The sequence below is a fragment of the Sphingobium sp. genome (assembly GCF_033795625.1).
GTDB lineage: Bacteria > Pseudomonadota > Alphaproteobacteria > Sphingomonadales > Sphingomonadaceae > Sphingobium.
In genome coordinates this window covers 1-42,331 of the sequence record NZ_JARYGI010000031.1, presented here as the reverse complement: position 1 = coordinate 42,331, position 42,331 = coordinate 1, and the positions used below count along the sequence as shown (strand labels likewise).

At 62.5% G+C, this 42,331-nt stretch carries 40 protein-coding genes and 1 pseudogene; 26 read left to right on the top strand and 15 right to left on the bottom strand.

Going from position 1 to position 42,331, the window contains the following annotated elements:
• The 6 genes and pseudogenes from QHC67_RS14285 to QHC67_RS14260 form a co-directional block, all read left to right on the top strand.
• Positions 1–356: pseudogene (locus QHC67_RS14285) on the top strand (hypothetical protein); the annotation flags it as partial.
• Positions 357–359: 3 nt separating this feature from the next.
• Positions 360–3,398 (top strand): MobF family relaxase, encoded by a 3,039-nt coding sequence (gene mobF, locus QHC67_RS14280; RefSeq protein ID WP_319295339.1) that lies wholly within the window; start codon positions 360–362, stop codon positions 3,396–3,398.
• Between the two features lie 49 nt (positions 3,399–3,447).
• Positions 3,448–3,648 carry a hypothetical protein gene (locus tag QHC67_RS14275; protein WP_319295338.1) on the top strand — a complete coding sequence of 67 codons (201 nt, stop codon included), beginning with the start codon at positions 3,448–3,450 and terminating at the stop codon, positions 3,646–3,648.
• Between the two features lie 11 nt (positions 3,649–3,659).
• Positions 3,660–4,184: a DUF2726 domain-containing protein gene (locus QHC67_RS14270; RefSeq protein WP_319295337.1), complete on the top strand. Its 525-nt coding sequence runs from the start codon at positions 3,660–3,662 to the stop codon at positions 4,182–4,184.
• A gap of 8 nt (positions 4,185–4,192) precedes the next feature.
• Complete coding sequence (locus tag QHC67_RS14265) at positions 4,193–4,849, top strand: hypothetical protein (protein WP_319295336.1); 657 nt, start codon at positions 4,193–4,195, stop codon at positions 4,847–4,849.
• Positions 4,850–4,943: 94 nt separating this feature from the next.
• Positions 4,944–5,606 carry a BON domain-containing protein gene (locus QHC67_RS14260; RefSeq protein ID WP_319295335.1) on the top strand — a complete coding sequence of 221 codons (663 nt, stop codon included), beginning with the start codon at positions 4,944–4,946 and terminating at the stop codon, positions 5,604–5,606.
• A gap of 48 nt (positions 5,607–5,654) precedes the next feature.
• Here QHC67_RS14260 and QHC67_RS14255 read toward each other — a convergent pair whose 3' ends face one another.
• From QHC67_RS14255 to QHC67_RS14240, 4 genes are all read right to left on the bottom strand, one after another.
• Positions 5,655–5,993 carry a TraR/DksA family transcriptional regulator gene (locus QHC67_RS14255; protein ID WP_319295334.1) on the bottom strand — a complete coding sequence of 113 codons (339 nt, stop codon included), beginning with the start codon at positions 5,991–5,993 and terminating at the stop codon, positions 5,655–5,657.
• Complete coding sequence (locus QHC67_RS14250; RefSeq protein WP_319295333.1) at positions 5,993–6,241, bottom strand: YdcH family protein; 249 nt, start codon at positions 6,239–6,241, stop codon at positions 5,993–5,995. Before QHC67_RS14250 ends, QHC67_RS14255 begins: the two co-directional genes overlap by 1 nt.
• Positions 6,242–6,354: 113 nt before the next feature.
• A complete protein-coding gene (locus tag QHC67_RS14245; protein ID WP_319295332.1) occupies positions 6,355–6,489 on the bottom strand; it encodes a hypothetical protein in 135 nt (44 codons plus the stop codon).
• 262 nt (positions 6,490–6,751) lie between these two features.
• Complete coding sequence (locus QHC67_RS14240; protein ID WP_319295331.1) at positions 6,752–6,928, bottom strand: YegP family protein; 177 nt, start codon at positions 6,926–6,928, stop codon at positions 6,752–6,754.
• A gap of 847 nt (positions 6,929–7,775) precedes the next feature.
• Between QHC67_RS14240 and QHC67_RS14235 the strand changes: the two genes are divergently transcribed.
• Positions 7,776–8,171 carry a cupin domain-containing protein gene (locus tag QHC67_RS14235; protein WP_319295330.1) on the top strand — a complete coding sequence of 132 codons (396 nt, stop codon included), beginning with the start codon at positions 7,776–7,778 and terminating at the stop codon, positions 8,169–8,171.
• Between the two features lie 40 nt (positions 8,172–8,211).
• On the opposite strand, the gene QHC67_RS14230 is transcribed toward QHC67_RS14235, so the two are convergent.
• The 3 genes from QHC67_RS14230 to QHC67_RS14220 are packed head-to-tail and all read right to left on the bottom strand — an operon-like array spanning position 8,212 to position 13,146.
• Complete coding sequence (locus tag QHC67_RS14230) at positions 8,212–11,040, bottom strand: cation-translocating P-type ATPase (RefSeq protein WP_319295329.1); 2,829 nt, start codon at positions 11,038–11,040, stop codon at positions 8,212–8,214.
• Positions 11,041–11,080: 40 nt separating this feature from the next.
• The gene (locus tag QHC67_RS14225) at positions 11,081–12,628 is read right to left on the bottom strand and encodes an AAA family ATPase (protein WP_319295328.1); all 1,548 of its coding nucleotides are present in this window, start codon (positions 12,626–12,628) and stop codon (positions 11,081–11,083) included.
• Between the two features lie 8 nt (positions 12,629–12,636).
• The gene (locus QHC67_RS14220; protein WP_319295327.1) at positions 12,637–13,146 is read right to left on the bottom strand and encodes an Hsp20/alpha crystallin family protein; all 510 of its coding nucleotides are present in this window, start codon (positions 13,144–13,146) and stop codon (positions 12,637–12,639) included.
• A 345-nt stretch (positions 13,147–13,491) separates the two neighbouring features.
• Here QHC67_RS14220 and QHC67_RS14215 point away from each other — a divergent pair, with 345 nt between their 5' ends.
• Positions 13,492–13,671 carry a hypothetical protein gene (locus tag QHC67_RS14215; protein WP_319295326.1) on the top strand — a complete coding sequence of 60 codons (180 nt, stop codon included), beginning with the start codon at positions 13,492–13,494 and terminating at the stop codon, positions 13,669–13,671.
• On the opposite strand, the gene QHC67_RS14210 is transcribed toward QHC67_RS14215, so the two are convergent.
• Positions 13,672–14,934 carry a DUF4010 domain-containing protein gene (locus QHC67_RS14210; RefSeq protein WP_319295325.1) on the bottom strand — a complete coding sequence of 421 codons (1,263 nt, stop codon included), beginning with the start codon at positions 14,932–14,934 and terminating at the stop codon, positions 13,672–13,674.
• Between the two features lie 430 nt (positions 14,935–15,364).
• On the opposite strand from QHC67_RS14210, the gene QHC67_RS14205 reads away from it, so the two are divergent.
• From QHC67_RS14205 to QHC67_RS14180, 6 genes are all read left to right on the top strand, one after another.
• Positions 15,365–16,864 carry a PAS domain S-box protein gene (locus QHC67_RS14205; protein ID WP_319295324.1) on the top strand — a complete coding sequence of 500 codons (1,500 nt, stop codon included), beginning with the start codon at positions 15,365–15,367 and terminating at the stop codon, positions 16,862–16,864.
• Positions 16,854–17,468 (top strand): response regulator transcription factor, encoded by a 615-nt coding sequence (locus QHC67_RS14200; protein ID WP_319295323.1) that lies wholly within the window; start codon positions 16,854–16,856, stop codon positions 17,466–17,468. The genes QHC67_RS14205 and QHC67_RS14200 overlap by 11 nt, the downstream gene beginning before the upstream one ends.
• Positions 17,469–17,553: 85 nt before the next feature.
• Positions 17,554–17,964 (top strand): response regulator, encoded by a 411-nt coding sequence (locus QHC67_RS14195; protein ID WP_319295322.1) that lies wholly within the window; start codon positions 17,554–17,556, stop codon positions 17,962–17,964.
• On the top strand, positions 17,961–18,374 hold the full coding sequence (locus tag QHC67_RS14190; protein WP_319295321.1) for a hypothetical protein: 414 nt from the start codon (positions 17,961–17,963) through the stop codon (positions 18,372–18,374). Before QHC67_RS14195 ends, QHC67_RS14190 begins: the two co-directional genes overlap by 4 nt.
• 104 nt (positions 18,375–18,478) lie before the next feature.
• Positions 18,479–20,110, top strand: coding sequence for a response regulator (locus tag QHC67_RS14185; RefSeq protein WP_319295320.1), 1,632 nt, complete (start codon positions 18,479–18,481; stop codon positions 20,108–20,110).
• Positions 20,111–20,221: 111 nt separating this feature from the next.
• On the top strand, positions 20,222–20,626 hold the full coding sequence (locus QHC67_RS14180; protein ID WP_319295319.1) for a group II truncated hemoglobin: 405 nt from the start codon (positions 20,222–20,224) through the stop codon (positions 20,624–20,626).
• A 1,565-nt stretch (positions 20,627–22,191) separates the two neighbouring features.
• Here QHC67_RS14180 and QHC67_RS14175 read toward each other — a convergent pair.
• Positions 22,192–22,305, bottom strand: coding sequence for a hypothetical protein (locus QHC67_RS14175; RefSeq protein ID WP_319295318.1), 114 nt, complete (start codon positions 22,303–22,305; stop codon positions 22,192–22,194).
• Positions 22,296–23,591 (bottom strand): bifunctional enoyl-CoA hydratase/phosphate acetyltransferase, encoded by a 1,296-nt coding sequence (locus QHC67_RS14170; protein ID WP_319295317.1) that lies wholly within the window; start codon positions 23,589–23,591, stop codon positions 22,296–22,298. Before QHC67_RS14170 ends, QHC67_RS14175 begins: the two co-directional genes overlap by 10 nt.
• A gap of 335 nt (positions 23,592–23,926) precedes the next feature.
• Between QHC67_RS14170 and QHC67_RS14165 the strand changes: the two genes are divergently transcribed.
• Positions 23,927–24,418, top strand: coding sequence for a GNAT family N-acetyltransferase (locus QHC67_RS14165; RefSeq protein WP_319295316.1), 492 nt, complete (start codon positions 23,927–23,929; stop codon positions 24,416–24,418).
• Positions 24,419–24,463: 45 nt separating this feature from the next.
• Entirely contained in the window at positions 24,464–25,450 is a 987-nt protein-coding gene (locus QHC67_RS14160) for a zinc-dependent alcohol dehydrogenase family protein (RefSeq protein WP_319295315.1), read from the top strand.
• A gap of 63 nt (positions 25,451–25,513) precedes the next feature.
• On the opposite strand, the gene QHC67_RS14155 is transcribed toward QHC67_RS14160, so the two are convergent.
• A complete protein-coding gene (locus tag QHC67_RS14155; protein WP_319295314.1) occupies positions 25,514–26,089 on the bottom strand; it encodes an NAD(P)H-dependent oxidoreductase in 576 nt (191 codons plus the stop codon).
• Between the two features lie 287 nt (positions 26,090–26,376).
• Here QHC67_RS14155 and QHC67_RS14150 point away from each other — a divergent pair, with 287 nt between their 5' ends.
• The 5 genes from QHC67_RS14150 (at position 26,377) to QHC67_RS14130 (ending at position 30,368) form a co-directional block, all read left to right on the top strand.
• Positions 26,377–27,414: a zinc-dependent alcohol dehydrogenase family protein gene (locus tag QHC67_RS14150; RefSeq protein WP_319295313.1), complete on the top strand. Its 1,038-nt coding sequence runs from the start codon at positions 26,377–26,379 to the stop codon at positions 27,412–27,414.
• Between the two features lie 102 nt (positions 27,415–27,516).
• On the top strand, positions 27,517–28,338 hold the full coding sequence (locus QHC67_RS14145; RefSeq protein WP_319295312.1) for a universal stress protein: 822 nt from the start codon (positions 27,517–27,519) through the stop codon (positions 28,336–28,338).
• Between the two features lie 128 nt (positions 28,339–28,466).
• A complete protein-coding gene (locus QHC67_RS14140; protein WP_319295311.1) occupies positions 28,467–28,673 on the top strand; it encodes a hypothetical protein in 207 nt (68 codons plus the stop codon).
• A 146-nt stretch (positions 28,674–28,819) separates the two neighbouring features.
• A complete protein-coding gene (locus tag QHC67_RS14135; RefSeq protein WP_319295310.1) occupies positions 28,820–29,626 on the top strand; it encodes a universal stress protein in 807 nt (268 codons plus the stop codon).
• A 163-nt stretch (positions 29,627–29,789) separates the two neighbouring features.
• On the top strand, positions 29,790–30,368 hold the full coding sequence (locus tag QHC67_RS14130) for a hypothetical protein (protein ID WP_319295309.1): 579 nt from the start codon (positions 29,790–29,792) through the stop codon (positions 30,366–30,368).
• A gap of 30 nt (positions 30,369–30,398) precedes the next feature.
• On the opposite strand, the gene QHC67_RS14125 is transcribed toward QHC67_RS14130, so the two are convergent.
• Entirely contained in the window at positions 30,399–31,427 is a 1,029-nt protein-coding gene (locus QHC67_RS14125) for a magnesium transporter (RefSeq protein WP_319295308.1), read from the bottom strand.
• A gap of 164 nt (positions 31,428–31,591) precedes the next feature.
• Between QHC67_RS14125 and QHC67_RS14120 the strand changes: the two genes are divergently transcribed.
• From QHC67_RS14120 to QHC67_RS14110, 3 genes are all read left to right on the top strand, one after another.
• Positions 31,592–33,040 (top strand): diguanylate cyclase, encoded by a 1,449-nt coding sequence (locus QHC67_RS14120; protein WP_319295307.1) that lies wholly within the window; start codon positions 31,592–31,594, stop codon positions 33,038–33,040.
• Positions 33,041–33,144: 104 nt separating this feature from the next.
• Positions 33,145–33,840, top strand: coding sequence for an NAD(P)H-dependent oxidoreductase (locus QHC67_RS14115; RefSeq protein ID WP_319295306.1), 696 nt, complete (start codon positions 33,145–33,147; stop codon positions 33,838–33,840).
• Between the two features lie 385 nt (positions 33,841–34,225).
• On the top strand, positions 34,226–36,550 hold the full coding sequence (locus QHC67_RS14110; RefSeq protein ID WP_413818548.1) for a heavy metal translocating P-type ATPase: 2,325 nt from the start codon (positions 34,226–34,228) through the stop codon (positions 36,548–36,550).
• A 261-nt stretch (positions 36,551–36,811) separates the two neighbouring features.
• Here QHC67_RS14110 and QHC67_RS14105 read toward each other — a convergent pair whose 3' ends face one another.
• Both QHC67_RS14105 and clpB read right to left on the bottom strand, forming a co-directional pair.
• A complete protein-coding gene (locus QHC67_RS14105) occupies positions 36,812–37,639 on the bottom strand; it encodes a universal stress protein (protein WP_319295304.1) in 828 nt (275 codons plus the stop codon).
• A 63-nt stretch (positions 37,640–37,702) separates the two neighbouring features.
• Positions 37,703–40,297, bottom strand: coding sequence for an ATP-dependent chaperone ClpB (gene clpB, locus QHC67_RS14100; RefSeq protein WP_319295303.1), 2,595 nt, complete (start codon positions 40,295–40,297; stop codon positions 37,703–37,705).
• Between the two features lie 353 nt (positions 40,298–40,650).
• Here clpB and QHC67_RS14095 point away from each other — a divergent pair, with 353 nt between their 5' ends.
• Both QHC67_RS14095 and QHC67_RS14090 read left to right on the top strand, forming a co-directional pair.
• Positions 40,651–40,878 (top strand): hypothetical protein, encoded by a 228-nt coding sequence (locus QHC67_RS14095; RefSeq protein WP_319295302.1) that lies wholly within the window; start codon positions 40,651–40,653, stop codon positions 40,876–40,878.
• Between the two features lie 110 nt (positions 40,879–40,988).
• Entirely contained in the window at positions 40,989–41,789 is an 801-nt protein-coding gene (locus QHC67_RS14090) for a universal stress protein (RefSeq protein WP_319295301.1), read from the top strand.
• Positions 41,790–41,837: 48 nt separating this feature from the next.
• Here the strand turns inward: QHC67_RS14090 and QHC67_RS14085 are convergent, their stop codons facing one another.
• Entirely contained in the window at positions 41,838–42,095 is a 258-nt protein-coding gene (locus QHC67_RS14085; protein WP_319295300.1) for an NUDIX hydrolase, read from the bottom strand.
• Positions 42,096–42,331 lie beyond the last annotated feature (236 nt).

Here is a 42,331-nt window from a genome sequence, read left to right as displayed (position 1 = left end):
CGGCATCAGCCCACTCGCGTTCGAAGCCAAGGTGGCATAATGAGATAGGTGACCGGCACAAAACCGTTACAAGTCCAAATATCCTTTCCGCAGAGGTCGAGGAGGAAACAGACGCCGCGCGGCGCGACAACGCGCGGGCGGCGGACGCCGATGCCGTGTCCACGCCCCCTGTCCATGCCGCCGACAGGGCGCAGGGCGAACGTGCCGCCGAGGGAGAGCAGCCGACCGCGCCGCGTGATCGCGACGGCCGCGCAGAGCCCGCGCGGGCGCCACAGGTCGAAGATCTGACGCTCGTCGAATTGCGCCAGGCGTTCCATCCTGGCCGCGGCTCCGATGACATGGACATGGGGATCTGATCCATGCTGTCGGTGGCCGCCGTCCGTTCCGCCTCGGGTGCCGCGAACTATTTTGCGAAGGACGACTATTATACGGTCGAAGGCGCGTCCGAAATCACCGCATGGGCAGGGGACGGCGCCGAGGAGCTTGGCCTCTCCGGCGAGGTTTCGAAAGACGCCTTCGAAGGCGTCCTCAATGGGGTCCTTCCTAGCGGCGAAGCGGTCGCCCAGGTCGAGAACCGTCGCGCCGGCGTCGACCTCACTTTCTCGATGCCCAAGTCAGCCTCGGTGATGGCCTATGTCGCCGGCGACAAGCGGGTGCTCGGCGCGAACTTGACCGCTGTGCAGAAGACGATGAATTGGGTGGAAGCCAACCTCGCCGAAGGCCGGCGCGACGTCGAAGGACGCAAGGTTCCCGTCCAGACCGGCAACCTCGTCTATGCGCTCTTCCAGCACGACACCAGTCGGGCACTCGACCCGCAAGCGCATATCCACGCCGTGATCGCCAACCTGACCCGCATGCCCGACGGCAAATGGCGGGCGCTTCATGCCGACAAGATCTGGAGCCACAACAGCATCATCGGTTCGATCTATCATGCACATCTGCGCGTCGAACTCGAGAAGCTGGGGTACACGCTCGATCTCAAGGGTAAGCACGGCACGTTCGAGATTGCCGGCGTTCCCAAAGCGGTCACCGCCGAGTTCAGCCAGCGTCGCGAAGAGATATTGGAGCGGGCAACCAGGCTCGGCATCACCTCGCCCGAGGGGCTGCGCGAAATCACCACGCGATCACGCGATCCCAAGCTTGGGGTGGAAGATCGCGCGGCGCTCCGGCAGGACTGGATCGATCGTGCCGGCGCGCTTGGTTTTGACGGCAAGGACCTCGTTCTGGCCGCGCAAGCCCGGACAGGACTGACGCATTCGCCAAGCGCGATCGAGCGCGGCTACCGCGCAATCGCGGCCACGATCGACGCGACGCGCGAGCGGCTGGGAAGCGTGCTGCGACCCCGCGACCCGCTCGTCGACAATGCGCTCGCTCGCGTGGTCAAAGCGCCAGCCGAAGCGCGCACGCAGCTTGCCGTCGCTTCCGCCGTCCGCATCCTTTCCGAGCGTGAAGCTGCCTATCCCGCTCACCTCGTCGCCAAGACCGCGCTCGATCTGGGGCTGAAAGATGTCACAATCGACGGCATCGAAAAGCGCATCGGTCAGCTTGTCCAGAACCGGCAGCTCATCCCCGGCGTGGCCAGCGCCGCCGACCGGACCGGGCGCATGATGACGACCCCCGAGGCGCTGCGAACCGAAGAGAAAATCCTGTCTGCGATAGATGCAGGCAGAGGCCTCGCCACCCCGATCGTGCCGGCCGATACCGCTCCCGCACGCCTGCAGGACGCCGCTGCCCGACCGCTCAATCCGGGACAGCTGGCCGCCGCTACCATGATCCTGTCCTCGAGTGACCGGACGATTTCGATCCAGGGTGTGGCCGGCGCCGGCAAATCGACCATGCTGCAGGCAGTCGCCCGGGTCGCGGAGGCCGAAGATCGGTCGATCATCGGCCTTGCCTTCCAGAACAAGATGGTCGCCGATCTTAGCGAAGGCGCGGGCATAAAGGCGCAAACCATTGCCTCGTTCGTGATGGCGCATGAACGCTTCATCGCCGAACGCGATACGCCAGCTCACGAGGCGGCGCGTGGACGGCTTGGCGGCACCATGCTGCTGGTGGACGAGACCTCCATGGTGTCGAGCGAGGACATGCTCAAGCTGCACCAGATCAGCGACGCGCTTGGGATCGACAAGCTGGTGCTCGTTGGCGATCGTCAGCAGCTTTCTTCGATCGATGCCGGCAAGGCCTTCGCCATGATCCAGGCAGGCGGCGGCACCATGGCGCGGATGGATGAGAATATTCGCCAGCGCACAGATCAGCTGCGCACGGTCGCTGCGCTCGCCAATATCGGGAAAGCCGGAGAGGCGCTGAAGGTGCTCGGCGACCGCGTGATCGAATCCAGCGAGCCGGCGGCGGCCGCAGCCGATATGTGGCTGGCGCTTGCATCCGCCGAGCGCGATGAAACCGCGCTGTTCGCGTCCGGTCGCGCGGCCCGCGCCATCATCAACCAGCGCATCCAGAATGGGCTGGTGGCCGAGGGCAAGGTCAAGGGACCGGCCATCCATCTCACGGTTTACGAACGCGTCAATATGACGCGCGAGGAGCTGCGCTATGCCTCGACCTACCGGCCCGGCCAGACGCTCGAGGTCGGCCGCGGCGGAGTACGGGACATCGGCCTGGCGGCAGGCCGCTACGATGTTCTCAAAGTGCACGCCAATGGCAAGGTCGAACTTGCCGATGGCCGCCGCAAGATCCGCTTCGATCCGCAGAAACTGTCGCCGACCGAGCAGCGCGAACGGCTTCAATTGTCGGAAAAGAAGGATCTCCAGCTGCGCGAGGGCGATCGCATCCGCTGGACAGCAAACGACAGGCCGCGCGGGCTTCACAACGCGGCGCTCGCCCGCGTCGTCAGCGTCGGACCGACCGGGGTGACCGTGGAAGCTGGGGATCGCAGCCGCCTGACGCTCGATCTCGGCGACCCGATGCTGTCCCGTCTGGATCTCGCCTACAGCCTCAACATGCATATGGCGCAGGGCATCACCAGCGACAAGGCGATCACCGTCATGTCGGCCCAGGAGCGCAACCTCGCCAACCAGCGTCTCTTCAATGTCGGCGTGACCCGGGTGCGCGACGAGCTCACCATGATCGTCGATAACCGGGAGAAGCTCGAGCGGCAGCTCGACATGAATCCCGGCAACAAGACGTCCGCGCTCGAAACGCTCGGGCGGCTTGATATCAACGGCAAAAAGGGGCCTGCGCCGCGCGAGAAATTCGACCCCGGTCCGATCGATGGCGTCGATCTCTCGAAGTTGCCGGACCTGCCGGGCGATCTTCCGCCCTTGCCCAAAGGGGGCTCATCGGCGCCGCCTGTGAGGGATCCCAAATCGCCGCCCGAGCTGAAGCCCGAGCGCGGCGATGCCCTGCCGCCGCTCCCCGAACGGAGCCTTGGCCTCGATCTTTGACGAGAAACCGGCGGCAGCGGGCCGCGGTCAATTTGGAAGGAGTGCTCAAATGGGATGGGAATTCGAACAGGCCGGCAAGTTCGGCAGCGAGCGGGCAGCGGAAGCTTATGCGAGGGCCAACACCCTCGATCCGCAAGATGTCCACGTCACCCGCAAGGGCGATGAGGTCGAGCTCAATATCCGCCGCTCCGCGCTCGATCGGCGCAACATGCGCGACAATGGCGAGGGCCGGCGCGACGCTTGGAGCTGAGGGAGGCGATCATGGATACACTGAATTTTTCGGGACGTTTGATCGATACGCTCCTGCCCGTGCTCATTCTCGCGGGATGCGTGCTGATCGTCTCCGCACTGCTGCGTGGGTTGCAGGCCCTGTCCGGTCCGCCGGCGCCGGTGGCAAAGCCGTTCATGACCCGTCGCGAACGGGCCGTGCTCGCAGCGCTCGAGCAGGTGCTGCCCATGTACCGGATTCATGCCCAGGTCGCGATGGGCGCGCTGCTGAAGGCATCGGCTTCGGCGGGCCGCCGGTCCAATCCGGCGGACCGGAACGCCTTCTCCCAGAAAATCGTCGACTTCGTGGTCGAGGATCCGACCACCGGCAAGGTTGTCGCCCTGGTCGAGGTCGACGATCATACGCATAGCCGGGCCAAAGACCGGCTACGCGATGCCATGACGGCAAAGGCGGGTTACCGAACTGTGCGCATTCCCCCGTCGGCCCGGCCATCGGCCGCGGACATGCTCGCAGCCGTCGGCCACCTGCGCGGCGTCGTCTCGAACTCCCACGCGTGAGGGCCACCATGGGACTCGACGATCGAGACTATATGCGCGCGCGCTATCGCGACCGGGGACATGGTGTGAAGTGGAACGACCGGGCAGGGCGTGTCGAGGGAGCCTGGTTCGACCCCGCCAATCGCGGCTTCGATTATCAAGGAGGGCGCTATCGCCATGCGAGCCGCGGAAGAAGCGCGCTACGTTGGCTGCCATTCGTGCTCGGCCTTTTCCTGGTCGCCATTCCCGCCTTCCAATCGATCAAACGCGATGGCTGGTTGCCCAACAGTGACGCGGTGCTGCCATTTCCGGAAACCGGCAGTGTCACGGTCAGGGCTTCGCTCAATGCCGCCGGGGCGACCTCGCGCATGACAGTGGTCACCGCCGATGCCCATGCTGTCGTCCAACTCTTCGAACCTCGAAGCGGACGCCATGTACTATCGGTCTATGTTCGCAAGAATGACCGCACGACGATTGCGGTTCCCCCAGGGTTCTACCGAATGAAGATTGCGGAGGGTCAAGCTTGGCACGGTCCGCAAAAGTTCTTCGGAGCGTCAACGGCCTATGAAACGGTGGTTCGCCCAATGATCTTCACGCCCGAACAGGGTAGCGGCATCGATCTCCACCGCCGTCCCGACGGCAGGTTGCGGACGCGCCCCAACTGGAGCGGGCCGAAGCCGCTCTAGCACGGGAATAGGTAGGAGATAGGCTCGCTCCGGCGCGACTCTCACGAGAATGTCACATGGTGCGGGTAGACACCGATTAAAGTGGGAGTTGCATATGTCAAGCGATCGCCGTCTACAGGAAGCCGTATTGGATGAACTGCGCTGGGAGCCGAGGCTTGAGGCGGGCCATGTCGGCGTGACCGCTGCTGACGGCGTTGTGATGCTGACCGGTCATGTGGAAGACTATGCGCAAAAGCATGCCGCCGAGCTTGCCGCGCGCCGAGTCAAGGGCGTGCGCGCGGTTGCGCAGGAGCTCGTAGTGCGTTTGCCCGTCGATGAGCAGCGGGACGACGATGATATCGCTGCTGCGGCGCTTACCCGCCTCGACTGGGACGTCACAATCCCGCGCAGATCGATCCAGGTGACGGTCGAGGATGGCTGGATAACGCTCAGCGGTGAGGTCGACTGGCATTATCAGCGGGAGCAGGTCGAGCATGATCTTCAGAAGCTTCCCGGTGTGACGGGAATGACAAACGCGATCGCAATCAGAAAGACGGTCGATCCGCAATTTGTATGCGACGATATCGTCCATGCCCTGCACCGATCATGGTTTTTCGATCCCAAGACGATCGATGTGCGAGTCAAGGACGGCGCTGTCCATCTGACGGGAACCGTGAGAACGCCGCACGAACGGCAGGTGGCCGCTGCTACCGCATGGGCCGCACCCGGCGTCGTCGATGTTCGAAATGAACTCGAGGTGGCGGGTACGGTAGGCTAGGGCTTGAAGAACATTTCGACTGCGCTTTAGGCTCCGTGCGGACTTTTTCTAGGCTGCACGCCTTTCTTCCGCCTTGGCGCACGTGATGCACAGCCGGCATGCCGGCAACGCTTCCAGACGTTTCTGCATAATGTCTTCACCGCAGGCGGTGCACACGCCATAGGAACCGGCCTCCAGCCGCGCGATAGCCTCCTCGATCAGTTCAATTTCGGCGAGAGCGGCCAGTTCGATGGCATCCTGCGCCTGATCGTCCTCGCGATCGACGGCCTGCTCACCGAAGTCATCATCGAGCGGCTGCTGAAATTCCGCCTCGATATGAGCGACGCGCGTGCGGAGTTCCGCCAGGCGCGCGTCAAGGCCCACTCGGATTTGCGCAACGTCCTGCATCAGGCGTCCTGCTTGTCCGCGATAAGCGAAGCGACCTGGTCGAGCGTCGCCAGCCGCTGCTTCTTGAGATCCTCGAGCCGTTGGTCGGAAGCAGGTTCGATGCCGTTCTCGATGCGATGAATTTCCTGCGCCACCGCGTGATAGCGGTCGGAGACGTCGCGAAACGCTGCATCTTCAACCTTGAGTCTATGCAGGATCTCGCGGTGCGCCGGGAACTCGGCGTGCAGATCATGACCGTTTTCACTCATTCCAAATCCCCTTTTCACGAATAGGCGCGAAGAGTTGCAGAGCAGCGCGACCCTGTCGCTACGGAATATTCCCGATGCGCGAAGTCGCAGACCGCCGGTGTCGAGATCAGCGCTCAGGCGAGCAGTGACCACATCAGCTGTGTCCCAAGAACGAGTGTCAGCAGACCCATGCCGACGCCAGCGCGTATCTGGGCCTCAGTGGGTTTGCTCCGCCCCAGAGTAATCGAACCGTGAATGGCTGCCCGCATCTGCACCTCCTGAATGCCATGCCCTTTTCGCCAGAAGCAGAACGCTGTCCCATTGGGAATTATACGGAAGTCGACTGCTTTTCAGGAGCGGCGGGCAATCGCCGTTCGTGCGCGGAGTGGACGCACGACCGCAGGCGGCCCAATCGAAGCGCTCTGCGATCGGTGCCCGCCAGCAAGGCGCGCATCGCCGATCTCGCGCGACGGCGAAGAGCTATCGTTCCGTTATCGTCTGTTGCGCGCCGCAACAATGCGGCGAGACCAATCAGCTATTGTCGACGATCTCCGCGCACGGACCATTTTTGAGGATCGACTCAATGGCATTCTTGGCGGAGGCCTTGCTCGAATACCCTTCCGTCGAGAACATGGTCTCGCTGTTATACCTGAACCGGACGCGATACTCACCCTTCTTGTCCTTGGTGATCTCGAAACTATACGCCATCGCCTGCCCTCCGTCGCTGCTCGAAACCATGCTAATCGAGACGGCACCGTTATGACAACAACGCGGGTGTAAAGAGATGTAGCGGCTCGCTACCGCAAGGCTGCGTGCCGGTTACCTGGCAGCTGATACATGGAGGTGTCAGGGGCGCCAGCCCCTGCCAGCTTCGATACCCCCGTTCGCGCGCAGCATATCGCCGACCGATCTTGCTCCGAGCCGACAATAGGCGATGACACGGTCATAGCTGCGCCGGCCGGCCCGACAAGCGACAGGACGGCCGAGCGTCAGCCGCTGCAACAGGGACTTTGCCGCCGTTCCACCCGGCTCATCGAGTTCAGGCGCAAAAAAACGCCAAGCCGGACCTCGATCCACCGATCCGGCTGACCCGCGGGACCGACACACAGACTGTCCCCGTCGCCGACATAGCGAACCCCGCTGAAGCTCGTGCCTTCTTTCGGCAATCGTCCTTCGCAAGGATCGGCGTGGGCGGGCGTCGCCCACAGCATAACGGGCAGCGCAGCAGCCATCACCATGGCGAGGAATCTGGAACGTCCTTTGCTCGACATGTCTGTTGTTCTCACTTTGCCGGATACCCCATATTCGCGAAATGCCGGTCAGTGGAAGGCATGCTGGTGATCCGCTGCATCGGCTCTTGCCAGTGTCGGTGCTCCGATCGCCGCCAGCGCGCACGCGGCTTCGCTGCGGAGCGTGCGACCGAGGAGCCCCTCTGACATCCGCAAACAATCGCAAGGATAGAACTATTACGGATGTTTTGATGGCACGCGTCGGCGCAGATGATGGAGGTCATGTCCCCGCTTTGGGAGCAAGGCGCTTTTTTCGGGAGATCAACATGAAGGGCTTTGTGGGAGATATCGAGCAGCTGACCGAGGATAACGGCGACTTTCGCCGCGTCCTTTATACCGGGCACAACCTTCAGCTCGTTCTCATGTCGATCGAACCTGGCGAAGAGATTGGCGAGGAAGTTCACGGCGATCGCGACCAGTTCTTCCGAATCGAAGCGGGCGAGGGCGAAATCGTGATCGATGGCGTGACGCACCAGGTAAAAGCGGACGATGGTGTGATCGTCCCGCAAGGCACACGCCACAACGTCCGCAGCGTCGGTAAGGAAGCTTTGGAGCTCTATACCATCTATGGGCCGCCCGAACATGTCGATGGCACGGTTCACAAGACCTGTTCAGACGCGCAGGCCGCGCACGAACATTTTGACGGCCGCACGACGGAGTGAGCGAGAGGCGCTGTCGCCGGAGCTCAGGCTCCGGCGACAGTCAGGGCGCCGCCAGGCTCGGTGCGAGCGCTGCGCGCCGAGGTCGGTAGAGTCTTGAGGCCGCAAGCAATATCTCACGCGCCCAGATGATCGAACTGGCGACTGCGGCGCAGGCAAGCCAGTCGGACAGGCCCAGTGGCACCGTCGAAAATGCTGCCTGCAGAACGGGAAGCTCCACAACGGCGAGCTGAAGGAGGAGCGACAGGGCGAGGGCGATCCACAGCCATCGGTTCGACAAGAGATGCGGGCTAAGGATGCTCCTGCTGCCGGCATGCGTGGCGACCGCGTTGAGCAGCTGGAACAGCACCAGGGTCGTGAATGCCATCGTCTGCGCATAAGCAAGCGACCCCGACCCTGCGATCAGGCCATCCGGCAGGGAGGCGTCGAAGATCGCCAGCGTACCGATCGCCATCAACAGCCCGGTGGCTCCGATTCTCGTCCACATGACAGGGGTAATGACGTTCTCGTCGGCGCGCCGCGGCGGCATGTGCATCACCGAGCTTCCGACGCGGTCGAGCCCAAGCGCGAGCGCCGGAGCGCCGTCTGTGATAAGGTTGATCCAGAGAATCTGGACTGCGAGCAGCGGTAGCGCGAACGTCCCTTCCGCATGGGCTGTCAGCCCGATCAGCCCGGCCAGGAGAACTCCGAAGAACATCGTGATGACCTCGGCGATGTTCGACGACAACAGATAGGACAGGAACTTGCGGATATTGGCGAAGATACCGCGCCCTTCTTCGATGGCGGCGATGATCGTTGCGAAATTGTCGTCCGCCAACACCATGTCCGAAGCCTCCTTCGCCACGTCCGTGCCGGTAATCCCCATAGCGATTCCGATGTCGGCCGTCTTGAGCGCAGGTGCGTCGTTGACCCCATCGCCTGTCATGGCCACGACATTGCCGCCGCGCCGCAGCGCCTGAACGATCCTGAGCTTGTGCTCCGGAGCCACCCGCGCATAGACCGATGTCGTCAGGACCAGCGTATCCAGATCCCGGTCCGTTGCCGAGCCGATCTCACTGCCGGTCGCAACCGCAAGGTTCGAGCCGATGCCCAATTCGGTCGCGATAGCGCGCGCGGTCGCCGGATGGTCGCCAGTGATCATGATTGGCCGAATGCCAGCGCGATGGGTGGCGGCGACGGCCAGCTTCGCTTCTTCTCGCGGAGGGTCCATGATCCCGACCAGCCCAAGAAAGACCAGATTTCGTTCAAGGTCACAGCCTCGCTGGACATTGACCGCTATATCGGTTTTCCTGGCTAGCCCCAGCGGCCTCAGCCCGCGCGCTGCCATTTCGTCGACAGCCTCGAGAATGGCTTTCCTCCGATCGACACCGAGCGGCCGCTCTTGCCCCCCCTTGAGCTCGGCGGTGCACAGGCCAATCAGGACATCGGGTGCGCCCTTGGTGAAGACACAAGCCTCGGCGCCCGCATCCAGCATCTTGTGCACGGTGCTCATCAGCTTGCGCTCGGACGAGAAGGGCTCCTCTCCGCGGCGGGGTAGCCTCCTTTCAAGCACCTCCTGTCGGAGACCTGCCTTCTGTGCGGCGACGATGAGGGCGCCCTCGGTCGGGTCTCCCTTGATCGTCCACCGTCCATCGCTTTCAAGCACGGTTGCATTGTTGGCGCAGACACCCGCCGTCAGAAGGGCATGCAGATCAGCGGCCAAGGCCTCGTTCGGCGCCTCGCCCTGGGACGTGGTGACCTCGCCAGAGGGGGCATAGCCAGTTCCGGTCAGGACCGCGCTACCACTCGCGGTTTGAATGAAGCGGACCGTCATCTCGTTGCGGGTGAGCGTTCCGGTCTTGTCCGTGGCGACGACTGTCGCGGACCCCAGTGTTTCGACGGCCGCGAGGGATCGCACGATAGCCTTGCGCTTGGCCATGCGCTGTACCCCGATCGACAGGACAGCGGTCACAATCGCCGGCAAGCCCTCGGGGACTGCCGCTACGGCAAGCGCCACGCCCAAGATAAAGATCTCGAAGACCGCGGACATGCCGGCTACGTCCCGGGTCAGGAAAAGCGTCGCCACCATGATGACAGCGATGATGATGACAGCGACGCCCAGCCACTTCCCGATCCGATCCAGTTCCAGCTGCAGCGGCGTGCGCGTGTCCCGCGTGGAAGCGAGCAACCCGGCGATGCGGCCGATCTCTGTCCGACTCCCGGTCGCAGTCACCACCGCCGTGCCGTGCCCGCAGGTTACCGCCGTGCCGCTGAAAAGCATGTCGGTTCGGTCGCCGAGCGCGGCTTCCTGCGGCGCTGGATCGAGCGCTTTGGGGACCGGCAGGCTTTCGCCCGTCAGCGCTGCCTCTGCGATTTGCAGGCCTGCCACCTCCACCAATCTGCCATCGGCAGGAACCGTTTCACCTTCCTCTACAAAGAGGATGTCACCCGGCACCAGTTCGGCGGCGTCGATCTGTACCAACTGGCCGTCGCGTTTCACGCTCGCATATTTGGCGGTCATCTGTCGCAGCGCTGCCGCCGCCCTGTCCGCCCGCTCCTGCTGCACATAACCCATCAGCGCATTGAGAATGATGATCGCGAGGATTGCGAAGGCTTCATAGGGCGCGGGCGCTTCGCGCTCGATCCACCAGAGCAACGCGGAGATTGCCGCTGCGGCGATCAGCAGGAGGACAAGGCGATCGCTGAACTGCGCGACAAGCTTGGTGAAGCGAGACGCTTCCTTGCGAGGTTCCAGCGTGTTCGGCCCATGGGCCGCGAGGCGAAGCCCGGCGTCCGCGCTACTCAACCCGCGGGCTGCGTCCGACTGGAACGTCTGGACGACCGCTTGCGCGCTCAGCGCATGAGGATAATCAGCCGTGTGCTTGCCGTTCATTGTCCGGTGCCTCTTTGATACGTTCTGTCGAGGACGCCGGCTAAGCCAGATCAAGCGCCTTTCGAACCCGGGACGCACTCTCGATGCGATCCCCTCCCGCATCAACCCTGCGCCATTGTCCAAGTTCACCGATATCGTAATCTGCTTGAAGCTGCGCGACGGCGGCATCTGCATCGGATGCGTCGTTCTTCCGCTTCCCAACGCGGCTTGCCAGGACGGGCAACGGCGCCTCCAGCCAAACTCCCGTGAACGGCGCGCCCTGTCGCGAGGCCAGCCTTTCGGCCGATTCTCGCTCCGCTTCCTTGGCGAAGACGGCATCCAACAGCACCGAATGCCCACATTCGAGGGCCGAGGCGGCAAGGCTTTCGACCGCCTTATAAACCGCCATACTCGCCTCGGGCGTGTAAGCGCTTTTCGGCAGCGGCATTTCCGGCCTGAGTTCGTGAAGACGCTTGCGGATAACGTCGGAGCGAATGATCCGTGCGCCTGGTGGCTGACCTATCTCATGGGCGATCATCCGGGCGATCGTTGATTTGCCGGTGCCAGACAAGCCGCCCACCGCGATCAGCCGTGGAGCGGCAGGCTTCAGGAGTTCGCCGGCCGCCAGCAGATAGGCGCGTGCGCGCTCGCGCGCGGCGGAGTCCGGCCCCTGGCGTTCGGCCAGCGCCGCCAGCGCGTGGGCACGAATTGTGGCGCGCACCGACATCAAAAGCGGCATCAGCGCTAGCCCGCCTTCGTCCGGGGTGGACAGATCGAGATAGCGGTTGAGCAGCAAATTGGCTTCGCAGCCGAGCTGGCGCTGCCAAAGATCCATCAGCAGAAAGGCGAGGTCATAGAGGACGTCGCTCGTGGCAAGTCGTTCATCGAACTCGAGACAATCGAACAGGACCGGTTCGCCGTCGATGACGGCGATGTTGGCCAGGTGGAGATCCCCGTGCCCATGCCGAATCCTGCCTTCACGCGCGCGGCGGTCGAGCAATGCCGCGTGGCGCGCCGCTAGCGCGACCTGACGATCAATCAATTGTCGTACGTCCGTTGCCGGCAGGATGCTCGGGTAGCGCGCCATGCTTTCGGCATTGCCGCTGATGACCCTGGAGAGACGCGCGTGCCCTTCCGCGTCGGCGCTGCGCTCGGCTGCCTGATGAAACGTTGCAATCTTATCGGCGAGTTCGATGGTCAGGGCTTCCGTAAGCCGCCCATTCAAGGTCTGGTGTTCGAGCAACGCTTCGTCGGGAAAGCGCCGCATCTCGAGCAGCCAGTCGACAGGCTTGCCAATGCCGTCCAGGCCGAGGCAGCCACGTGCGTCACGGCAAAGCGGGTGGACGGCCAGGTAGAGGTCGGGCGCCGTCCTGCTGTTCAGCGCAAGCTCAGCCTCAAGCGCGCTTCGGCGCCGGTCCGGCGTGGAGAAATCCAGATAGCCGAGCTGAACGGCCCGTTTCATCTTCCATGCCCGATCGCCGGCCAGAAAGATATGAGCCGCGTGAGTATCGATCCGGCGTGCGCGCTCGCCCGGCCACAGGACGCCGTCGGCCTCAAGAAAGGCGACGGAGCTGGCCTGGGAATCCGTCGCGTCGACCAGCTCCGTCATCTAAGCGCCTAACCCTTTCCGATCTCGATCTTGCGACTGCGCGACGGCACATTCTCATCCTTCGCGAGCGTGACATGGAGAACGCCGTCCTTGAACTCGGCGCTGATCGCCTGCTGGTCAACGTCGGCCGGCAAGGCGACCTGTCGTTGAAACGATCCGTAGCACCGCTCGCTGATCAGAACGCCCTTTTCCTCGCGCTCGCTTTTCTCCTTCTTCTCGCCCTTGATCGTGAGCGCGTCGCCGGCAACGCTGAGCTCGATGTCCTGCTCGGTGAGACCAGGAAGCTCGGCGGTGAGCTTATAACTCTTCTCGTCTTCGACAAATTCGATGGCAGGGGATGGCACCGTGTTGTCTTGGCGGCCGAAGTTGAAAAAGCTGGGGCTGGTCGGGCCAAAATTCTCGAATAGCTGATCAATTTCCGAGCGCAGCCATTCCATGGGCGCGCCGAAGGCGGAAGCGTTCCGGATCGGTGCCGGCGACGCTGCGTTCCTGCTTTGGACAGAGGTCGGTTCGTTCATTGCACATCTCCTCAGAAGCGAGCTACAGGGTCTTGCAGCGTGACGATCCGGCCATTCAGCCGTGTCTGGCGGATCACATCGCCCGGCCCCGAAGCATCCAGACTCCTATGACCGCCCACATGCGGGCGCCATCAAGAAGTCTACGAAGGAAACATCGTTGCGGCCGGCCTGATCCCGGACCATCAACATTTTGCCCTAGTCAGTGCACCCTTGGCGTCGGCTTCGCGATCAGCCTTAGCGGGACGCTGCATACTTCCTACCTGCGCTAGTCCGCATAGTTGTTCATGACGTCGTTCGCGGGATGTGCTTGAATGTGAATTCGACCCATTCACAAGGAACTTTCCCATGGCGACTCAGCCCGGCGCTCCCGAGCCCGATATCATTCAGCCGCAGTCACCACCCGAGACGCCTGCGCCGCTGCAACCCGACGAAATGCCGCTGCCTGGCGATCCGATGATCCCGGCCGAGCAGCCCGACTTCGACCAACCCGACATCTCTCCACCGGAGTTCCCTCAGATCCCGTGATCACAGGAGCGATGAAGCCGCGCCGATCCCGATGGCTGAGGCGAGGACGGAGGCAAGGAGCGGCGCTGCCGCTTTCCAACCTTGATTACGCGGGCCAGCGATGACCAGAGCTAACACGGCCTTGAACGCGGTGTTGGCAAGCACCGGCACTGCCAGCACCAGTCCCGCGGTCCGGGCATCAAGCGTCTCCTTCGGCATCCCGGCAAGCGTCAACACCGCGGCATCGACATCCATGAGCCCTGTCAGCCCCAGGGCGACAATGATTCCTTCATCACCAAACCGGTCGAGCGCCCAGCGTGCGATAACCGCCATGACGGCGACCAATCCCGCCAGCAGGACCGCGGGACGAAAATCCAGAGGGTTGCCGAGCGAAAGCTCGCTCGCCTCATTTGGCTTCCGTCCGGCCCGAACTGCCAGCAAAGTCGTGAGGGCACCGACCAGGAAGGCCGGGATCATTGCTATCGCCAGTGACCGGCCCGCCGAGGACACGAGCATCATCGTCAAGACCTGCACGCGCAGAAACATTACCAAGGAGGCAAGCGCGATCCCCGCGATCAACGCGCCGGCAGGGCCGTCTCCATCCCGCAGGCGCCGCGCATACGCGGCTGTCACCGCCGTGGAGGAAACGAGTGCGCCGCACAGCGCCGTTATCATGATGCCCCGCTCCGGCCCCAGACGGCGCGACGCGACATAGCCCAGAAAGGAGAGGCCAAGGACGACGACAACCACCATCCAGATCTGGCGCGGGTTCCAAGCGTCGAACGGGCCGTAGCTTTGGTCCGGCAGCAGGGGCAGGACGACCAGCGCGACCAGCGCGAATCTTGCGATCGATTCCACCTCGGCCTCGCTCATGCCCTTGAGCATGGCGTGGGCCTTTCCACGCATCGTCAGCACCAGCGTGGTCACGGCGCCAAGCGCCAGGGCCTCGCTGACCATATTCCTGGTCGCCAGAAAACCGAGCGCAAGCGTGATCACGGCAACGAGCGTACCGGTAACCGAAAGGCTCGACTGCCGCTGCAGCGCGCTTCGATAGCCCAGCACCAGGCTGGCGAGAATCGCAAGACAGAAGACCGCCGCCATCAGTTCGGGAAGCAGTCCAGCGAGGCCGCCCGCCAATCCCAGTAACGCGAATGTGCGCAGTCCGCTCACCCGGCCGCCGTCGGACGCCTGACGCTGGCGCCATCCTCGCTCGATGCCGATCAAGATGCCGACGGCGAGCGATGCGGCTAGACCGCGAACTATTGTGGCATCAAGCAGGATCATGCGCCCGGCTTTTTACCAATGCCGACCGCACCATCTTCTCGCGGTTTGTCCCCGTGCTGTACAATCGTCATCTTCAACCGATCAGTTCCATTGTAGGCGGGACCTGGCGCGAGCCTTCCCGTCGCGGCGCAAGGCCGCAAAAGATACGCGCCCGAAGCTGCCTGCCTAACTGATCGCCGCAAGAGGAGCGAGCCTCAAGCGCAGGTGGCCGATCGCATGCGGACTTGCTATGCCATCGGGAAAGCCGCGAAGCTCATCGAATTTCGCAGCATCAATTAGCAGATCGGGCCAAGTGGTGCGGGTATCGGATATTATCGTCAGGCGAATTTGCCGCGCCAGTGCGTCGAAGCGGGTGAGGGGGCGCGATGATGACTCTCGACCCTAAAGGCTTCGTGGCCGGTACGCGAGGTTCTTTGAAGGTCGTTGTTCCATGACGGCCGAGGAGCTGATCCTGCTCATAGATGGCGTCCAGGATTACGCCATCTGCATGCTCGATCCGGAGGGACGGGTCGTGATCTGGAACGAAGGCGCGCGGCAGCTCATGGGGTGGACGGCGGCTGAAGTTGCCGGCCAGCCGATCGCCTTCTGCTATCCCGCCGACGCCCAGGAACTCGGCCGCCCTGCGGCCGAGCGCGAAGCCGCGCGCGAGAACGGACGCGCCGAGTTCGACGATTGGCGGGTTCGTCGGGACGGAAGCGAATTCCTGGCACATAGCTCGATCACCGCGCTTTCCAGCGGCGCCGGCGAATTGCACGGCTTTGCCATGGTCACACGCGACATCACGGATCAGCGGGCCAACGAAGCGGCCTTGCGAACCAGCGAAAACCACCTTCGCTCGATCCTCTCGACGGTTCCCGACGCCATGATCGTGATCGATGAGCAGGGGCTTATCCTCTCCTTCAGCGCCGCAGCGGAGCGGCTGTTCGGATATGATCAGGCAGAGGTGGTCGGCGCGAACGTCAGCATGCTCATGCCCTCGCCTGATCGTGAACGCCATGACGGTTATCTCACACGCTATCTCACCACCGGCGAACGGCGCATCATCGGGATTGGCCGCGTCGTCTTTGCCCAGCGCAAGGACGGCTCGACCTTCCCGATGGAGCTTGCCGTCGGTGAGGCGACGGGTGAGGGGCAGAGGCTCTTCACTGGATTTATTCGGGATCTGACCGACCGCCAGCGGACCCAGGAGAAGCTGGAAGAGCTGCAGTCGGAGCTGATCCACGTCGCGCGGGTAAGCGCGATGGGCACCATGGCGTCGACACTGGCCCACGAGCTCAATCAGCCGATCACCGCAGTCGCCAATTATGTCGAGGCGATCAGGGACCTGCTTGGGGATCTGGATCCCGCCGATTTGCCGATGATCCGGGAAGCCTTGCAGGACGCCGCAGGCGAGGCGATGCGGGCCGGCCACATCGTGCGGCGCCTCCGCGACTTCGTGGCGAGAGGCGAGGTGGAAAAGACGGTCGAGAAGCTGCCGCTCTTGATCACTGAGGCAGCTGCGTTCGGCCTCATGGGCGCCAGCGAAAAGTCGATCGATACCCGCTTCGATATCGATCATGACGCCGCGGACGTCCTTGTCGACAAGATCCAGATCCAGCAGGTGCTGGTCAACCTCATCCGCAACGCCGTCGACGCGATGAGCCAGTCTCCCGAGCGGGTCTTGACCGTGTCGACGGGCCCGGAGCAGGCCGGGTTCGTTCGTGTGTGCGTGGCCGACACCGGCCCAGGCGTCGCTCCTGAAGTCGCTCCCCAGCTTTTCACGGCCTTTGTCAGTACGAAGAGCGAGGGGATGGGCCTGGGCCTCTCCATCTGCCGCACCATCGTCGAGGCCAATGGCGGCCGCATCTGGATGGAGCCCAACGCCAAGGGAGGTACAAGTTTTTGTTTCACATTGCTAAGAGCGGAGCCGGAGAAGCTGGATGGTCGATAATCGCGTAATTCACATAGTCGATGACGAAGACGCCATACGGCGCTCGGCGGGCTTCATGCTCAAGACGTCCGGTTTTTCGGTGACGACCTGGGCTTCGGGCATCGAGTTCCTCAAGAATGTGAAGCATGCGGAGACCGGGTGTATTCTTCTGGACGTCCGGATGCCCGAGATGGACGGGCTGGAAGTGCAGCAGACACTGGCAGAGCGGGGCGTCGCGATGCCGATCGTGGTCCTGACCGGGCATGGCGACGTATCGATCGCGGTTCGCGCGATGAAAGCCGGTGCGGTCGACTTCATCGAGAAGCCGTTTGAAAAGGCGGTCCTGCTGGGTGCCATCGAGAGAGCCTTCGAGCGACTCAACGACGCCGAGGGCCGCGCCAGCCGCGCAGCCGACGCAGCGGTGCTCATCTCCGGGCTAACCGCACGTGAGCAGGATGTTCTCAAGGGCCTCGCCCAGGGCCTCCCCAACAAGACGATTGCTTATGATCTCGGCATATCGCCGCGCACGGTCGAGGTGCATCGCGCCAACCTCATGACCAAGCTCAATGTGCGCAGCTTGTCCGAAGCGCTGCGCATCGCCTTCGCCGCCGGCATCGAGGCCTGAGCCTCAGGACGATTACGTAGCGACGGCCAATACGATTGATGACATCTGCTGACGACCAGCAATCGCGCTGGATAAATGGTGTCTCATGACTGGCGAGATCAAGCCAAATTCTGCTCAGCAGCAACGGCGGCTGCTCCTGGTCGAAGACGATCCCGGCGTGCGGCGATCGCTTCAGCTTCTGCTCCGCGCACGCGGCTTTGACGTGCGCGCGTATGCCGCCGGCGCGGCTCTGCTTGCCGATCCCTTGGCGAACCAGGCCTGCTGCTTTGTGGCGGATTACAGCATGGATGAGCTTGACGGCTTGGAGGTGCTGACACGGCTTAAGTCGCGGGGATGGGCCGGGCCGGCGATCCTGATCACCGCCTTTCCTACCCCAGCGCTCAAGAACCGGGCCATGGCAGCGGGCTTCAGCGTGGTGCTCGAGAAACCGTTTCGAGAGCATGTGCTTGCCGACACAGTCACCAGATTGACCGGTCAAACCGGGACGTTCGTATGATCGCGTGCGGTCGTGACGCCGCAGCCGCCCAGCCTGCGCTCTTGATCGGCATCGGACCCGATACTGCGTTCGATGTCGCGCGTCAGATCCGTTCCGACCTGATCACATGGCAAGGCAACTACCCAAGCTTTACCGCGCTGGATCAGGCACCTGCGTTCAGCGGGCCTGTCATTCTCCTTGCTGATGTGGACGGCGGATTCGACGCCCTGGATCATGTCCTGGAAGAGCATCAGCGAGGCGCCCCTCGCCCGCCGATGATCATCCAGATCAGCAAACCTGCCGTCCGCGCCGCCGTCACGGCCATGCAGCGCGGCGCGATCGATGTTCTAGTGAAACCCTACACGATCCCGCGATTAGCTTCGGCGCTCAGGGACGCCGTACAGCTTCGCCGGGTGCTTCGCTTTTCATAGCGTTCGATTGAGCGTCCCTGCCAAGCTGAGCAGGGTCAGCGTCAACTTGGTTTCCGCCAGACTGAAGAGTTGATACGTAGTGGCGGCCCAATGAGGACGCCTGCATGGTTATGGACGTTATTGCTTCCGCGCAAGTCATTCGCAAGCGGCCTCTTTGGGGCTTCGCTATAGCAGCGCTGTTGACGTTTCTGGCCTTCCTGCTGCGGATAATCTTCGGCGCGTCCCTGGATCAGTCTCCCTATCTCGCATTTCTTGCCGCCGTTGGCCTGGCGACGCTGGTGGGAGGCCGCGGAACTGGGATATTCGCGACTGTTCTTGCCGCGCTTCTGGCGCAATGCTTTCATGGGTCGAGCCTGTCATGGCCAACCTGGCCTGACGAATGGGTGCCGCTGTTCGTCTTCGCGCTCACCGCGGCCGCGATCATTGCCGTGATCCACGTGATGCAAAGCGCTCATGAAATTCGCCGCCAGAGCGAGACGGCGCTGCAGCGCATGAACGAAGAGCTCGAGCAGCGCGTCGCCGAGCGTACGGCTGCGCTTCAGACCGAGATCAGCGAACACACAGCGGCACAGGCTCAGCTGCGGCAGATGCAGAAGATGGAATCGATCGGTCAGCTGACCGGCGGCATCGCGCACGATTTCAACAATATGTTGGCGATCATCATGGGCTCGCTCGATATCGCGCGCAGGCGTCTTAAAGGCGATGAACACCCGAAGGTCGCCGAATGCCTCGATCACGCGTCCGAGGGAGCGCGCCGGGCGGCCGATCTTACCGCCCGATTGCTCGCCTTTTCCCGCCAGCAAGCGCTCGAACCGCAGGCGCTCAATCTCAACAAGCTTGTCGGCAACATGTCAGAGATGCTCCGCCGTACATTGGGGGAGCATATCCGAATCGAGACCGTTCTGGCGGGCGGCCTCTGGCATGCCTTCGCGGATGCCGGTCAGCTCGAAAACGCGATCGTCAACCTGGCAGTCAATGCCCGCGATGCCATGGAAGGCGGCGGGCGGCTGACGATCGAAACTGCCAACGCCGACCTCGATGACCGCTATGCGCTGCTGCATGACGAGGTCGCTCCCGGTCAGTATGTGCTCGTTAGCATTAGCGACACCGGGACGGGCATGCCGGTCGAGGTGATCGAGCGCGCTTTTGAACCCTTCTTCACCACCAAGGGGGTAGGCAAGGGAACCGGTCTCGGCCTCAGCCAGGTGTTCGGCTATATAAAGCAGTCTGGCGGCCATGTGAAAATCTACTCCGAGATTGGTCAGGGCACGACCATCAAGCTTTACCTGCCGCGGCATCTTGGCGCTTCGGTCCCGCCGGAAGGGGCAGGGGACCGCGCCATCCTTCCCTTTGCTGCCGAGGGGCAAAACAATATTCTCGTGGTGGAGGATGACGACGAAGTCAGGCGCATGACCGTCGCGGCTCTTGAAGAGCTTGGCTACAAGATCCTGGAGGCTTCCAGTGCGCGTCAGGCTCTCGACATCGTGAAAGAGGGTCATGCGATCGATCTTCTCTTCACCGATATCGTGATGCCGGAGATGAACGGCCGCGAGCTTGCCGACCAGGCGCGCGCGCTCAAGCCCGACCTTCGAGTGCTGTTCACGACCGGCTACACGCGCAACGCGGTCGTCCATAACGGCATGCTGGATGCCGGCGTGGTGCTGCTGAGCAAGCCGTTCACGCTTGAGCAACTCGCCCTCAAGGTACGATCTTTGCTCACGCCGGCTGCGGGCTGAAGATTTGGCGCCTTTGATCGTGATCAAATCTGCGAGCCGCCGCGACCGCTAGTCTGGCGTGACAGTGCGCCCAGGGCTGAAGCCCCTCGAGACGGCGGCCCAGGAGGATGAATGGCGACGAGCGCGAGCGACGTAAGAGAAACACCGTTCGACATGGTGGGCGGCGCGACGGTCGTGCGGCAGGTCGTCGATCTCTTCTATGATCTCATGGACCGCGACCCGGCCTATGCTGCGCTCCGCTCGCTGCATGCCCCCGACCTGGCGCTGATGCGTGAGTCCCTGGCCGGATTCCTCAATGCCTGGCTTGGAGGACCGCGCGACTGGTTTACAGAGCATCCGGGGGTGTGCGTGATGTCAGCGCATGCCAAGATCCGTGTAGACCGGGAAACCGCCGACCAGTGGATCGACGCCATGGGCCGGTCAATCGCCGATAGTCCGATTGACCCGCAATTGGGCGCGCGAATGATCGAAGCCCTGTCAGGCATGGCGAGCGGGATGGTCCGCTCGCCAAGCTAGGCAGGGCTCCGGAGGCGATTGCATTGACCTGGTTGGCTCGTCAGTTCATTTCTTGCCGTTCGTGCCGGCGATCCCCGCTTCGCGCTTCGGTTTCACCTGTTTCGAATCTAACGCCGATCGAGGGCGTCAGCGATGGACACATAATTGACCACTAGGGTGAAGAGGGCAAACGCGCCCAGCACGAGATACAGGAAATTGTCGCCGAAAAATCCGAGCATGAATGGCCTCCTTGTCGGAAGACTTCATCGGCCTGATCGGACACGCGATGGTTTGATCGAAATCAAAAACTGTCCTCCGCGTCGAAAACCGAAGCGGTATGTAGCCCAATTGGTCTCTTTACCGCTCGTCCGTGCTCTGGAGGCGTTACGGCGTTGACCTCGTCGTTGCCGCGACCTTCGCCGGGCAAGTGGGCGATACTACGCGTTTCGAAAACCCACGCCAGCTATCTCGGCCTGGTGCAGACCCAGCCAGCGATCGACTGGCGCATCTGTAAAGCGAGGCAGCATCCCCAAGGCCGGTAACAGCCGCGTCCGTCACATGTCCGTAGAAAATGCATGGACCTATCGCCACCCCCCTCCGAAGATCGACGTGAAGACACTCTGCATCCATGAGCAGATCGCACCAGCGCTGCGGGCCCTGTCCCCACCTCTGCGCGATCATCTGCAAAGCCCCGCTATCCGGCCGCCCAGGCCCTCACCTCAGGCGTTGACAGTGGACATCAGAGCGGTGTTCTCAGGTCAAAGCCATTCAAGGCATGATGCTGGCTCGCCCCACCCGCTTTGGATCATGTGTTTGTCTGATGGTCAGCAGGCCGCAGGGCTATCTCCTAGCTTCGACTGAAAAGCTTCAGTTCGGCCAATCTCGGCTAGCTAGCCGCATAGTGTCAGCGGGGCGAGCGAAGTGACATAATGTAAGCTGTGGCCATATCAGCCTCCTCCTCGGTGAGATGGATCGACATCGCTAATGGTGTATCGTGTCCGTCAAGAAAAAACTCGCGTAGCGTGTCGCGCTTGAACCCCATATCGTTCGCGACCGCCACAAAACTGGGGGCCTGCGGATTGGGCGGCTCCACTCCCGGTCGGAGCGCATGACAGCCGCTGCATTGCGCTTCGACGAAAGAAAGCGCGCGCGCATCTGGCGTTTGCGGGGTAGTAGGAAGGGCGGCGATTGAACTTGAGGTAGAAAGTTCCTTCCCGGCGGGTAGGCACGCGTTCAACAGGACCGGGGTCAGTACAATAGCCCATCGGGGAAATGGCATGGCGATCCTTTCTGGGGCGAGGGAGCGAAACACTGTACTCATTCTTCGGCCTTATTGCCAAGCTGCCAGCGTGAATGCTGTTAGCAAAGCTCAGGAATGGCGCATGTCGTTCAGGCAGCCGTCACTGTGCCTTTATATCGAACGCGCTCACGATCTGCCTGCAGCACCGACTTTGATCCGGTCCCGTATGCCTGCACCGACCAAGGTGTTGTGCACGAAGGGCAGCCACTTTCGGATCGGCGCTCCCCAATGACCAGTTGTCGGAAGCCATCATCGGCCGGGTGGGACAAAAATGGCTTGGTCGAAATCAATAATCGTCCGCTGCGCAGAGAAGCGCAGCGGTATGCAGCGCGATCATTCGCTCCTCGTCGGTGGGGATGACGTAGATCGCGACCGCGCTTTCGGACGTGCTTATGCGCATCTCGTTCCGCGCGTTCGCCGCCGCGTCGATCTTGAGGCCACACCGGCGGCGTCGGCCCCACCCAGGAAAGTCAGCTGCTTGGCCAGCATGTTTCCGGCTTCAAGATTGGGGACGACCAGTATCTCAGCCTTGCCTGCAACCGGTGAAACGATCCCCTTCTCGCGCGCGGCCGCTTCGCTGATGGCATTGTCGAGCGCAAGCGGTCCGTCGAGGATGCCGCCGACAATCTGTCCGCGATCGGCCATCTTGCACAAGGCAGCTGCATCGAGCGTGGAGGGCAGGTCGGGATTGACGGTTTCGACGGCCGACAGAATGGCGACCTTCGGGACCTCGATGCCGATCACATGGGCAAGATCGATGGCGTTGCGGATGATGTCGGCCTTGTCCTTGAGCGAAGGCAGGATATTGACGGCCGCATCGGTGATGATGAGGGGGGATGAGCGACCCGCAACGTCCATGACATAGGCGTGGCTGATGCGTCGTTCTGTCCTGAGGCCAGTGGTGGCCGAGATGACGGCGGCCATGAGCTCGTCGGTATGCAGCGACCCCTTCATCAAGAGCTTGGCCTCACCGGCGCGCACCAGCGCGACGGCCTTCGCCGCCGCGTCATGGCTATGGTCGGCCGCAACAAGCCGGAAAGCGGAAATGTCGCAGCCCGCCTCCGCAGCCGCCGCACGAAGCTTCTTTTCCGGACCCACGAGGATCGGCTCAATCAATCCGGCTTTCGCCGCCTCGATAGCTGCGGCGATGGCATGCGCGCTCGAGGGATGTGCAATGGCCGTCGGCAGCGGCGCCTGGCCCTGCGTCCTCTCGATGAGTTGCCGGTATCGATCGTGGGTCGATATGCTGACGTCGGGTAATGCAGATCGTACATAGCGCAGCTTGGTTTCCGGCGCTTCGACCTCCGCCCGGCCGAGCACGACGTCCTCGCCATTCTGGTTCTGGCATCGGCATTCGAAGACGATCACGCCGTGCTCGGGATGCTTTTCGACAACCCTTACCGAGGCGGTGATCGTGTCTCCCAGTCGCACCGGGAGAACAAATTGGAGCGACTGGCTGCGATAAATCGCGCCTGCCCCCGGCAACTGCGTCCCGAGCACGGCGGCGATCAGTCCACCGCCCCACATCCCATTGGCAACCGCATCCGGGCCATCCGGATCGGCATCGCCCGTTGCGAGCCCAAAGAGCTGCATATCGCTGAGCGACAGGGTCCGGATCAGGCGTGCCTGATCGCCGACCGCGATCTCGTCGAATGTTCGGTTTTCGATGAAGTCGTCGCCCATCATGCCTCGCTGCTCCGACGGCGGTAGCGTGCTCGCTTCTCAACCGCCCCGTCGTTTCCGACTCTTCTACACAGCTTGCGCGGCGATGCCTCCCATTGAGACGCGGCTGGGTGCAACTTTGCACTCGGGTCATCTCTTTTCCGTTCCGCCTCGACCTTAAGCTCAGGCTTCACATGGCGGAACTTGCCCTTCTGCGGTACATTACGGATCGGCGTTCCTGCACAAAGCTGGCAGACTCCAGGTTCGGGTCAATGTCCGCGGGGGTAGCGTAGGCCTGAGCGGCGACCGGAAGCGCTAGCAGAATTGGAGTGTGTACAATGTCCGAAAGCCAAGGGTCGGTGTCGCTGGTGACACTCTCGGGTTTGAGTCTTTCCGTCCGGCCCGTTCGCGCGGACGACGGTCCGCTGCTCAAGGCTTTTTATGCGCGGGTGACAACGGATGATCTGCGCTTCCGCTTCCTGTCGGGCGTAAACCAGGTCTCCGACGACCAGATAATGCTCATGACCAATGTCGATCACAAGCAGACCGAGGATTTCCTGGCCTTTGCCGGCGACGAACTGGCGGCGACTGCCATGGTGGCAAAGGATCCTTCTGGTGAGCGTGCGGAGGTGGCGATCTCGGTGAGAGCCGACTTCAAGCAAAAGGGCATTGGCTGGACCCTGCTCGACCATGCGGCACAATATGCCAAGGCGAGTGGCGCCAAGACGCTCGAGGCGGTGGAAAGCCGGCAGAACCAGCCGGCGATCAGTGTGGAAAGAGACTTCGGCTTCTCCATCAAGCCCTATGATGGGGATTCGACGCTGGTGATCGTCACCAAGCAGCTCAGCTAGAAATACGAGCGCTTGAGCGAAGTGGGTCAACCGCCAAGAGTGAGCATGGAGGCGATGGAGCTGGGCGCCGTCGGCGCCCCGTTGCAGCCCGTTACGCGCGCTGTTCCGCGGCCGGGAACTCGCGAGCTGCTGATCAGGGTAACGGCCTGCGGCATCTGCCGGACCGATCTGCACATCGTTGACGGCGAAGTCAGGGCGCATCTGCCGATCATCCCCGGTCACGAGATTGTTGGAGTGGTCGAACAGGTCGGAGCTGATGTTCACACGTTTCGACCTGGCGATCGCGTGGGCGTCCCCTGGCTGGGGCATAGCTGCGGTATTTGCGACTATTGCCGAGCTGGCCAGGAGAATCTGTGTGATACGCCTGGATTCACCGGCTGCACGTGCGACGGCGGCTATGCAACCCATGCCGTGGCGGATGCCGAATACTGCTTTGCGATTCCCGACTGCTTTTCTGATGCCGAGGCGGCCCCATTGCTCTGTGCTGGTCTCATCGGCTGGCGGGCGCTGCGGGCGGCGGGGGAGGGCAAGCGCATCGGCCTCTACGGCTTTGGGGCGGCGGCGCACATCATCGCACAGATCGCAGTTTGGCAGGGGAGGGACGTCTTTGCGTTCACCAAGCCCGAAGATCGTCATGGGCAGGACTTTGCCCGTTCGCTGGGGTGCATCTGGGCGGGCGCTTCCGACGACCCACCGCCTGTGAGGCTTGACGCGGCTATCCTTTTCGCTCCGGTCGGGGCGCTGGTGCCGCAGGCATTACAGGCGATCCGCAAGGGCGGAAGCGTCATCTGCGCGGGCATCCACATGAGCGACATACCGCAGTTTTCCTATCAGGACCTCTGGGGCGAACGCTCGATACGATCGATTGCCAACCTGACCAGGGAGGATGGCGAGAGCTTCTTCGCCATCGCGCAGCAGGCGCAAGTCAAGACCAGGACGACGAGCTTTCCCTTGCGGCAGGCCAATGCTGCTCTTGCAGCGCTGCGCGCGGGGACGCTGGACGGTGCAGCCGTGTTGATTCCGCTGCCCTGATGACCATCACCGCTTGTCCGGCATAGAAGCGGCAGCGGTTACATTGCGGCTTGCGGTCGGCGGCTAGATTGCCCGTTGACCAAGCTTTCGAATATGAGCGAGCCACCGCTCTCGCCGACCGGCATTCTCGACGGCACCTATGATCGAATGGCGAACCGGGCTGACGCCAGTGAAAGCCAGTATGTTCCGCTCGAGGCTCTTGAGGCTGTGGGCGCGATAGACCAGCCGATAGAAGAGCCCTGGCATACCCATCGTGACGATCACCCGGGCTGATCGGCCGCGCAGCAGCTTCTCAGGAAGCCCGTGGTCTTTGTACCGGAACGCGAAGCTGGGTCTCGCCACCTGTTCCAGAAAGGCCTTGAGCAGGGCAGGCATGTCACCCAGCCATAGCGGATAGAGGATCACCAGATGTTCGGCCCATCTGATAGCGGCCTGCGCGCGCTCGATATCGGCAGGCACGGGGCCGTCCTGCCATTGCGCCTGCGAGCGCAGCACAGGAAAGTCGAGCTCAGCGACTGTGATCCGCTGCACCTCATGGCCGGCCGCGCTCGCGCTCTGCTCATAGACTTGCGCCAGAGCATGGACGAAGCGTTCCGCACCAGGATCTGGATGGCCGTCGAGTATGGTGATGCGCGTCATAACTCCGAACTGCCTCTTCTCCCGCGCGCTTGCGATCCGTAACTGTCCTTAACGGTGTGCTGGCATTGTGGCAGTTCGCTTTTCGCCCAAACGCTCTTTTTCCGCGTCTGAGGGGTCAGAAGCCATTGGGTTAGCTCAAGCCCGACCTTAGGTCGTAACATTACGGAGTGAATGCCGGGTGGGCTTCGCGCATGGTCCGGCGCTCTGGACGGAAGCACGTTGAAGTCGTGCTTGTCCGAGGCGGGATTGCACCACGCGGAGCGCCCTCAAAATCGACGGAGAACAGCATGAAAGCGCTAGTGTATCACGGCCCCGGTCAGAAGAGCCTCGACGAACGGCCGATGCCGGCGGTTCAGGCGCCGGGCGACGCCATCGTGCGTATCACGAACACGACAATCTGCGGCACCGACCTTCATATCCTCAAGGGCGATGTTCCGACCTGCGAACCCGGACGGGTGCTCGGTCATGAAGGCGTCGGGATAGTCGAGTCCGTGGGTGACGCGGTTTCCCGCTTCGGGCCGGGTGATCATGTCCTCATTTCCTGCATCACGTCCTGCGCCCGGTGCGACTATTGCCGGCGCGGCATGTATTCGCACTGTGCCGATGGCGGCTGGATCCTTGGAAACGTGATCGACGGCACGCAGGCCGAGTTCGTCCGCATTCCGCACGCCGACAGCAGCCTGCATGCGATTCCCGCCGGCGGGGATGAGGAAGCACTCGTGATGCTCAGCGACATCCTTCCGACCGGCTTTGAATGTGGCGTGCTCAACGGGAAGATCGCGCCGGGCAGCACGGTGGCGATCGTCGGCGCCGGGCCGATCGGCCTGGCCACGCTTCTCACCGCCCAGTTCTACTCACCCTCGCGCATCATCATGATCGATCTGGACGACAATCGGCTTGCTGTGGCGCGCAAATTTGGTGCCACCGACACGCTCAACAGCGCACAGGATGATGTCGCCAACAAGGTGATGAGCCTCACCGAAGGACGGGGCGTCGACGCCGCGATCGAAGCGGTCGGCATCGCCGCGACGTTCGAGCTGTGCGCGCAGATCGTCGCCCCCGGCGGCGTCGTGGCAAATGTCGGTGTGCATGGCGCCAAGGCGGACCTGCATCTCGAACAGCTCTGGTCGCGCAACATCACCATCACCACGCGTCTGGTCGATACAGTCAGCACGCCGATGCTGCTCAAGACGGTTGCGGCTGAGCGTCTACGGCCCGAACAACTTGTGACCCACAGGTTCGACCTCGCTCATATCATCGATGCCTATGACACATTCTCGCGAGCTGCCGAGTCGCAGGCTCTCAAGGTAATCATCAAGCCCTGACGACCTGCGATTGCCTGCGAACGCGATCGTCCGCGAGAATGTCACGGTGCGCTTAAGCTGGCTCCGCAAGACTGGACACGAAACCACGGGAAGGACGACGAGATGGCGCTCACAGATCTATTGGCTGTCGTTGACACAGGCGATGCTGACAGCAATTTCATCAGTAACGCACTGCGCTTCGCTGAGCTTCACGATGCGCAGCTCACTTTCCTGATCATCTCGGTGATCCCGTCGGGCGACTATGCGGGCGTCTATGGGCCGCCGTACATTATTCTTTCCGATTTCACCGAAGCGGTCGCAGCCAAGCAAGAGAGGCTTGGCGAACTGACGCGTCGCGCAAAGGTGGAGGTCCGCACGATATCAGAATTGCCCGAGACGATCTTCGCAACAGCCAGCATCCAGGCGCGCTATGCCGATTTGGTGCTGTTCGGACCGGAGGCCAGCTTTGGTTATCCGCCCGTTCGTCGCGAGGTCCTCGAAACCATCCTTTTCGCGTCGGGCCGGCCGGTCCTGGTCCTGCCGGACCATTATGCGCCGAGAATAATCGCGCATTTTGCGGTCGGCTGGAATGCAACGCGTGAGGCAACGCTTGCGCTGCGCGACGCCATGAAGATCGCGGCACCGGGTGCGAAGGCGGACGTGCTCGTGCTCGCGGGCCGGCCGAGCAGCAAGGGACATGGCTCGGACCCCGGCGCCGACATAGGCCATCATCTCGCGCGGCACGGCTTTCTGTCCACGGTCTACCCGCTCGAGCGCAGCGAGGCGCCCGACGGCGAGGTTCTGGTCAACGCCGCCCGGCAACATGGTGCTCAACTGCTGGCGCTGGGTGCCTATGGCCATTCACGTTTTCGTGAAATGATCCTGGGCGGGGTCACTCGCGAGCTCCTCGGGGGCGGGCCCATCCCGATCCTATTTTCGCATTAGCTGCGTGTCCGTTTGCCTCTCTTGCGCTGTCAGCGGCCGCCACGCGGCTCAGGGTCTCTACGTATGAACACGTAGCGCCTCTGACGAGCGCGCCGCATACACTTCTCCACCTTGGTGAGGGGGAAGTGATGGAAACCGGTGAGCGGCCTGAGCAAGGTGCCAACCCGCCAGTCGTAGTCGAAGACGACCGGCACGAAGCGCAACGTCTGATCGCGGAATATGGTCGTCAGGCACCCCAATATCTCGTCGATCGGATGCAGAGTGCGCTGCGCGCCGACGACGATGCCGGGGCACGGCGCTTTGATCGAATTTCGAAGCTGATCCAGCTTGGGTAATCGTCGCTGAAACGGTGAGATGAACTGGCCGGCTAGCCTTGTCGACTGCGATGGGCGTGAAGAAGCCCATCCGTATAGTTCCTGATATTCTTCATAAGCGCACGAGACCACCAACAGATGAAAGCAAGGCATGAGTGGAGCGTGCGATGAAGAACATCCTGTTGCTGGTGCACGACGATGAAGGCCAGGAGGGCCGGCTTCAGGCGGCGCTCGACCTGACGCGAGCGGTTGACGGTCATCTCGCCTGCCTGGACATCGTGGCCATCCCGGCAACGGTGGGAGATCCGCATATGGCGAACGCCAGTGCGATCCTCCTGCAGGACGAGCGCGCGCGCGAGGATGACCACATCGCCAACATCGAGGCTCGGCTGCGCCATGAAGATGTGTCCTGGGATCTGTGCGCGGCAACCGGCGACTTTGCGCCGGCGGTGAAGGAAGCTTCCGACCTGGCCGATGTCATCGTCGTGAACTGCGCTCTCCCGACCAGCGCGCGCCGCGATCTGCGCGAACTGGCGACGGAGTTGATCCTGCGGTCCGGCAAGCCGATCCTGGCCGTTCCAGAAGAATGCCGATCGCTTAAGGTGACGGGCAAGGCAGTGGTGGCATGGAACGGTTCGGCCGCCAGCACCGCAGCACTCCAGGCCGCGATCCCCCTGCTGCAGTGCGCCGAATGCGTCATTCTCATCGAGATTGAGGACGGCCATGTCGAAACCTCGGCGCGAGACGCGGCAGCCTATCTGTCGCGCCATGACATCCATCCACTTATTCGCTTTGAAAGGCCGCGCGGCCGGTCGGTGGCCGACATTCTTTTGGCGGAGATCCGCGAGCGGCGAAGCGATTACCTCGTCATGGGCGGGTACGGGCGGTCGCGGCTGGCAGAAGCGCTGTTCGGAGGAACAACCCGCGCCCTGCTCAAGGAAAGTCCGGTGCCGCTATTCCTCGCGCACGGATAGCCAGGGCAGGCGGCAAGCTGAGCGTTCGGTAGACTCGAGACCGCACCGTTCAAACGATCAAGCATGACACTTTACCCTCGGGCAAAGTGTCATAGACGACAAAGTCGCATCCTTCTGGTGATCAGGGATTCACTTTTCGTTCTACCTGTGCATGATTCTCGACATGTATCAGGCTCCACTTCATTCCCACACCGCGGCCCGACTGGATATGCCGGGGCTCCTGGAAGTCCTGGCGCATAGCTCCTCGCGGCCGCGCTACGCGTTCATGGTGCTCAACCTGATCGCGCAGATCGCCGGGCCTACCGGACGCGCGGGGCCGATGGTTGTCCAGAACGGCACGGCAACATCAATCCGCGATTGGCTGTGCGACGCCCTCATGCCCATGGGTCATCGCGAGCCGCGTCGGGCCCTGCTTGCCGCGCGGGTTCGCGAGGAGCAGGCCGCTGCTCATGGCCTTCCCACTGACGCGCACGCAGCAGAGCAGGCGATCGACAGTGAAGTTCGAGCGCGCCTGCGCGCTTCCGGCAAGACGAATGTGAGCAGGGCCGTCTCCGATCTCGTGCGCGCCGGGCTGATCGTCCGGCATTATCAGGGTTATTGCGTGGATCACCACAACAGGGGCGCGCAACGTCAGGCAGTCTACACGCTGACGCCTGCCGCCTGGAGCCTGCTTCGAGGCGGTGGTTCGGTGACGCAGCAAAGCGGGGAAACGCCATCGCAGGGGGTCTTGTCCTTGGACTGACGCTCATGCGTCGCGCCACGACCTGCTGGGCTACAGGACCAGCCATTGCACCATTCCGAGATAAAGAAGGATACTCGCCAGATCTTGGACGATCGTCGCGAGCGGACCGGCTCCGAACGCCGGATCGAAGCCGCAGCGATCCAGGAGCCAGGGCAGAACGACCCCGAAGATGCTGGCAAAGGCGCTCGCGGCAAAAAGTGCGAACGCGACAGCCAGCGCCAGCGAAATCGAGCCGAATGCCAGGTTGACGCCGACAAAGGCGATCGTTCCGAGCAAAGCACCGATAAGCAATCCCGTGCCGGCCTCGCGAACGACGACATGTCCAAGGTTGCGATGCTCGAGCGAAAGGCCGCGAACTGCAATCGCCTCGCTTTGGGTGCCGACCGCGTCCGCCATGTAGACGATAGCCGGAATGAAGAAGGCGACGGTGACATTGACCGCCAGGGCCGCCTCGAAGCTCGCCATGATCGAGGTCGCAAGGGCGCTGCCGATCGCGCCCACGATCAGCCATGGAGCGCGTTTGCGGAGCCGCTGGAACGGGCTGTCGAAGAGGAATGCCTGCCGTGCGCCGCGCGTTTCTCGCTGCAGCCCGGCAAATCGGTGCAGATCTTCCGCATGCTCATGCCACAGGATGTTCATCAACGCAGAGGCGCGCAGGCATCCCACGAATATCCCGCCATCATCGATCACCGGAAGGGCGGGAACATCATGCCGGTGGGCCGTGAGTGCTGCCCGCTCGGGCGCACAGGCCAGCTTTATCACCGGCCAGGCGCCCCGCAGCGCCGACATCAGCTCCGACGAGTCCGCCATCAACAGCGCGCGCATGTCGACGACGCCCTCGAACCGACCGTCCTTGTCGGTGAGCACGACAATATCGACGAGATCCCAATGCTTGCCGATGATCGCCTGGCGGCTGTGGCCAGCGGTAGCATCGATCTGCGCCGTGGGCACCTGTTGGACGAGCTGACTGCCAAGGCCTTGCGGATCAACCTTGAGATCCGCGCTCGTGCGAGTTTCCGTGCGTGGCGAATTCAGCCGGCTATCGAAATTGGTCATCATCGGCTGATCCATCTCACTGGTTTGACGCGCAGCTGACGGCTTCGCGGCGGCGGTTGAAAACGCTCCGCGCATGCTGCGCCAATTGCAGAATAGAAACCTCAAATTTGTTGCAACGGATAGCCTTTGGCAATGAGTCGCTAACCATTTCCCGGCACAGCCGCGGCGTGTCAAAGTCAGCGTCCTCGAACAGTATTTTCGATCCACATCTCGGCCGATCCCATCTCGCTGGCCTGGCCTATTTCCTGCTGGCGACCGCCACGATCACGCTCACCGCCACCGGGAGCGGCATCGCCACTTTCTGGCCGGCGAACGCGGCGCTCGTGGCATTGCTGCTCACCGAGCAAAAGCCGCGCTGGGGAATGGTTCTAACCATCGGCATGCTCGCCAATATCGCTGCAAACCTCATGACGCGCGGCCTGCTGGTCTGCGGCGTCCTCTATGGCGCGACCAATCTCGTCGAGGTCGTGATCGCTACCCACGCGCTGCGGTCCAGGCTTGGCTCAGCCGATCCGACCCGCGAGCCGCGCGCGCTCGGCACGTTCATCCTCTGGGCTGGGCTGATCGCGCCTGGACTGAGCGCGATCGGCGGCGGCCTGACCTCCGCTGTCGTGTTCGACAAGCCTTTCCTTGATTCGGCGATCACCTGGTATCTGAGCGACGCACTCGGTCTGCTGATCTTCACGCCCGTGCTGGCGGCCTTGTTCAACGGCGATTATCGCCGCTGCTTCGCCGAAAAGTCCCGGTGGGAACGCTGCGAGGCGCTGGGCCTGCAGCTGGTCGTGACAGCGATGGCATCCCTTGTCTTCTTCGCCACGTTCAAGCCGTTTCTCTTCACGCTTTTCCCTGCGGTAATGCTCGTCAGCTTCAGGACCGGCCGCCTTGGCACGCAGGCATCCGTGCTCCTGATCGCCATTATCGGCGCGATTGCCACCCTGTCGTCCCATGGGCCGATCGTGACCCTTGCCGACACACAGGAACAGCAGCCGCTCTACTTCCAGTTTTTCCTCGCCATTTTGTTCTTCACCTGCCTGCCGGTCACCGCCGGGCTCAGCGCTCGCAATTCGCTCGCGAAGCGATTATTCGACGAACAGCGGGCGCTGGTGAAGGAAAAGCAGGTGCTGGCGTTCCGCGCGGCCACGGACCCGCTGACGGGTATCTTCAACCGCGCCGGCTTCATGGCGGCAGCCCAGCGCGCCCTGGTCGATCCGAAGAGCCTGCCGCTCTGGCTAATCGCCGTGGATGTCGACCATTTCAAACAGATCAATGACAAACATGGCCATCAGGCGGGCGATGAAGCGCTGATCTGGATCGCGTCGGTGCTGAGATCCGCCCTGCGCCAAGACGATGTGCTGGGCCGCCTCGGCGGGGACGAGTTTCTGGCGCTGCTGCCTGCCCGATCGGAGGCAGAGGTGCGGTCCATCTGCGAGCGCCTTGTCGACAGCGTCAGCGCTTCGCCGAAGCTTGTGGAGGGGCGTTTGGTCAGCCTGTCGATCAGTTGCGGTGGCGCGCGACTGGTCGGCGACATGTCGATCAAGGCGCTGATGCACGCTGCCGATGATGCGCTTTACAAGGCCAAGGCGGCGGGACGAAACCGCTCGCTGCTCGCCGCCTGAGGCCAAGTATCGCGCCGGGATTTCGCCGGCGGAAGAACATCACTTGTTCCAGTCCGCCTCCATCGTCAGGATGGCCTTAGAGCGATTCAGATCGGAACCATGACATGGTCGATAGTTCATCGAAGGCCCAAAAAATATTTCGGCATCTTCTGGTGCTCGCCAACCCCTCGGCCAACAGCTTCGACCACTCGATTGCTGCGGAATATGCAGGCGGGGTCAAGGACAATGGGCAACACATAGTCATTCGCGATCTGTACGCGACAGGGTTCGATCCGGTGCTCAAGGCAACGGAGCGCCCGGCCGCCGCTGGGTGGACGCCCGCCCCCGACGTGGTTGAGGAAATCGAGCTGCTCAGAACGGCCGACCTTCTGGTCTTCGTCTATCCGATCTGGTTCGGTCTGCCCCCTGCCATGCTCAAGGGCTATGTCGAGCGCGTGGTCGGTGCCGGCTACACCGTGAACGACCTTCAGGGCGCGGTCGGGCAGCCCGTGGTTCAGGGCAAGCCGCTCATTTCCTTCAGCACTTCGGGCGCTTCCTATGAGTGGCTCAACAGCCAGGACCAGGTACAGGCGCTCAAGACCATTTTCGATGTCTATCTGTGGCGCGGGCTGGCCATGAGCCGCGCGGAGCATTACCGGATCGATTCGGTGGGCTCAGCGATGGATCCCGCTTATGCAGCCGAGCAACTGGCCCATGTGAGAGAAGCAGCGCAAAATTGCTGCGCGCGGCTGGCGAGTGGCCAATATCGCAGCGAAGCAGAGGCGGAAGCCGCGCGGCGCGCGAGAAAATCGCCCGGCTGACGATTTCTGGATACATTTCCCCTGCCGGTGGGCGGACAGACTTATCTTCATGCTGGTCTGAAGCCGATCTTGAGTCAAAACGGGGAGGGATGCCGCCCTTGAGCTGATTTGAGTTGGATATAGCTCTCGGATAGCAAGCGATATTAGCAGCGGACGCTCACCTCGGCGATGGCGACCATCGGCCAGCTCCGCACTTGGCAGCCGCGCCGGACGACTGTGCGAGCTGATGCGGCGGGCGCTCGCGCTTGTCGCGCCCGCTGCATCCGGCATTCCCAGGCTGCGCGAGCTCCTTGCGGTGTGCGATCGGCCGGATCGCTTTACGGAGCAGTGTGCTTGATCTTGTCATGGTGGCAAACCCACATGATCGATCGAAAGGCCCTAGGCAATGAACGATCCTCACTCCCATTCTCATCAGGCGCACGCGGCTATTAAAGATCCGGTGTGCGGAATGATGATCGACCCCGCCAAACCAGCCCATCATGTCGAGCACGATGGTCATAAGTATCATTTTTGCAGCGCTGGCTGCCGGACCAAGTTCATCGCTGATCCTGAGGCATATCTCGGCGGCAAGCCCACGGTCGAGCATGAAGCTACGTCCGGTGCCATCTGGACATGTCCCATGCACTCGCAGGTTCGCCAGGAAGGCCCCGGCACATGTCCGCTCTGCGGCATGGCGCTTGAACCGGAGAAACCCTCGCTAGACGAGGCGCCGAATGCGGAGCTGGTCGATTTCACGCGCCGGCTGTGGATGGCGGCAGTGCTCGCGATTCCCCTGCTTGTCGTCTCGATGTTCGCTGAGATGTTGGGGCTCCACCTCGTCAGCCCGGCCGCCTCGCCTTGGGTTCAGCTCGTGCTCACGGCGCCGATCGTTCTGTGGGCTGGCCGGCCGTTCTTCGAGCGTGGCTGGACGTCGCTCCGAACGCGCCACCTAAACATGTTCACGCTGATTGCGACAGGCGTCGGCGCCGCCTTCCTCTACAGCCTAGTCGCGACAGTCGCCCCCGGCATTTTCCCGCCGACATTCCGCGGCCATGGCGGAACCGTGCCCGTCTATTACGAAGCCGCAGGTGTCGTGGTTGCGCTGGTGTTGCTCGGGCAGGTGCTGGAGCTGCGCGCAAGAGCCTCGACAGGGCGGGCAATACGCGCGCTTATGGACCTGACACCGAAAAGCGCGCGCCGGCTGCGCGCTGACGAGTCCGAGGAGGAGATCGCCCTTGCGTATGTCGCCCGCGGCGATCGGCTGCGCGTCCGGCCCGGGGAAGCCATTCCGGTCGACGGCGTCGTGGTGGAGGGGCGTTCGTCAGTCGACGAGTCCATGCTCACCGGCGAGCCGGCCCGGGTTCTCAAGGAAACCGATGATTCGGTCACCGGCGGAACCGTCAATGGCACCGGCAGCCTGATTATCGAGGCTCGTGCGGTGGGCGCCGACACGATGCTGGCGCGGATCGTTCGCATGGTCGCCGACGCACAGCGCAGCCGGGCACCGATCCAGGCGGTGGCGGATCGGGTGTCTGGCTGGTTCGTGCCGCTGGTCGTGTTGATTGCGGTCGCGACTTTCGTCATCTGGTCACTGCTCGGGCCCGAGCCGCGCATGGGCCACGCGCTGCTCAACGCCATCGCGGTGCTGGTGATCGCCTGCCCGTGCGCGCTTGGCCTTGCCACGCCGATGTCGATCATGGTCGGCACTGGACGTGGCGCCCGCGCAGGCGTGCTGGTCAAAAACGCCGAAGCGCTCCAGGCGCTGGAGAAGGTCGATACGCTGGTGATCGATAAGACCGGAACCTTGACCGAAGGCAAGCCCATGCTGCTCGATATCGAAACCGCGGGGTTGATTGGCGAAGATGAGTTGCTGGCGCTTGCCGCCACGGTCGAGGCCCAATCTGAACACCCGCTCGCTCATGCAATTGTGACAGCTGCGCGCGAGAAGGACCTGGCGCTCGGGCAAGTTCATGATTTCAGTTCGCAGACCGGCATGGGCGTCAGCGCGAGGATCAGCGGCCGTAACGTCGTAATCGGCAACGCCGCGCAGATGCGTCGAATTGGCGCCAATCCCGCTCCACTGAACAAAGCCGCCGACACGCACCGCCGCCAGGGCGCTGGCGTCATGCTGATCGCCGTCAATGGACAACTGGCCGGCCTGCTTGCCGTCGCCGACCCGATTCGCACGGGCGCCCGGGAGGCAATTGCCACGCTTCGGCAAGAGGGCATGCGCGTGGTTATGCTCACCGGCGACAACCAGACCACAGCTGATGCGGTGGCGGTCGCCGTTGGCGGCCTCGACGACGTCCGGGCCGATCTGCGCCCCGAGGACAAGGCGCGCATCGTAGCCGAACTGAAGGGGGGCGGTGCGCGTGTTGCCATGGCGGGTGACGGCATCAATGATGCGCCCGCGCTTGCCGCAGCAGATGTCGGCGTAGCCATGGGAACAGGCACTGACGTGGCAATCGAAAGCGCCGGTTTGACGCTAACCCGAGGCGATCTCTTAGCGATGGTCAGGGCGCGCCGGCTCGCGCGCGCGACGATGCGTAACATCCGCCAGAATCTGTTCTTCTCGTTCGTGTTCAACGGCCTCGGCGTGCCAATCGCAGCGGGCGCGCTTTACCCGATCGCTGGCATCCTGCTCTCGCCGATGCTGGCAGGTGCGGCGATGGCGTTTTCCTCCGTTACGGTCGTGCTGAACGCACTTCGGCTGAACGCGGTCAAGCTATGAACAACGACGCAGCGTTCGACGCGAGCAGCGTTCCCCGCGCATGATCCGCTTTCCAAAATGATTGGCCTTGTGCCCACGCTGCTGCCGCTCTGTTCCCGATGAAATCGCCGCAGCCGAAGATCGTAGTCAAGCAAACAGCTTACAAAGAACGGACTTGGCCAATTTGCCTGTGGCTACATCGTATTAGCGCCGCTAACGACCGAACAGTCGGAGGGGCACACCCGGCCTATGGTCAGTGCCCGCCGTTCCACATTGCCTGCCTCATCCCACAATCAGCACCGGCACGTCCGTTCGAGCGACAAGGTCCCGCGTGACGCTGCCAAAAACCACTTCGCGAATCCGGGAATGGGAAAAGCCGCCGATGACCAGAATGTCAGCCTCTGTTTCTTGCGTATAGGTGGTCAAGACGTCCGCCTCGATCTTCTCGTCGTTGACGATCCAGTGCCCTTCCGCCTTGAAACCGTGCCGCGCCAGGTGGCGTTTGACCTCGGCATGACTGTCCCGTTCGCGCTGGCACTCATCCAGGGTCGATCCGACCGTCACGACGTCGATCGCCGCGCCTGGCTCCGCGAAGGTCACCAGCGCGTGCAGTGCGCGCGTCGCTTCGGGTGAAGGCTTCCAGCCGAGGATCGCGCGCCTGATCGGCTTGAACGGATGATCGGCAGGAAGAATGAGAAGGGGGGTGCCGCTCGAGCGGACCAGCGTCTCCAGGACCCGACGATGGAGCGCTGGCGTGTTCCAAGTCTCGCGAGCTGCCACGATGATGATGTCGGCTACCTGTCGGCTGCGGTTCACATCTCCGGCCAGCCAGGCGAGATCATCATGGAAGCCATAAACCTGATGCTCGCATTTCGCGTCAGCAAGCGCCGTTTTGACTGCCGCGAGGTTCGCCGCATCGTCGCCCATCAGGATTACATCGGGGATGTAGAGGCCGCCGAATGGGGCGAGTGCCGGTGACGCCATCGGCGCAGGGGTCAGCACCGCGACCTCCAGCACCGCGCCCTTGTCCTCGGCCAGGCCGGCAGCCGCCTTAAGGAAAGGCGCCGCCAGCTCGCCATTGTCTACGACGGCCAATACATCCTTGATCATCTTGCCCACTCCCTGTCTGCCGTGCGTCCCGGCTTGCTCCTCACCGAATCATTGAGACTGCCATCATGCTGCCAATGCAGCGCGTGGTCGCAGTTCGAGACCTGCATCACCGGCGTCGACGACGAGCTGCGAGCCGTCGGCAATCTCTCCCCGGAGCAGTGCTTCGGCAAGCGGATCCTGAAGATGCTTCTGCACCGCCCGTTTGAGGGGCCGCGCGCCATAAACAGGGTCGTAGCCGACACGGCCGAGATAGGCCCGGGCTGCTTCGGTGAGCTCGAGGCTGATCTTGCGCTCCTTGAGGAGCTTGCCGACGCGGCTGACCTGTATATCGACGATCGGCCTCATATGTTCCTGGCCGAGCCGGTGGAACAGGATGATCTCATCGAGGCGATTAAGGAACTCAGGCCGGAAATGCGCGCGCACGATGTCCATGACCTGTGGCTCGACCGTTTCCACAGGCTCCCCGTCGGCAAGGTTGGCCAGATACTGGCTGCCCAGATTGGATGTCAGGACGATTATCGTGTTGGTGAAGTCGACTGTCCGCCCCTGACCGTCAGTCAGGCGCCCATCATCGAGCACCTGCAGGAGGACATTGAACACGTCGCCATGCGCTTTCTCCACCTCGTCGAACAACACGACTTGATAGGGCCTGCGCCGGACCGCCTCGGTGAGCACACCGCCTTCCTCATAACCGACATAGCCTGGAGGCGCGCCGATCAGCCGCGCGACGGAGTGCTTCTCCATGAATTCCGACATGTCGATCCGGACCATCGCATTGTCGTCGTCGAACAGGAATCCGGCGAGCGCCTTGGTGAGCTCGGTCTTGCCGACACCGGTCGGTCCGAGGAAGAGAAACGATCCGAGCGGTCGGTTTGGATCCTGAAGCCCCGCGCGGCTGCGGCGCACGGCGGTGGATACGGCCTTGACCGCATCGGCCTGACCGATCACGCGATTGCCCAGCACTGATTCCATGTTGAGAAGCTTCTCGCGTTCGCCCTCCAGCATGCGATCGACCGGAATGCCTGTCCAGCGCGAGACGACCGAAGCGATATCCTCCGAAGTGACTTCCTCGCGCAACATGGCTCCGGCGGATGCCGACTGCGCCTCGGCGAGTTGACGTTCGAGATCGGGGATGCGCCCGTAGGCAAGTTCCCCGGCCTTGGCGAGATCGCCCGAACGCTGTGCCTGGTCCAGTTCGAGCCGGGCACCATCAAGCTGTTCCTTAAGCTTGCTTTCGCCAGCGATCTTTTCCTTCTCGGCTTGCCAGCGCGTGGTGAGTTCGGCCGACTGCTGCTCGAAGTTGGCCAGATCCTGCTCGAGAGCGGCCAGCCGGTCCTTGGAGGCCCGGTCGTTTTCCTTCTTCAACGCCTCGCGCTCGATCTTGAGCTGGATGATGCGGCGATCCAAGGTTTCGATTTCCTCGGGCTTGGATTCCATTTCCATCCGCAGACGCGATGCCGCCTCATCCATGAGATCGATTGCCTTGTCAGGCAGGAAGCGGTCACTGATGTAGCGGTTGGAGAGAGTCGCGGCGGATACCAGGGCACCGTCGGTGATCCGCACCCCGTGGTGCAGCTCATATTTTTCTTTAAGCCCGCGCAGAATGCTGATCGTGTCCTCGACCGTGGGTTCACCGACGAACACCGGCTGGAACCGCCTTTGCAGCGCCGCATCCTTCTCGACATATTTGCGATATTCGTCGAGGGTGGTCGCGCCGATACAGTGCAGCTCGCCGCGCGCGAGGGCCGGCTTCAGGAGATTGCCCGCGTCCATCGCTCCTTCGGACTTGCCAGCACCGATGAGGGTGTGCATCTCGTCGATGAACAGCACGACCTGGCCTTCTGCGCCCTTCACTTCGTCGAGTACGCCCTTCAGCCGCTCCTCGAACTCGCCTCGATACTTCGCGCCTGCGATCAGCGAGCCCATGTCGAGCGCCATCAGAGTGCGATCCTTCAGAGTGTCAGGGACATCGCCGTTCACAATCCGCAGCGCCAGGCCTTCCGCAATCGCCGTCTTGCCCACACCGGGGTCGCCAATCAGAACAGGATTGTTCTTGGTGCGGCGCGCCAGGATCTGGATGGTCCGGCGAATCTCCTCGTCCCGCCCGATCACCGGATCGAGCTTGCCCTCACGGGCCGCCTCGGTCAGGTCTCGGGCGAACTTCTTGAGTGCGTCATACCGATCTTCGGCCGAAGCCGTATCGGCGGTCTTGCCTTTTCGAAGGTCGTTGATCGCGGCGTTGAGCGCATCCGCCTTCACCCCGGCGGCGGCGAGGGCCTTGCCGGCGGGCGTAGCGCTCGCGATGACCAGCGCGAGAAGAAGCCTTTCGACTGTCACATAGCTGTCGCCAGCCTTCTGCGCGGCCTGTTCGGCGGAATCGAGGACGCGCGCGGCATCATTGTCGAGAGCAGGCGAAGCCTGAGCGCCCGAACCGGATACGGCGGGGACTTTTGCAAGAGCCGCATCGGTTTCCCTAACTGCCGTCTCCGGCGCTCCCCCCGCAGTGCGGATGAGGCCCGCCGCCATGCCTTGCTCATCTTCAAGCAGTGCTTTTAGCAAATGCGCCGGACTGATCCGCTGATGATTCATGCGAATGGCGACGGTCTGCGCCGACTGCAGAAATCCTTTGGCGCGGTCGGTGAATTTCTCGATGTTCATGGCTTCAGGCTCTTCATGACATGTTGCACGATAGGCTCAAGCTGAGGTGCTAGCCGCGATTGATGGCGCGCGCCTTCGGGTTAACTACTTACCACAGCACACGGGAGAACCAACGGTCCGTGCCCACGCTCCTCGCGAGGCATAGTTTCTGAAGCGCATTCGCCGCGCTGTCGGGGCAAGCTGGCGCACAACGGGACGGCCAAACAAGCTTGGCGCCGAATCCGTCGCAACGACGGCCGTTATCGCGCCGCCCGCACGTCCACGCGGGGGGACGCCCGCCGCGAACTCTAGGAGCATTACTTAGCTTTTCGGCGCGCGGTTCTTGTTAGACTGGCAGCGAAAGGAGTCTCCAGATGGCGGATTTTAGGATTTGCTTTTACAATCACCTCCCAGATTCCACCGGCCATGACCACCATGTCTGTCAGCGAACCATTCTGATCCCTAACGCGGTGGACGAGGAACGGGCTATTGTTCAGGCCAAGCGGGAATTCGAGCGGCTCGAGCAGGTGACGCATTGGGACCTTCACGCTCGCACCATCGAATGCGCCCGCCTAGTCGGCGTCGGCCGCGTCAGCGCGTAGTCACCGCGGTCGGCTGTACGATTGGACGACAAGGGGCGTCAGTAAGCCTGATCGACGGAAATACCAATACACTCGTTGAATTGTAATCGCGCGTAGCGTCGGAGGTAATCATGAAGAGCATTCTTCTGTTGGTGCATGACGATGACGGACAGTCGGCAAGGCTGAACTCGGCGCTTGATCTGGCGCATGTGCTGGGTGCCCATCTGGGCTGCCTCGATGTGACGCCACCGCTGGTCTATGGCGGCAACAATCATGGCGGGTTCGGCGATCCGATCCTTCTTAACGACGAACGCGAAATTGAAGCCAGGAACAAGGCGCGCCTCACCGAACGGCTCAAACATGCAGGTGTTGCGTGGAGCTGGGAAGATGCCATGGGTGACATGGCCGATTGCGTGATCGACAGGGCCATGCTGGCGGATTTGATCGTTCTGAACTGCGCGCTCGAGGATACCGTTATTCCCGACATGCGGACGGTCGCAAGTCGCGTTCTTATGCATGCGCGCGCTCCGATCGTCGCTGTTCCCGAACAGGCAGAAGGCTTCAGCGCAGCCGGGCGAGCGCTGATCGCCTGGGATGGGCAAGGTGCAGCTGCGGCAACCATGCGCGCCTGCATTCCCCTGCTGCAGCGGGCTTGCGATGTTCACATTTTCATGGTGCGGAACGGCGCTGGAAAGGTCGATGCTGATGCCGCCGGCGCCTATCTGGCCCGCCACAATATCAGCGCTACCATCAAGATCATCGACGATGATGGTGTCGCCATTGATCACTTGATCGCGGCAGAGTCGCAGCGCTGGAATGCCGATTATGTCATGATGGGGGCGTACAGCCACGGGAGGCTGGCGGAGACCTTCGGTGGCGTGACAAAACGCATGCTCAAGGATAGCGCGCTACCGCTCGTGCTCGGCCACTAGGTCTCCATATGGCCGGGTATCATGAGCATGGCCGGGTATCATGAGCGATCATCGCGGCACGTCCATTTCCCGGGGGTTGCGGAGAAAGTCGGCCAGCAATGCGAGTAGGGGGAGCTGACTGGCGAGCATCATGATTGTGGTGTCGGGAATGGTGAACCAACGCGCGCGATCGACTTCAAGAAATGATTGTCTCTTGCCCGATCGCGGCGGCCATTCCTTCTCGAAAACGTTGCTCTTGATCATGTCCGCATCGATCTGCTGCTCGAGCGCGAAAGCCTCGACCAGCTTTCCACCAGCCTGCCGCACTTTTCCGAGCCGAAGAGGTTTTCCGTGAGTTCGTTTCAGCTGCTGAACCAGGTTCCCAAACCGCTATCGCATTGATCCTCTGCGCGACTGCGTAACTGCAACAGCCCTAGTTGCGACAGATGCACTTCCGCCCATCCGTGAGCAAACAAGATTTGGCATCAGATGGGGTGGTTGCCGCCCTCCCCAGACGGCATCGCAATGTGCCAAGATAGTGGTGTTGAAAGGCCACTGAGCGG

Coding starts and splice junctions, on each gene's coding strand:
- mobF (WP_319295339.1), top strand. CDS start 360: ATGCTGTCGGTGGCCGCCGTCCGTTCCGCCTCGGGTGCCGCGAACTAT.
- QHC67_RS14275 (WP_319295338.1), top strand. CDS start 3,448: ATGGGATGGGAATTCGAACAGGCCGGCAAGTTCGGCAGCGAGCGGGCA.
- QHC67_RS14270 (WP_319295337.1), top strand. CDS start 3,660: ATGGATACACTGAATTTTTCGGGACGTTTGATCGATACGCTCCTGCCC.
- QHC67_RS14265 (WP_319295336.1), top strand. CDS start 4,193: ATGGGACTCGACGATCGAGACTATATGCGCGCGCGCTATCGCGACCGG.
- QHC67_RS14260 (WP_319295335.1), top strand. CDS start 4,944: ATGTCAAGCGATCGCCGTCTACAGGAAGCCGTATTGGATGAACTGCGC.
- QHC67_RS14255 (WP_319295334.1), bottom strand. CDS start 5,993: ATGCAGGACGTTGCGCAAATCCGAGTGGGCCTTGACGCGCGCCTGGCG.
- QHC67_RS14250 (WP_319295333.1), bottom strand. CDS start 6,241: ATGAGTGAAAACGGTCATGATCTGCACGCCGAGTTCCCGGCGCACCGC.
- QHC67_RS14245 (WP_319295332.1), bottom strand. CDS start 6,489: ATGCGGGCAGCCATTCACGGTTCGATTACTCTGGGGCGGAGCAAACCC.
- QHC67_RS14240 (WP_319295331.1), bottom strand. CDS start 6,928: ATGGCGTATAGTTTCGAGATCACCAAGGACAAGAAGGGTGAGTATCGC.
- QHC67_RS14235 (WP_319295330.1), top strand. CDS start 7,776: ATGAAGGGCTTTGTGGGAGATATCGAGCAGCTGACCGAGGATAACGGC.
- QHC67_RS14230 (WP_319295329.1), bottom strand. CDS start 11,040: ATGAACGGCAAGCACACGGCTGATTATCCTCATGCGCTGAGCGCGCAA.
- QHC67_RS14225 (WP_319295328.1), bottom strand. CDS start 12,628: ATGACGGAGCTGGTCGACGCGACGGATTCCCAGGCCAGCTCCGTCGCC.
- QHC67_RS14220 (WP_319295327.1), bottom strand. CDS start 13,146: ATGAACGAACCGACCTCTGTCCAAAGCAGGAACGCAGCGTCGCCGGCA.
- QHC67_RS14215 (WP_319295326.1), top strand. CDS start 13,492: ATGGCGACTCAGCCCGGCGCTCCCGAGCCCGATATCATTCAGCCGCAG.
- QHC67_RS14210 (WP_319295325.1), bottom strand. CDS start 14,934: ATGATCCTGCTTGATGCCACAATAGTTCGCGGTCTAGCCGCATCGCTC.
- QHC67_RS14205 (WP_319295324.1), top strand. CDS start 15,365: ATGACGGCCGAGGAGCTGATCCTGCTCATAGATGGCGTCCAGGATTAC.
- QHC67_RS14200 (WP_319295323.1), top strand. CDS start 16,854: ATGGTCGATAATCGCGTAATTCACATAGTCGATGACGAAGACGCCATA.
- QHC67_RS14195 (WP_319295322.1), top strand. CDS start 17,554: ATGACTGGCGAGATCAAGCCAAATTCTGCTCAGCAGCAACGGCGGCTG.
- QHC67_RS14190 (WP_319295321.1), top strand. CDS start 17,961: ATGATCGCGTGCGGTCGTGACGCCGCAGCCGCCCAGCCTGCGCTCTTG.
- QHC67_RS14185 (WP_319295320.1), top strand. CDS start 18,479: ATGGTTATGGACGTTATTGCTTCCGCGCAAGTCATTCGCAAGCGGCCT.
- QHC67_RS14180 (WP_319295319.1), top strand. CDS start 20,222: ATGGCGACGAGCGCGAGCGACGTAAGAGAAACACCGTTCGACATGGTG.
- QHC67_RS14175 (WP_319295318.1), bottom strand. CDS start 22,305: ATGCGCATAAGCACGTCCGAAAGCGCGGTCGCGATCTACGTCATCCCC.
- QHC67_RS14170 (WP_319295317.1), bottom strand. CDS start 23,591: ATGATGGGCGACGACTTCATCGAAAACCGAACATTCGACGAGATCGCG.
- QHC67_RS14160 (WP_319295315.1), top strand. CDS start 24,464: ATGGAGGCGATGGAGCTGGGCGCCGTCGGCGCCCCGTTGCAGCCCGTT.
- QHC67_RS14155 (WP_319295314.1), bottom strand. CDS start 26,089: ATGACGCGCATCACCATACTCGACGGCCATCCAGATCCTGGTGCGGAA.
- QHC67_RS14150 (WP_319295313.1), top strand. CDS start 26,377: ATGAAAGCGCTAGTGTATCACGGCCCCGGTCAGAAGAGCCTCGACGAA.
- QHC67_RS14145 (WP_319295312.1), top strand. CDS start 27,517: ATGGCGCTCACAGATCTATTGGCTGTCGTTGACACAGGCGATGCTGAC.
- QHC67_RS14140 (WP_319295311.1), top strand. CDS start 28,467: ATGGAAACCGGTGAGCGGCCTGAGCAAGGTGCCAACCCGCCAGTCGTA.
- QHC67_RS14135 (WP_319295310.1), top strand. CDS start 28,820: ATGAAGAACATCCTGTTGCTGGTGCACGACGATGAAGGCCAGGAGGGC.
- QHC67_RS14130 (WP_319295309.1), top strand. CDS start 29,790: ATGTATCAGGCTCCACTTCATTCCCACACCGCGGCCCGACTGGATATG.
- QHC67_RS14125 (WP_319295308.1), bottom strand. CDS start 31,427: ATGATGACCAATTTCGATAGCCGGCTGAATTCGCCACGCACGGAAACT.
- QHC67_RS14115 (WP_319295306.1), top strand. CDS start 33,145: ATGGTCGATAGTTCATCGAAGGCCCAAAAAATATTTCGGCATCTTCTG.
- QHC67_RS14110 (WP_413818548.1), top strand. CDS start 34,226: ATGAACGATCCTCACTCCCATTCTCATCAGGCGCACGCGGCTATTAAA.
- QHC67_RS14105 (WP_319295304.1), bottom strand. CDS start 37,639: ATGATCAAGGATGTATTGGCCGTCGTAGACAATGGCGAGCTGGCGGCG.
- clpB (WP_319295303.1), bottom strand. CDS start 40,297: ATGAACATCGAGAAATTCACCGACCGCGCCAAAGGATTTCTGCAGTCG.
- QHC67_RS14095 (WP_319295302.1), top strand. CDS start 40,651: ATGGCGGATTTTAGGATTTGCTTTTACAATCACCTCCCAGATTCCACC.
- QHC67_RS14090 (WP_319295301.1), top strand. CDS start 40,989: ATGAAGAGCATTCTTCTGTTGGTGCATGACGATGACGGACAGTCGGCA.